The following is a 54822-nucleotide window of genomic DNA, read 5'->3' as shown; positions in this document are numbered from 1 at the left end:
TCGCCCCCTGGGAGCCCTCCCGCCGGCTCGCCGCCGCCCGACCCGACCTCGTCGCCCTGCGCACCGTCCCCGACGCCCCGCACGGCGCGATGTGGAACGCCGACCCCGTCCGCTACGAGGAGGCATTGCGCCGCTTCCTCACCCCCCTCATGTGAAGGGCGTGTGCCGGACGGGGCGAGGAGGGCGGTTTGCTCCGTTCCATCCCCCCGACGGCCGGCGGTAACGACCGGTTCCGTTTGGGCTTTCGGCCAGTGACGGGCGAGACTGCTTCCGTGACGTCCCGAAAGCCTGATGAGCAGTTGGCTCGCGACTCCAGACTCCGACTCGTCTCCCCGCGCTCCGTGGCCGCGGCCCGCAAGGCGGTGACCGACCGACGAACCCGACCCGCCCCCCGGCCCCCGGCGGGCACACCCGCCACGGCCGACCTGGCCAACAGGGCCCGGGCCTCCCTCACCGACGCGGTGCGGTTGGCCCGCTGGGCCGAGCTGCACCTCGGGGCGGGCGACGGGGGCCGGCCCGCACCGGCGGCGGGGCTCTCGACCGCCGACGTCGAACGAGCCGCGGCGGAACTGAACCTGACCCACGGCCAGATCAGGGTCGGCTGGGACCGCTCCAGACTCGCCGGCCTGATCGAGGTGCACGGCGGCCACGCCCGGCCGGGCTGGCGGCTGCGCGCCTGGGACCGCGACGACACGGCCGTGCTGCGCGGTTGGGTCGCCCTCTTCGACGCCTGGTCCCTCGTCCACCCGGCCCCCGCCGACATCGCCCCCGCCGTCGTCGCGGAGGTGGTCGAGGCCATGCCCCAACTGCTCTCGCTGCTCCAACTGTCCGCCGGCCCGGTGACCGTCCCGGACCTGCTGGACCTGCTCGGCCAACGCGTCACCGAACTGCGCGACGAGCGCTGCGAAGTGCCCTACGGGGCCTGTGCGAACGGCGACGCCAACGGCGACGCGAACGGCGACGGGGACCGGGTTGCGGCGACCGCGCAGGCGGGCCTCCCGGCACCGGGAGCCCCCGCGCAGCCCGTCCCGCTCGCCCGACTGCTGCGCTGGGCGCTCGGCGGCCTCGCCGCCGTGGACGCCGTCACCCTCGGCCCCGCGCAGGCCACCCTGACCCCCCTCGGCAGCTGGGCCGTCTGGGTCAAGCTGGAACAGATCTGCGTCGCCGCGCAGAGCCCGGCCGGGAACATCGAGCAGTCCGCCGCCGCGATGCTGCACGGCTGCGCCCGACTCACCCCGGGACCCGCCCGCGCCGAGTACCGGGCCTGGCTCGCCGCCCGGCCCGTCGGCCACGCCGTCGGCGAACTCCTCCAGGCCGCCCGGGGCGAGGACGCCCTGACGCGCGGGCTCGCCTTCGAGGCCCTGCGCGTGGTCGGCGCCCCCGCCGAGCCCGACGTGCGCGCCGCCGTACGCGAACCCGCGCTGCGCCCGTACGCCCTGCTCTGGCTCGCCGAGCACGACGGGGTCGACCCGGACGAGGCCCAGGACGTGCTCACCGCCGAGGAGTCGACCTGGCTCTGGGTGGACACGGCGGCGGCCATCGCCGACCACGGCGAGGCCGAACTGCTGGCCCGCCACCTCGATTCGGCGGTCCGCACCACGGTCCCGCGACTGCTGGACGAGGTCCGCGCGGTCGGCCACCCGCGCACCGTGCAGGTCCTGGTCGCGCTGGCCGCGGCCCACCCCGACCCGGCCCTGGCCAAGGCGGTCCGGCGGGCCGCGTTCCAGGTCCACACCGGCGGGGCGTAGGCCCGGTACGGCAAGGACGGACCGGAAGGACGCGCCGCAGGGTCAGATCTGCGGCGCGTACGTCCCGAAGCTCCAGACGTTGCCCTCGGCGTCGCGCGCCATGTAGTCGCGCGATCCGTAGTCCTGGTCGGTGGGCTCCATCAGGACCTCCACCCCGTGCTCGACGGCTCTGCGGTGGTGGGCGTCCACGTCGTCGACGACCACGTACACCCCGGTCGGCCCGGCCTCCGCCATGACCTTGTCGAACTGTCCGCCGCGGCCCTTGCTGCCGAGCATCACCGCGCCGTTGCCGTAGGACAGTTCCGCGTGCATCACGGCCCCGTCCTCGCCCTCGTACACCGCGACCTGCGTGAACCCGAACGCCTCCGTCAACAGTTGGATCGCGGCCTTGGCGTCGCGGTAGAGCAGAGTCGGGTAGACGGACGGAACACCTGCCATGACGATCACTCCCTCTCGTGCAGTGCGCCTGCGTGCGTGGACGGGCCAACGGCCACCGGCCGGTGACCGCTCATGTGACCCACGACACAGCATGGCAGGCGCCACCGACAGTCAGCGGAAGGTGTTGCACTGGGCCATGTCGCCGGTCCGGTAGCCCTGGTAGAACCACTGCCGGCGCTGTTCGGCGCTGCCGTGCGTCCACGACTCGGGGGTGACCCGCCCCTGGAACTTCTCCTGGATCCGGTCGTCGCCGACCGCGGCCGCCGCGTCCAGGCCGTCCTGGATGTCCGCGTCGGTCAGGCTGGTGATCAGCGGGCGTCCGGTGGACTCGTCCGGGGTGCGCGTCGCGTTGTGCGCCCACACCCCCGCGTAGCAGTCCGCCTGGAGCTCGACCTTGACCGCGTTGCTGTTCGCGCCCTGCCGGCCGTCCTGGGCGCGTTGCAGGGTGCCGGTCAGGTTCTGGATGTGGTGTCCGTACTCGTGGGCGACCACGTAGGCCTGGGCGAAGGGACCACCGGTCGCGCCGAACTTCGTCCGGAGCTCCTCGAAGAAGCCGAGGTCCAGGTAGACCTGCCGGTCGGACGGGCAGTAGAAGGGGCCGACCGCGGAGGTGGCCACGCCGCACGCGGTGTTCACGCGACCGGTGAAGAACACCGTCGAGGCCGGGGTGTACCGACCGCCGCGCTTTTGGAACTCCTGCTTCCAGAAGTCCTGGGTGCTGTTCACCACCGCGACGAGCCGGCAGTCCTCGCGGGTGTTCGCGTCCTGCCCGGTGCGACAGGCCTGCTGCACCTGGCTCGCCGAGGAGGAGGTGGCGGCCGGCTCGGGGCTGCCCTCGGTCAGGCCCAGCTGCTCCGGGCCCACACCGAAGAGCAACCCCATGATCAGTGCGATGAGACCGACGATGCCGCCGCCGACCGTGGCCCTCCCGCCGGGGATGCGGCTGCCCCGCACGTCCTTGACCTCGGACGTGTCCAGATTGGCGTTGTCGTCGAACTGCATGCCGCACCGCCCTCGATTCCACGTGTCCGCCCCTGCGGCGAGTATCAACCCCTTCATCCTGATACGCGCTCCGGACGATCGACGTGGGCCCTGCGCCGAACGGGGGACGCGGGGGAGGGCCCGTCGTGCGGCGTGATCGATGCCGGGCGGCCCGAAAAGTGGTTGCGCGCCCCCGTTAGAATGTCTCCATGGCAAATCTCCTCGCGGATTAGCGGCGTCGGAAGTCCCGCGCGTCCTGCCCCCCTTCCGCCGTCCCCACCGCCCTGGAGTATTTCCGTGATCACCGCCACCGGCATCGAGCTGCGCGCCGGCGCCCGCATCCTCATCGAGTCCGCCTCCTTCCGCGTCGCCAAGGGCGACCGCATCGGTCTGGTCGGCCGCAACGGAGCGGGCAAGACCACCCTCACCAAGTGCCTGGCCGGCGAGGGCCAGCCCGCCGGCGGCACGATCACCCGATCCGGTGAGGTCGGCTACCTGCCGCAGGACCCCCGCACCGGCGATCTCGACGTACTGGCCCGCGACCGGATCCTCTCCGCGCGCGGCCTCGACGTGCTGATCAAGAAGATGCGGATGAACGAGGAGCGCATCGCCACCGGCGCCGGCGGCACCCGCGACAAGGCGATGAAGCAGTACGAGCGCCAGGAGACCGAGTTCCTGACCAAGGGCGGGTACGCCGCGGAGGCGGAGGCCGCCACCATCTCGGCCGCCCTCGGCCTGCCCGACCGGGTCCTCGGCCAGCCGCTCCACACCCTCTCCGGTGGTCAGCGCCGCCGCGTCGAGCTGGCCCGCATCCTCTTCTCGGACGCCGACACCCTGCTCCTCGACGAGCCGACGAACCACCTCGACGCCGACTCCATCGTCTGGCTGCGCGACTACCTGAAGACCTACCGCGGCGGCTTCATCGTGATCTCCCACGACGTCGACCTGGTCGAGACCGTCGTCAACAAGGTCTTCTACCTGGACGCGAACCGCTCCCAGATCGACGTCTACAACATGGGCTGGAAGCTCTACCAGCAGCAGCGCGAGGCCGACGAGAAGCGCCGCAAGCGCGAGCGCCAGAACGCCGAGAAGAAGGCCGCGGCCCTGAACTCGCAGGCCGACAAGATGCGCGCCAAGGCCACCAAGACCGTCGCCGCGCAGAACATGGCCAAGCGCGCCGACCGGCTGCTCGCGGGCCTCGACGCCGTCCGCGTCTCCGACAAGGTCGCCAAGCTCCGCTTCCCGGACCCGGCGCCCTGCGGCAAGACCCCGCTCACCGCCGAGGGCCTGTCGAAGTCCTACGGATCCCTGGAGATCTTCACCGACGTCGACCTGGCCATCGACAAGGGCTCCCGCGTGGTCATCCTCGGCCTCAACGGCGCCGGCAAGACCACGCTGCTGCGCCTGCTCTCGGGCACGGAGAAGCCGGACACCGGCACCGTCGTCCCCGGCCACGGCCTCAAGCTGGGCTACTACGCCCAGGAGCACGAGACCCTGGACCCGGAGCGCACGGTCCTGGAGAACATGCGCTCCTCGGCGCCCGACCTGGACCTGGTCGCCGTCCGCAAGACGCTCGGCTCCTTCCTCTTCTCCGGCGACGACGTGGACAAGCCCGCGGGCGTGCTCTCCGGCGGTGAGAAGACCCGACTGGCCCTGGCCACGCTGGTCGTCTCCTCGGCGAACGTGCTGCTCCTCGACGAGCCCACCAACAACCTCGACCCGGCCAGTCGCGAGGAGATCCTGGGCGCGCTGCGCACGTACAAGGGCGCGGTCATCCTCGTCACGCACGACGAGGGCGCGGTCGAGGCCCTGGAGCCGGAGCGGATCATCCTGCTGCCGGACGGGGTCGAGGACCTGTGGGGCCCGGACTACCGGGACCTGGTCGCCCTCGCCTGATCGGCGTGTCGCGAGCCCGCCGAGGGTTCCGGTTCGTTGATCCAGTTCCTTATGGATCATTCGGCCCACGTGTGATCCATCATCTGAGTGAGGCGGTCTCATACCGTCGCACGGTGTTCGACGGCTCCGGCCGTACCCGCTCGGGTACGTGGCCGGAGCCGTTGGTCTTTCCGCGCCGGGCCCCTGACCTGCTGATTCCCGGCCGAGGTGAAGGAATGTGACGGAGGTCATGCAGCGGAAGAGAAGATTCCGTTCTGCTGCCGTGTCCACTCCTTGAGAAATGCCGTCGCACCGACCTTGCTGAATGGGTGGCCAGGAAGCGTGGGAGGGGTGATCATGAGAAGTCCAGAGCGCACTTCCCATGAGGAGGCACGGGTGGCCGAGACTCTGAAGAAGGGCAGCCGGGTAACCGGCGCCGCGCGCGACAAGCTCGCGGCAGACCTGAAGAAGAAATATGACTCCGGTGCGAGTATCCGGGCGTTGGCCGAAGAAACCGGTCGGTCGTACGGATTCGTCCATCGGATGCTCAGTGAGTCCGGAGTCGTGCTGCGTGGTCGCGGTGGCGCGACGCGCGGCAAGAAGGCGGCCTCGGCCTGATCCGGCCGGAGACGCTCCACAGCTCCATGCGTGACGTTTGACGTTCTGCTCAAACGGTTCCGAGGCTTTGACGGTTCCTTCGGTGACCCCCCGGTCGGTCATGTGGTCGGCTGGGTGGTTACTGTGCAGTCACTTAGGCCGGGCTCGCGGCCGACTACACACCGGAGGCACCGACATGGCTCTGCTCGACAAGGACGGCGTACGGCTCACCGTCGACGACACGGTCGCCACGGTGACTCTGACCAATCCGGCCAAGCGAAACGCTCAATCCCCCGCGCTCTGGCGGGCGTTGACGGAGGCCGGACGGTCGCTGCCGGGCACCGTTCGGGTCGTCGTGCTGCGCGGCGAAGGCAAGTCCTTCTCCGCAGGGCTCGACCGTCAGGCGTTCACCCCTGAAGGCTTCGAGGGTGAGCCGTCCTTCCTTGACCTGGCGCGCGGTTCGGACGAACTGCTCGACAGCACCATCGCCGAGTACCAGGAGGCATTCACCTGGTGGCGGCGCAACGACATCATCTCCGTCGCCGCCGTGCAGGGGCACGCGATCGGCGCCGGCTTCCAGCTCGCGCTCGCGTGCGACCTGCGGGTCGTCGCGGACGACGTGCAGTTCGCCATGCGCGAGACCAGCCTGGGACTGGTGCCCGACCTGGCCGGCACCCAGCCGCTGACCTCGCTCGTCGGCTACGCCCGCGCGCTGGAGATCTGCGCGACGGGACGCTCCGTGCACGCCGAGGAGGCCGAGCGGGTGGGCCTCGCGAACCTGGTGGTCCCCGTCGACGAGCTCGACGCCGCCGTCAAGGACCTGAGCATCGCACTGCTGGCCCCGCCGCGGGACGCGGTCATCGAGACCAAGGCCCTGCTCCGGGATGCCGCGGCCCGACCGTACGACGCCCAGCGCACCGCGGAGCGCGCTGCGCAGGCACGTCGTCTGCGCGACCTCGCGGGGCTCTCCGACTGACCCCGAACCCCTCCATGCCCCGGCGGGGCCCGGACCCCTCGCGCACCGGCGCCGTGCGCGCGGGGGGACCGGGCCCCGCCTGCGTGTGGCCCGCGGCGCGCCGGGTCACAACCGGTCGCGGCCGGGTCGGTTGGCGCCGGGGGAGGCGGGCAGACGGCCGGGGGGCGGATCGATCGGCCCAGTCCACGGGGCGGCGGGGCGCCCTCGCCCTTACCGTGGTCGGGAGTCCGCGAGCGCGAAGGGACACACGATGACCGAATCCACAGCAGGGGGTTCCCACCGGGACCCGGGCGAACGGGGCCGTACCAGCATCGCCGACGGGGTGGTCGAGAAGATCGCCGGACTGGCCGCCCGCGAGGTGGTCGGCGTCCACGCGATGGGCAGCGGCACCGGCCTCTCCCGTACCTTCGGGGCCGTCCGCGACCGCGTCCCCGGCGGGGCGAAGGCCTCCGTGTCCCGGGGCGTCAAGGCGGAGGTCGGCGAGGTCCAGACCGCCCTCGATCTGGAGATCGTCGTCGATTACGGCGTGTCGATCCGCGACGTGGCCCGGGCCGTACGTGAGAACGTCATCTCGGCGGTCGAGCGGATGACGGGCCTGGAGGTCGTCGAGGTCAACATCGCGGTCAGCGACGTCAAGCTGCCCGACGAGGAAGACGACGAGCCGGAATCCAGGCTCCACTAGCCGAGAGGAGCCCGCATGAGCATGGCGGTTGCCGGCCTGCTGGCCGGCATGGGACTGGGGTTCGCCGGCTACTTCGGCGGCTTCGGGGCCTTTCTGCTGGTCGCAGCCCTCGGCGCCATCGGCTTCGTCGCCGGCCGTTTCTTCGACGGGGACCTCGAACTCGGCGACCTGTTCCGTCCACGTGACGACCGGCGCAGGTGAGGCCCCGATGAGCGCCGCCGCCCCGCGGACCACGCCGCCCCCGGCGCCCGCCGCCGAACGGGGATCCACCCGGATCGCGGACCGGGTCGTCGCCAAGATCGCGGCGCAGGCCGCACGCGAGGCGCTGGTCGCCGAGGCTGACGCGGCGGCGCCCCCGCACGCGACCGTCACCGTGCACCACGACATCGCCCGCGTACGGGTGAGCCTGGAACTGCCCTACCCGTCCGACGTCGCCGCCCAGAGCGCGGCCGTCCGCCGGCGGGTGACCGAACGCATCGAACAGTGCGCGTCGATGACGGTGCCCGAGGTGGCCGTCGAGATCGAGCACCTGCACCCCGAGCACATCCGCCCGGCCGCCGCCGGGCGGGACCGGCGGCTGCGGTGACGGCGGGCGCCCGGCGGTTCCGCTCCGCGCGCCGGATCCCGGCCGCGCTGACCGCGTTGGCGGTGCTCGGCGCGGCCGGAGTCCTCCTGTACGACCTGGCGGCCGTCCGCGCCCACCGGCCCGGCATGAGCTGGCGCCGAGAACTCACCCGCCAACTGGAGCAGTACACCCCCGCCGACCCGGAGGTCCTCGTCGGCGCCGGGGTGGTGGCGCTGGCCGGGGCGGTCCTGCTGGTGCTGGCCCTCACCCCGGGGCTGCGCGGGATCCTGCAGATGCGCACCCCGGAGTCGGGGGTGCGGGCCGGGCTGGGGCGCAAGGCGGCCGGGCTGGTGCTGCGCGACCGGGCCATGGAGGTGTCCGGGGTGAACTCCGTCCGGGTCAAGGTGGGCCGGTCCCGCATCGGGGTCCGGGCCACCTCGCACTTCCGCGAGCTGGACGAGGTACGGGCCGACCTGGACGCGGTACTCGCCGTCGGCATCGAGGAACTGGGCCTCGTGCACGAGCCGGGGCACCGCGTACGGGTCCACCGGAAAGGGTGACGCGATGCTCGGCTCGGTCAACCGGGTACTGCTGGCCATCATCGGAGCCGTGCTGTTGGCGGCCGGGATCTCGGTGCTGACCGGATCCTGGCCGTTCGGCGGCCGGCACGCGCCGCTCCTGACGGCGGAGGTCCGCCGCCGGTACTGGCACGCGGACGGCTGGTGGTGGTGGGCGGTGATCGCCGCGCTGGGCCTGTGCGTGCTGCTCGCCCTGTGGTGGCTGCTGGCACAACTGCGCAGGTCACGCCTGGACGCCGTGCTCGTGGACACCGGGGACGGGGCGTACGCGCTGCTGCGCGGGCGGGCGCTGGAGTCGGCGGTGGCCGCCGAGGCGGGCGCCCTCGACGGGGTCGCCCGTTGCCGGGTCGCGCTGCGCGGGCGGCGGGAGACGCCGAGCCTGCGGGTCGCGATGGAGCTGGAGCCGCACGCGGTCCCGGCCGACGCCCTGGCCGGACTCGCCGGGCCGGTCCTCGCCCGCGCCCGGGCCTCGGCCGGCCTTCCCGAACTCCCCGCGGAGGCCCGGCTCAAGGTCGGCTCGCACCGGGCGGCCCGGGTCACCTGAGACCCGAGCCGCGCGGGCGGAGCGGCGCGAGCCGTGCCCGCCAAGCAGTCGTCAGAAGCCGTGGCCGGGTCAGAAGCCGTGGCGGGAGCCTCCGTCGACCGGCAGCATGACGCCCGTCAGGTACGAAGCCGCCGGGGACAGCAGGAACGCCGCCGTGCGACCGAACTCCTCCGGAGTGCCGTAACGCCGCAGCGGGATGCGGGACTCGTTCGCCTCCCTGGCGGCGTCCGCGTCGCCGGACAGGGCGTCCAGCTCCCGTACCCGGTCCGTGTCGATCCGGGCCGGCAGCAGCCCGACCACCCGGATCCCGCGCGGGCCCAGCTCCACCGACAGGGACTTCGCGAAGCCGGCCAGCCCCGGCCGCAGCCCGTTGGAGATCGTCAGTCCGGGGATCGGCTCGTGCACCGAGCCCGACAGCACGAACCCGATGACGCCGCCCTCGCCCAGCTCGGCCGCCGCCGCGCGCGCGAGCCGGACCGCGCCCAGGAAGACCGACTCGAAGGCCGCGGCCCACTGTTCGTCGGTGTTGTCCGCCGCGGTGCCCGGGGCCGGGCCGCCCACGCTGATCAGGACGCCGTCGAGGCGCCCGAAGCGTTCCCGGGCCTCGGCGACGAGGCGGGCGGCCGCCGCCGGATCGGCGTTGTCCGCCGCCACGCCCACCGCGTTCGGGCCCAGGGAGGCGGCGGCCTCGGCCGCGCGCCCCGCGTCACGGCCGGTCAGTACGACTTTCGCGCCGTCGGCGGTCAGCTCGCGCGCGGAGGCGAAGCCCAGCCCGCGGGTGGCTCCGGTGACGACGTAGACACGGTCCTTCAGTCCAAGATCCATGCCGGACACGCTACGCCGGAGCGGGCACCGATTCCGAGGAGGCCCTCGCCGCCGCCTCCGCGCGGTCCCGCTTCTCCCGGCGCACCAGGATCACCCACCCCACCGGCACCCCGGCCGTGAACATCCACCACTGGACCGCGTACGCCATGTGCGCGCCGATCGACTCGTGGTCGGGGTCGCCCACCGGCTCCGGGCCGCCGTTCGCCGGGACCGGCGCGGTGAGTTCCAGGTAGCCGCCGAGGACGGGCTTTCCCAGGGACTCCGCCTGCCGCGTGCTGTTGATCAGCATCACCTGGCGGTCCGGCAGCCCCTTGCGGTCCCTGATCCCGCTGTCGCCGCTCGTCTCGTCGGCCTTCAGCCGTCCGGTGACCGTGACCTCGCCCGTGGGCGCGGCCGGCACCGGGGGGTAGGCGCGCGCGTCGTCGCCGCCCGCCACCCAGCCGCGGTTGACCAGGACGACCCGGCCGTCGCGCAGCACCAGCGGGGTGATGACGTGGAAGCCGACCTTGTCGTCGTTGCTGGTCCGCCGCCGGACCACGACCTCGTGCGCCGAGTCGTACGTGCCGGTGGCGGAGACCGCGCGCCAGTAGTCGGCCCGGGGGACGGTGTGACCGGGGGAGGTGAGCTCGGTGACGGGCACCGGCTTCCCGTACAGGTTCCTCGCGATCAGCTCGTTCTGCGCCACCCGGTGCTCATGGCGGTGGAACTGCCAGAAGCCCAGCTCGATCATCGCGGGGACGAGGGCGAGGGCGATGAGGGTCAGGCACACCCACTGCCGGGTCAGTACAAAGCGGTACACGCCCACGACGGTACCCCCAGCCGGGAAGACCCCGGCGGCCGGGTGGCCGTCCGGGGCGGGTCGGGGAACGACGGGTCGGGGGACGACGGGGAGTCAGACGCGATCGACGATGCCCGCCTTTCCGGCCGCGCGGGCGCAGTGCGCCCCGCAGTACCACTGCCCCTCGACGTCGACGCCCTGCCCGATGATCTGGACCCGGCAGTGCTCGCAGATGGGCGCCATGCGGTGAATGGCGCAGGAGAAGCAGTCGAAGACGTGCACCGCGCCCTGCGCGTGCACCTCGAAAGACATCCCGTAATCGTTTCCGCAGACCTCACAACGTGCCATGCGCCACAGGGTGGAACCGGACGGGCGGAGCGGGAAGGAGGGCGCCGGGCGAGTCGCCCGACGCTCACCCGTCTGCCGCAGCCACGTCCCGCAGCAGGTGGGTGAAGGCGACCTCGTCGACGACCGGGGTGCCGAAGGACTTCGCCTTGACCGTCTTCGAGGTCGAGGAGTCGGGGTCGTTGGTGACGAGCAGGCTCGTGAGCCGCGACACACTCGTCGCGACGTGCAGGCCGGCCTCGATCGCCCGGTCCTCCAGCAGCTCCCGGTCCACGGAGGTGTCCCCGGAGAACGCGATCCGCATGCCCTGCTTGAGCGGCTTGCCGTCCTCGAACCGCCCGGGATTGGGGTACGGGCACGCGGGCCGCTTGCGGGAGGCCCGCCAACTGGTCGCGCCGAACGGCCCCTGGTACCCGACCCGGGGCGCGGCCGGCGTGTCCGACCACTCCGTCAACGGGCGGCACTCCAGCAGGGGCAGCCGTACGTTGTCCCGCGCCGCCGCGTGCAGCGACGGACGGAAGGCCTCCGCGAGCACCCGCGCGTCGTCGAGCGCGTGGTGGGCGCGCTGCTGGACCACGCCGAAGTGCGCGGCGAGGGACGCCAGCTTGTGGTTCGGCAGCGGCAGGTTCAGTTCCTTCGACAGGGCGATGGTGCACAGCCGCTGGCGGACGGGCGCCGTCGCGGCGGCCCGCGCGTACTCCCGGGCGATCATCTGCCAGTCGAAGACGGCGTTGTGGGCGACGAGCACCCGGTCCGCGAGGCGACCCGCGAACTCCTCGGCGATGTCCTCGAAGAGCGGCGCGTCCTGGAGCATGGCGCTGGTGAGACCGTGGATCCAGACCGGGCCGGGATCCCGGCGCGGGTTGACCAGCGAGTACCAGTGGTCCTCCACATTGCCCTGGGCGTCGAGCCGGTAGACGGCCGCGGACACTATCCGGTCGTCGCGAGCGAGCCCGGTGGTCTCCACGTCGACGACCGCGTACCCCTGTGGGTACGCGGTCGGCCACATCGTCTCTGCGGTCGTACGGTCGTCGAGCATGGTCACAGAGGATATCGGCCCCGACTGACACCCGTGGCCCCGACGGGGTACCCCGGCCGCCGGCCCCGGGCCGCGACGAGGTCACCCGCCGCCGGCCGTTCGCGCCGACGGCGGGTCGGGCGTCGGGTCGGGCGTCGGGTCCGGTGTCGGGTCCGGTGGCGGGGACAGCAGCGCGCCCACGAGGGCCCGTACCGAGAGCAGGAACAGCCGTTCCGGGTCCGCCGGGCGGGCCAGGGCCCGGGCGAGCGCCGGGTCGTCGGGGGCGTCGGCGGGGTCCCAGAGCTCGCTCTCCGCGGGGGACTGGGCGGGCGAGCGCTCGCGGTTGCGCTCGACGAGCAGGAAGCCGACGATCTGGAACTGGATCGCGCGCACCGCGTCGGCGGCCCGCGCCCCGCGCAGGCCGGCGGCGTGCACCTCGTGGACCAGGGCCTGTTGGGCGGGCAGGAACATCCGCTCGGTGAGGCCGCGTTCGTGGACCATCGCGATCAGGTGCGGGCGCTCGCGCAGTTCCCGGCGCAGTGTCCGGGCCACGGAGAGGATCCGGTCGGCCGGGGCGCGGCCCGCTCCGGTTCCCCCGGAGGGGGCGCGGGGCAGGATCGCGCCCATGTCCCGGACGGTCCGCTCCACGAGGGCGTCGAGCAGTGATTCGCGGTTGCCGACGTGCCAGTAGATGGAGGTGACGGCCGTGCCCAGTTCCGCGGCGAGTTTGCGCATGGTGAGGGCCGCCGGGCCGTGCTGTTTGACCAGCGAGGCGGCCGCCTCCACCACCTCCTCGCGGGTCAGCGGGTTTCGGGCCATGGGGCAGGCCGCCAATCTGTCGAGCCGTCAGTTCTGATGCGTGCGTGGGTCTTTACCCTTCATCGTCGGCGGTGTAACTGTGTTACAGAACCCCCGGGAAACCCAGCGAAGGGTGGTACACCCATGGCACGCGTACGGTACGGAGCGCGCACCGAGGCGGAGATCGCGGCGTCGCGCGAGAAGAGTTCCAGGCTCCCGGACATCTGGTCCACCGGGGTGGTGGCGGTCTGGGAGAGCGACGCGGACGTGGTCGCGGCCGTCCTGCCGCCACCGCTCAAGCCGGCCGAGCGGCCCCTGGTACGGGCCAACATCAGCAAGGTCGACCTGCCCGGCTACCCGCTCGGCGCCGGCTCGGTGGCCGTCGCCGCCCGGCACGGCGAAGTCGAGGGCTGGTACCCGCTCGTCATGCCGATGACGCACGAGCGCGCCCTGGTCGGCGGCCGCGAGGTGTTCGGGGAGCCCAAGAAGCTGGGCGAGGTCACCGTCGAGCGGGACGGGCTCGTCGTACGGGCCGCCCTCGCCCGGCACGGGATCGCATTCGTCGAGGTGCGCGGGGCGGTGGACCGCGCGCTGCCCCTGCCCGAACCCACCGTCAAGACCGACTTCTACTTCAAGTTCCTGCCCGCCGTGGACGGTTCGGGCTTCGACGTCGAACCCGTCCTGGTGCACTGCACCCGCAACGAGAAGGTCCGCAAGCTGGAGCACGTCACCGGTGACGTGGTGCTGCGCGAGTCGATGTACGACCCCATCGCGGACCTTCCCGTACGCCGCCTGGTGGAGATCACCATCGGCGAGAAGACCACCGACCAGCGGGGCAGGGTCGTCGAGCGGGTCAGCGCCCAGGCCCTGCTCCCGTACGTCCACCAGCGCTACGACGACCCGATGCAGATCCTGGACGGCCCCCCGGAAGGCAGCGTCTGACATGCGACTCGAACCGGGACAGGTGGCCGTCGTCACCGGCGCCGCGAGCGGCATCGGCCTCGCCATGGCCCGCCGCTTCGCCGCCGAGGGGCTGAAAGTGGTCCTCGCCGACGTGGAGGAGGCCGCCCTGCGCAAGGCCGCCGACGCACTGGGGGCCGACGGCGCCGAGGTCCTCGCCCGACCCGTCGACGTCGGCGACCGGGACTCCGTGCTCGCCCTCGCCGACGCCGCGTACGAGACCTTCGGCGCCGTCCACGTCCTGTGCAACAACGCGGGCGTCGGCTCCGGCGCCGAAGGCCGCATGTGGGAACACGAACCCAACGACTGGAAGTGGGCCTTCTCCGTCAACGTCTGGGGCGTCTTCCACGGCATCCAGGCCTTCGTCCCGCGCATGCTCGCCGGCGGCGCACCCGGCCACGTCGTCAACACCTCGTCCGGCGACGGCGGCATCGCCCCGCTGCCCACCGCCTCCGTCTACGCCGTCACCAAGGCGGCCGTGGTCACCATGACCGAGTCGCTCTACGCCCACCTCAAGGCGGAGGGCGCCCACGTCGGGGCCTCCGTCCTCTTCCCCGGACCGCACATGCTGCGCACCGGACTGTGGGAGTCGCACCGCAACCGGCCCGATCGCTACGCGAAGGAACGGCCGCGCAAGTCCCCGTACCGCAGTCTCGACCAGTACGAGACGGCGATGCGCGAGGCGGGCCACGCGGTGGACTTCACCCCGGTCGAGGAGGTCGCCGAGCACGTCGTCGAAGGGATCCTCGCCGACCGGTTCTGGATGCTCCCGGCGAGCGAGCACAGCGACCGGCAGATCCGCGCCCGGTCGCGGTCGATGCTCGACCGCGCCAACCCGGCCTACCTGGAAAGTTTCATCCTCGACTGAGGAGCGTTCCTCGTGAGTGACACCCCGTACGAAGACCCGTACCTGATCATCTCCTCCGACTGCCACGCGGGCCTGCCCACCGAGCAGTACCGCCCCTACCTCGACAGCGCCTTCCACCGCGAGTTCGACGAGTTCCTCGGCCAACGCGACGCGCGCCGCGAGGAGGCCACCCGGCTCGGCGTGCGCAACGAGGCCTTCGCCGAGAAGTGGTTCCACGACCACGAGGAAGGCCTCAAGGGCGGCTGGGACGTGGGCCGGCGCCTGAAGGAACTCGACGGGGACGGCGTGGCCGCCGAGGTCGTCTTCCCCGACGCGGACGCCGTCGACAGCCAGACCGCCGCCCCCTTCGGAGTGGGCCTGGGCCTGTCCGGCGACCAGGACCCCGACCTGGGCATGGCGGGCGCGCAGGCCCACAACCGCTGGCTCGCCGAGTTCGTGTCGCAGAACCCCGAGCGGCACTGCGGCGTCGCGCTGCTGCCCATCACGGGCGAGCCCGCCAAGGTGGTCGCGGAGATCCACCGGGCCAAGGAGTCCGGGCTCGGCGCGTTGATGATCCCCTCGATGTGGGTGGACAAGGCGCCCTACCACGACCGCCGCTACGACCCGGTGTGGGCGGCGGCGGCCGAGACCGCGATGCCCGTCGTCACGCACTCGGGGGCCGCGCCCCGCCACGAGTACGGAGACCACCTCGGCATCTACGTCTCGGAGGTCACCTGGTGGCCCTCGCGGCCCCTGTGGTTCCTCCTGTGGTCCGGGGTCTTCGAACGGCACCCCGGCCTCAGGTTCGGCGTCGCCGAGTCCGGCTGCTGGTGGCTGCCCAACCAACTGTGGTTCATGGACCGGCTCTACCTCGGCGCGCACGGCGGCAAGAAGCTGTCGCCCTTCGCGGAGCTCAAGCGCCCGCCGAGCGAGTACCTGGACCGCCAGGTGTTCATCTGCGCCACGAACACCAAGCGGCGCGAACTGGCCCAGCGCTACGAGATCGGCGTCGACAACATCCTGTGGGGCTCCGACTTCCCGCACCCCGAGGGGACCTGGCCGCACACCCGCACCTGGCTGAAGAACACCTTCCACGACATCCCCGTCGACGAGACCCGCCGCATGCTGGGCCTGGCCGCCGCGGACGTCTTCGGCTTCGACACGACGAGGCTCGCCCCGATCGCCCGCCGGATCGGCCCCACGCCGGCCGAACTCGGCCAGTCCACCGACCAGGCGGCGGTGCGCGCCTCCTGGGCCCGCTCGCGGGAGGTGGGCCGACACTGGCTCACCGAACACGACTTCCCGACGCTGGGCCTCTCGTGACCGCGCCGGCCGAGGACCGCTACACCGTCGTCTCGGCGGACTGCCACGCGGGCGCCGACCTGCTGGACTACAGGCCGTACCTGGAGAAACGCCACCACGAGGAGTTCGACGCCTGGGCGGCCTCGTACGTCAACCCGTACGAGGACCTCCTCGCGGACACCGCCGACCGGAACTGGAACTCGCGCCGCCGGCTGACCGAACTCGAAGCCGACGGCATCGTCGCGGAAGTCCTCTTCCCCAACACGATCCCGCCCTTCTTCCCGACCGCCTCCCTGATGGCGCCGGCGCCCACCCGCGAGGAGTTCACCCTGCGCTGGGCGGGCCTGCGGGCCCACAACCGGTGGCTGGCCGACTTCTGCGGCGAGGCCCCGGGGCGGCGCGCCGGCGTCACCCAGATCCTGCTGAACGACGTGGACGAGGCGGTCAAGGAGATCCGCCGCACCCGGGACGCCGGGCTGACCGGCGGCATCCTCCTGCCGGGCGCGCCCCCGGGCAGCGGCGTCCCCGAGTTGCACTCCACCGCCTACGACCCCATCTGGGCGGTGTGCGACGAACTGGAGGTCCCGGTCAACCACCACGGCGGCTCGGCCTCGCCCCCGCTGGGGGACGAGCCGGCGGCCCGGGCGGTCTTCATGGTGGAGACCACCTGGTTCTCCCACCGCGCCCTGTGGCACCTGATCTTCGGCGGCGCCTTCCACCGGCACCCGGGCCTCAGGCTCGTCCTGACGGAACAGGGCTCCGGCTGGATCCCGGGCGTGCTGGAGATGCTGGACTACTACCACGGCCGGCTGGTCGCCGCCTCGGCCACCGCGGAGGCCAAGTTCGGCGCGGGCCTGGCCCGGTCCATGGGCAGGGGCCCGAGCGAGGTGTGGCGGGAGAACTGCTTCGTGGGGGCCAGCTTCATGCGCCCCCACGAGGTCCCGCTGCGCCACCGGATCGGCCTCGACAAGATCATGTGGGGCTCCGACTACCCCCACGACGAGGGCACCACGCCGTTCTCCCGCGAAGGCCTCCGCATCGCCTACGCGGGCCTGCCCCGCGAGGAGGTGGCCGCGATGGTCGGCGGGAACGCGGCCCGCGTGTACGGCTTCGACCTGACCCTGCTGGACGCGGTCGCCGCGAAGTGCGGCCCGCTGGTCTCGGAGGTCGCCGAACCCCTGACGGAGATCCCCCCGGGCGCCACCAGCCCGGCCTTCGCCCGAGGGGGCTCGGTCCGGGTCTGGTGACCGGGCGGTCCCGCCGGAGCGGCTCAGTCCCTGCGCACGAGCCACTCCGGCGAGATCCGCTCCGCCCCGCTCACGTTCGTACCCCGGTGCACCTCCACCACCAGGCCCTCCAGGTCCGCGAGCGGCGACAGGTCCACCGTGCCCAGGCACTCGCTCAGCACCAGCCGCCGCAGCCCGCGGAACGCGCGCAACGGCTCCAACGTCCCCTCCAGCGCGCACCTGATCAGCGTCAGCCGGGTCAGCCGCTCGTACGGCAGGAGCGCCTCGACCGCCACCGGCGCGGCATGCCGGATCTGCAACCCGTCCAGGTCCGGCAGCGGCAGTTCCCGCGTCAACTGCCGGTACTGGCCGCTCCCGGCGATCGTCAGCGTCCTCACCCCGGGCCACCGGTCGATCCCGTCCAGCGTCATCCGACGGGCACCCTGCCAGATGTGCAGCGCGGCCAGGGTCCCCGCCGCCGGGACGTCCCCGATCCGCCGCTGCTCCGGCTCGAAACCGATCACCAGGGAGCGCAGCCCCCGGGCCCCGGCCAGCGGGGCCAGCGACAGCCCGTCCCGCAGGTACCCGAAGGCGAGGCTGTCCGCCGCCAGCTCGGTCACCACCTCGACCCCCGTCACCTGCGGGCAGTCCAACACCCCCAGGTGCCGCAGCGTCGCATGCCCGGCCAGCGGGGACAGGTCGCTCAGCCCCGGATTGCGGTGCATGACCAGCCACTCCAGTTCCCGCCGCTCCGAGATCGCCGGCGGGATCGGGCCGTCCCAGGTCAGGTGCACCCGGTGGATGTGCCGCAACCGCTCGTAGGCCGCCAACTGCTCGGCCGTGCGGATGTGCAGGTGGCCCTCGCGCACGGGCGCCCCGGACAACACCGCCTCCGCGTACGCCTCGTTGGGGAAGCGCCCCCACGAGTCGGACAGCTCGTGCACCACCTCGTACCGGTCGTCCGACCGGAACCCCGCGATGACCTGGAGCGCCCGGTCCCCACCGACCAGCGCGGCCGTCCGGATCGTAGCGGCGGCCTCGTCCTCGGTGAGGTCGGCCGGCTCCGGCAGCAACTCCAGGACGAGTTCGCCCGCCTTGGCCAGCTCCTCGGCCTGCGCGGCCGAACGCGGCGGAAGCAGGTGCGCCGTACGGGCCTCCACCTCGTGCCAGACCTCCGGGTCCAGCTCCGGGGCGTGCTCCAGGCAGGCCGCCGCCAGCAGCACCAGCCGACTGCGGTCCTGTTCGTTCTCGTCGGCCCGGCGCAGCAACTCCCTCAGCAGATGAGCCCGTTCATCGGGTCTGGCGTGCCCGACCGCCATCCGGACCACGTCGTCCCAGGTGTCCTCGTGCGCGTTGCGCACCAGCACGCCGAAGTCCCGGGCCTCCACGGCCGCCTTCGCCCCCAGGTAGTCCTGGAAGACGCGGTGCACGAACTGCACCGAATCCGGGACCGGTTCCCTGAGCAGGCCGCTGCGGATCAGCAGGTGCCGGAACACCTTGCGCGCACTGCCCTGCGCCCGGACCTGCGGCATCGCGTCGAGCCACTCGCCGACCATCTCGATCGCCTCCTCGAAGGAGGCCACCAACTGCCCGTTGCGGATGAGCCAGTACGCCAGCCGTTGGAGCAGTACCGTCTGCTCGTCGCGGCTGAGGTAGACCCCCTCGACCCCCGCTATGTCCCGCTCGGTGTCCCGGCGGACCAGGAGCATGTCCAACGCGGCGTCGTACAGCTCCTTGCGGGCCCGCGGCAGGTGCATGCGGCGGTCCCGGTTCAGGGCGCACAACAGGGCGCACATCAGCGGATTGGTGGCCAGTCGGCCCAGGTCCCGGCGCGTGCTCACCGCCTGGATGAGCGACTTCTCGTACGTGTCGAGCTGCTCGCGCTCCTGCCCGGAGACGCCCTCCGCGCGGGCGGAGTCGTGCCAGTGCGTGATGAAGGCGCCGACGCCGTCCCGCTCCATGGGCAGCAGCGACAGGGGGGAGAAGCCGTGCCCGGTCAGCCAGTCCTCCGGAACGGCCGAGGGGCGGGTGGTGATCACGAACCGGGCCGTGGGATAGGCGATGAGCAGGGCCCGCAGCCAGGTCTGCGTCCGGTCGCGCAGGCGGGGCGGGACCTCGTCCACCCCGTCGACCAGGACCAGCGCCCGTCCGGCGGAGAGGAGGGACTCCACCCAGCCGTCCGGCGCCCGCAGCGGCACCCCGGTCGCGCTCAGCCAGTCCTGCGGCATCGGCAACCCCGCCGGGGAGTTGAAGGACCGCAGCGGCAGGACGAACGGGACCAGCAGGTTCCAGTCCCGCAGTCCGGGGCCGAAGGTGCGTCGGGCGGAGTTCAGCGCCAGCCACTGCACGAGGGTGCTCTTGCCCGAGCCGGCCGGACCGCGCAGCAGCACCCGCTCCGAGGCGCCCAGGGCCAGTTCGGTGCTCATCGGTGTCGCCCGCCCCGGCTCCTCCAGGAGCTGCTCGCCGCTGACCGCCAGGCTGATGTACGCCCGGTCCAGCGGCCACTCCCGGCGGGCCTGGCTGAAGGTCAGCCCGAACAACTGGAGCCGCCCGTGCGCCTCGGCGATGTAGCGGCCGTACCGCTCCTCGAAGGCGAGCGCGGCGCCGTCGCCGGTGTGCGAGAGCCGGTCCACCGCCCGGGCCAACTCGGCCATCGCGCGCACCAGTTCCACATCGGCCCGGGCCGAGAATCCCGGCAGGGTCGTCGCGTACTCCACCACGTGCGTGCAGCAAAGCTCGACGAGCCGGCGGTGGACGGACTCCGCTGCCTCGCTCAGCCCCGCCGCGCGCGGTGACGGGATCGCCGCCGCGAGCGCCGCCGGTTCCAGGTCCGCGGCGAAGAGGGCGTCCGCGTCCAGCCGGCCCACCGCGGCGAAGGTGTCGGCCACGGACTCCACGACGGCCGCCCGTTCGTGGTCCGGCAGCCGGGCCGTCTCCTCGCCCAGGCGGGAGGCCAGGGTGCGGGCCAGCCGACGGATCTCGGGCTCACCCAGTTCCGTCGGCCGGCGCAGGCGGCCGGCGGGACGGACGGGGTCGGCGGTCAGGCCCGCCCCGGGGGCCCGGGCGAGGAGGGACTTCAGCAGGGTGGTCGCCGCGGTGCCCGCGACCCGTAAGAGAACCGTCTCGAAACCTGTCATCCCCTCGCCTTCCCCGTGACCCCGCCATCATCGCTCGAACCGTCGGTAACACCGATGGATACCGATCGGTAACAACCTCTAGCGGCGGCCCCGAGGCCCCCTCTATGGTGCGGACATGCCGAACCTGCCCGATGTCGTGCTGTGGTCCATACCGGCCTTCGTGCTGCTCACCGTCATCGAGGTGGTCAGTTACCGGCTCCATCCCGACGAGGACGCCGCCGGCTACGACACCAAGGACGCCGCCACGAGCATCACCATGGGGCTGGGCAGCATCGGCTTCGACCTGCTCTGGAAGATCCCGGTCGTCGCGGTCTTCACCGCCGTCTACGAACTCACCCCGCTGCGCGTGCCGTTCCTGTGGTGGACCGCCCTGCTGATGCTCCTCGTCCAGGACTTCCTGTACTACTGGCAGCACCGTCTCCACCACGTGATCCGCATCCTGTGGGCCTGCCACGTGGTCCACCACAGCAGCAAGCGGTTCAACCTCACCACCGCCCTGCGCCAGCCCTGGACCAGCGCCACCACCTGGTGGTTCTACCTGCCCATGGTGGCGCTCGGCGTCCACCCGGCGGCGATCCCGTTCTGCTACGGAATCAACCTGCTCTACCAGTTCTGGGTCCACACCGAGCGCATCGGGAAGCTGCCGCGGCCCTACGAGTACGTCTTCAACACCCCCTCCCACCACCGCGTCCACCACGCCTCGCAGGGCGGCTACCTGGACCGCAACTTCGGCGGCATCCTGATCATCTGGGACCGTGTGTTCGGGTCCTGGGTCGGGGAGACCGACCGGCCCGTCTACGGGCTCACCAAGAACATCGCCACCCACAACCCGCTGCGCGTGGCCACCCACGAATACGCCGCCATCGCCCGCGACGTACGCGCCGCCGGAAGTTGGAGCGAGCGCGCCGGCCGGGTCTTCCGCGGCCCCGGCTGGCAGCCCGCGGCGGGCGCCCTACCCGCCCAGGCCGCCCCTGCCGCCGGTCCCGCCCCCGGCTCCCCGGTCGGCGAACCCGCACCGGCCCCGCAGCCCTCCTCGCAGGCACAGCAGGCACAGCAGGCCCAGCAGGCACAGCAACCCCAGCAGGCCCCCGCCTCCGAGCACGCCGCGTGAGCGCCACCGAGTCCCGCACCCCGTCCTGGGCGCGGGTCACCGCCCCCGATGGCGGACGACGGGCCCTCGTCGGCCGGATCGCCCTGGCCGCGTTCGCCGTCGCCGCGGCCGTCGACCTCGGCTCGCTGCTCGCGGACTGGCACCTCGGGCACGTCATCGCCAAGCCCCTGCTGATGCCACTGCTCGTCGCCCACGTGATCGCGCTCGGGGCCCCCCGACCGCTGGTCGCCGCCCTGCTGTTCGGTTGGGGCGGGGACCTGGCCCTGCTCTTCGACGCCGACATCGCCTTCCTGATCGGCATGGGCTCCTTCGCCCTCGGACACGTCTGCTACCTCGTCCTCTTCGGCCGGCGCGCCACCAACCCGCTCCTCGGCGCCGCCTACGCCCTGGCCCTGATCGGCACCGTCGCGCTGCTCTGGAGCGACCTGCCCGCCGAACTGCGCGTCCCCGTCGCCGGATACAGCCTGCTGCTCACCGCCATGGCCCACCGCTCCAGCGCCCTGGGGGCGCGCGCCGGGATCGGTGGGGCGCTGTTCCTGCTGTCCGACACCCTCATCGCGACCGGGGTCGCCGAGTGGCCCCAGTTGCCCCGCCCCGACTTCTGGATCATGGCCACCTACCTGGCGGCCCAATACCTGCTGGCCACCGGCGTGCGCGCCCGGGGGGCAGGCGTACGGTAGGGGGGCCCACAAGGCGGGCTCTGCCCGGGCCAGGCCACCCCCGATCCGGAGGACTGCACCACCATGCGCGCCACCGTCATCCACGCCCCGCACGACATCCGCGTGGAGGAGGTGCCCGACGCCGCGATCCGGCGTCCCGAGGACGCCGTCGTCCGCGTACTGCGCGCCTGCATCTGCGGCAGCGACCTCTGGGCTTACCGCGGTGAGGCCGCGCGCGAGCCCGGCCAACGGATCGGCCACGAGTTCCTCGGCATCGTCGAGGAAACCGGCTCCGCCGTCACCGACCTGCGCGCCGGCGACCTGGTCGTCGCCCCCTTCATGTGGTCCGACGGCACCTGTCACCACTGCGTCGAGGGCCTCCACACCTCCTGCGTGGACGGCGGCTTCTGGGGCTCGGTCGGTCACGACGGCGGCCAGGGCGAGGCCGTCCGCGTACCGCACGCCGACGGCACCCTGGTCAAGCTGCCCGCCGACGCGGCCTCCGACGACCACCTGCTGACCGCTCTGCTGGCGCTGTCCGACGTCATGGGCACCGGCCACCACGCGGCGCTCGGCGCCGGCGTCCGCAAGGGCTCCACGGTCGCCGTCGTCGGCGACGGCGCGGTCGGCCTGTGCGGCGTCCTCGCCGCGAAGCGCCTCGGCGCCGACCGGATCATCGCGCTGGGCCGGCACACCGCGCGCACGGACATCGCCAGGCTGTTCGGCGCCACCGACGTCGTCGCCGAGCGCGGCGAGGCCGCCGAGGCGGCCGTCCGCGAGCTGACCGCGGGCCAGGGCGCGCACGCGGTCATCGAGGCGGTCGGCACCGAGCAGTCGATGCGCACGGCCGTCGACATCACCCGTGACGGCGGGGCCATCGGCTACGTCGGCGTCCCGCACGGCAGCGGCACCGGCCTGGACCTCGGCGTGATGTTCGACCGCAACCTGACCCTGCGCGGCGGCGTCGCGCCGGTGCGCGCGTACATCCCGGAGCTGCTCGCGGACGTGCTCAGCGGCGCGATCGACCCGTCCCCGGTCTTCGACCGGTCGATCTCCCTGGACGAGGTCCCGGACGGCTACCGCGCGATGGACGACCGCAGCGCGCTCAAGGTGCTCATCAAGCCGTAGGCGTCACACCCGGCGCGAACGCGGGGCGCGACGCGAGGGGGCCGGCCGGGGGAGCACCCCGACCGGCCCGCCGCACGTGTGCCTCGTGCCTACTTCTCGTGCCTACTTCACGGCGCGGAGCGCGTTCACCACGCCGGAGCCGTAGTAGGCGGTCTGGCCCCACTTGCTCGTGCAGGTGGTGGCGTCGATCAGCGCGCCGGCGCCGTCGTAGATCTTGTCCGGGCAGGCCTGCTTCGTGGCCTGGGCCTTCAGCAGCGCCTGGAGCTGCGACGGGGTGGCCGAGGGGTGCTTGCTCTTGAGCAGCGCCACGACGCCCGCGACGTGCGGGGCGGCCATCGAGGTGCCCTGCTTGTAGCCGTAGCCACCGCCCGGAAGTGTGGACAGCACCCGGCCGTTGGCGTCCGGCGTGGCCGGCACCTGCCACTTGTCGCCACCGGGACCGGCGACGTCGGCGACGCCCAGCCCGTAGCTGGAGTAGTACGACCGCAGGCCCTGGTCGCCGGTGGCGGTCACGGTGACCACGCCGGGGAGCTGGGTGGGAAGGTCGAGGCAGACCTTCGGGTCGATGGTGCGCGGCACGGGAGTGGTGTCGTTCGGGCTGGTGGTGTCCTCGATCGAGGGGCCGGCCAGGTCGTGGTCCGAGTTGCCCGCCGAGGCCACGCTCAGGACGCCCTTGCGCTCCGCGTACTTCGTCGCCCGCGCGATGGCCTCCACCAGCGCCTTCTGGTCGTCGTCCGACTTGCAGGTGTAGTTCCACGGGTCGACGTAGTAGCTGTTGTTGGTCACCTCGATCCCCTTCTCGGCGGCGAACATGAAGCCGCAGACGACGGCCTCGGTGTAGAAGAGGCTGGTCCCGGGCTCGCTCACCTTGATCGCGGCGACCTTCACGCCGGGCGCGACACCGCTGATGCCGAGGTCGTTGCGCGCGGCGGCGATGGTGCCCGCGACGTGGGTGCCGTGGTCGCTGCCGTCGGCGTACGGGCGCCAGGCGCCCTCGGTGGTGTCGGGGACGCCGCCCACGCAGTTGGCGGACTGGCCCTTGGAGAAGTTCGGGGCGAGGTCCGGGTGAGTGTCGTCCACACCCGTGTCGATGACGCCCACCGTCACGTTGCGGCTGCCGTCGTTGATCTTGTGGGCCTCGTCGGCCTTGATCGCCCGAAGGTCCCACTGGTTCGACTCCAGCGGCTCCTGGCCCGGCGCGGCCTTCGCCGCCGCCTTCGCGGCGTCCGCCGCGCTCAGCCGCTGGGTCGCGCCCTCCTCGGTGGTCTGCACCGGCGACAACGGGGCCGTCCGGGTGGCACCGACCGACACGAACAGGCTGCGCTGGGCGCGCAGTTGCTTGGCGAAGTCGGGGTTCTGGGAGTGCGCGACGACGACCCCGATCTGCTCGTGCGAGGTCACCACCGTTCCGCCGGCCTTCTCGATGGCCTTCTTCGCCTGCTTCACCGTCCCGTACGCGGTCAGGTTCGCCACGTACGACAGCTTGGGGCCGGAGGTGTCGGGCTTGGCCGTCGCCACCGTGTCCGCCGTGTTGCCCAGCGGGGCGGCGGACGCCGCGACGGAGGGGAGGAGGGCGAGCGAGGCGGTGAGTGCCAGTCCGACCGGAACGGCGAGTGCGCGCCGCCGGTGACCGGTTCCCAGGTGAGCCATGGGTTCTCCACATCATCCTGAAAAAGGCCGTGCGGGCACGGTTGCGCCCGACGGGTTCATGACACAGGAACCTAGTGCTGCCGTTCGGTCTTGCGCCATCAGTTCGAGGAATCAGTTTCCGATGAATCAGCGGGGGTTGAACCGTCTCGACACGCCGTCCGTGCCGTTGACAGGGGGGATCAGCGTCACCGTCCCCCTCGCACGGAGGTTGTTTTGTCCGTCGTCCCCCCTGCACCCGCGCCACAAGGAGAGCCCCCCGTGACCCTCGAAGCAGCAGCCCCACCACCGCCCGGCGGCGCGGGGCCGCACCATCCGGCCGGCCCCACCGCCGAAGAGTTCACGAGTGTCCAGCGCAGCCCCGAGTTCGCCGAACTGCGCGGCTCCCACCGCTCGTTCGCCTTCCCGCTCACCGTCGCGTTCCTCGCCTGGTACCTGCTCTACGTGCTGCTGTCCAACTACGCGGGCGGCTTCATGGGGACCAGGCTCTTCGGGAACATCAACGTGGCCCTCGTCCTCGGCCTCGGCCAGTTCGCGACCACCTTCCTGATCGCCTGGCTGTACTCGCGGCACGCCGCCGCCAAGCTCGACCCCAAGGCCTCGGCCATCAAGGCGCGGATGGAGGCCGGGGAATGACCACGCCGTTCGACCCGACGACGGCCCCGGCCCTCGCCGCCGGAGCCACCGAGCACCGGCCGCTGATCATCACCCTGTTCGGGCTGTTCGTCGTCGCCACCCTGATCATCACCGTCTGGGCCGGCCGTCAGACCAAGGGCGCCGCCGACTTCTACGCGGGCGGACGCCAGTTCACCGGCTTCCAGAACGGCCTCGCGATCTCCGGCGACTACATGTCCGCCGCCTCCTTCCTCGGCATCGCCGGAGCCATCGCCCTCTTCGGCTACGACGGCTTCCTCTACTCCATCGGCTTCCTGGTCGCCTGGCTCGTGGCGCTGTTGCTCGTCGCCGAACCGCTGCGCAACTCCGGCCGCTACACGATGGGCGACGTACTGGCCTTCCGCATGCGCCAGCGGCCCGTGCGCACCGCCGCGGGCACGTCCACCATCGTGGTCTCGATCTTCTACCTGCTCGCCCAGATGGCCGGCGCGGGCGTCCTCGTCTCCCTGCTCCTGGGCATCACCAGTGACGGCGGCAAGGTGGCCGTGGTCGCCCTGGTCGGCGTACTGATGATCGTCTACGTGACCATCGGCGGAATGAAGGGCACCACCTGGGTCCAGATGGTCAAGGCGGTCCTGCTCATCGCGGGCGCCCTGCTGATCACCCTCCTGGTGCTGATCGAGTTCCACTTCAACGTCTCGGAACTGCTGGGCAAGGCCGCCGAGAACAGCGGACAGGGCGTCAAGTTCCTGGAGCCCGGGCTCAAGTACGGCAAGGACGCGACCACCAAGCTGGACTTCCTCTCCCTCGGCCTCGCCCTCGTCCTGGGCACCGCCGGCCTGCCGCACATCCTGATCCGCTTCTACACCGTTCCCACGGCGAAGGCCGCCCGCAAGTCCGTGAACTGGGCCATCGGCATCATCGGCGCCTTCTACCTGATGACCATCGCCCTCGGCTTCGGCGCCGCGGCCCTGCTCAAGCGGGCCGACATCCTGGCCTCCAACAAGGCCGGCAACACGGCCGCCCCGCTGCTCGCCCAGGAGATCGGCGGCGGCGCCGACTCCACCGGCGGAGCGATCCTGCTCGCCGTGATCTCCGCGGTCGCCTTCGCCACCATCCTCGCGGTCGTCGCGGGCCTCACCCTGGCCTCCTCCTCGTCCTTCGCGCACGACATCTACGTGAACGTCATCCGCAAGGGCAAGGCCACCGAGAAGGAGGAGGTCAGCGCCGCCCGCTGGTCCACCGTGGTCATCGGCGCCGTCGCCATCGGCCTCGGCGCCCTCGCCCGCGACCTGAACGTCGCCGGCCTGGTCGCCCTCGCCTTCGCGGTCGCCGCCTCCGCCAACCTGCCGACGATCCTCTACAGCCTCTTCTGGAAGCGGTTCACCACCCAGGGCGCGCTGTGGTCCATCTACGGCGGCCTGATCTCGGCCGTCGGCCTCGTCCTCTTCTCCCCGGTGGTCTCCGGCAAGCCCACCTCGATGTTCAAGGACGCCGACTTCTACTGGTTCCCGCTGGAGAACCCGGGGCTCATCTCCATCCCCCTCGGCTTCTTCCTGGGATGGCTGGGAACCGTCCTGTCCAAGGAGAAGGCCGACCCGGACAAGTTCGCCGAGTTGGAAGTCCGCTCCCTGACCGGAACAGGCGCTGTCTGAGATCCACCGAACACCCAGCGTGGCCGTGTCGTACTTCCCTACGACACGGCCACGCCGTGTCTCGTTCGTTCGGGCATCCCTGCGCGGGGGAGCCGTCGCGTAGGCTCGAAGACGGCGCATGCGCTCTCGTTCACCGCAGCGCGACCTCTACGACCGGACAGGGGGAGGGGGCCCACCGTGCTTCTCGACACTTATGGCCGCGTGGCCACTGACCTGCGCGTCTCACTTACCGACCGGTGCAACCTGCGCTGTACGTACTGCATGCCCGAGGAGGGCCTGCAGTGGCTCGGCAAGTCCGACCTGCTCAGCGACGACGAGATCGTCCGGCTGATTCGGATCGCGGTGACCCGGCTCGGCATCACCGAGGTGCGATTCACCGGAGGGGAACCGCTGCTCCGCCCCGGCCTGGTCGGGATCGTGGAACAGTGCGCGGCCCTGGAGCCCCGCCCCAGGATGTCCCTCACCACCAACGGCATCGGCCTCAAGCGCACCGCACAGGCACTCAAGGCGGCCGGCCTGAACCGAGTGAACGTTTCGCTGGACACCCTGCGGCCCGAGGTCTTCAAGACCCTCACCCGCCGCGACCGGCACAAGGACGTCATCGAGGGCATGGCCGCCGCCCGCGACGCCGGGCTGACCCCCGTCAAGGTCAACGCCGTGCTGATGCCGGGACTCAACGACGACGAGGCCCCGGACCTCCTCGCCTGGGCCGTGGAGAACGAGTACGAGCTCCGCTTCATCGAGCAGATGCCGCTCGACGCCCAGCACGGCTGGAAGCGCGACGGCATGATCACCGCGGGCGACATCCTCCAGTCCCTGCGCACCCGCTTCACCCTCACCGAGGAAGGCGCGGACGAACGCGGCTCCGCCCCGGCCGAACGCTGGGTCGTCGACGGCGGCCCGGCCACCGTGGGCGTCATCGCCTCGGTCACCCGCCCCTTCTGCGGGGCCTGCGACCGCACCCGGCTGACGGCCGACGGCCAGATCCGCACCTGCCTCTTCGCCACCGAGGAGTCCGACCTGCGGGCCGCCCTGCGCTCGGGCGCCCCGGACGAGGAGATCGCCCGCCTGTGGAAGGTGGCGATGTGGGGCAAGAAGGCCGGATCCGGTCTCGACGACCCGACCTTCCTGCAGCCCGACCGCCCGATGTCCGCCATCGGCGGCTAGGCGGTCTCCCGAAGACCTCAGCGCCTCCGGAAGGCTCGGACCGGCTACCGCCGGTCCGAGCCTTCCGGCTGTACCCACTCGTCGAGCCTCACGACGTCCTTGAGGAAACCGCGGACCCCCAGGAATTGGGAGAGGTGCTCGCGGTGCTCCTCGCACGCCAGCCAGGTCTTCAGCCGCTCGGGCGTGTGGAGGGTCGGGTTGTTCCACGCCAGGACCCAGACCGCCGCGTCACGGCAGCCCTTGGCCGAGCAGGTGGGAGCGGCGGCGGGTGTGTTGGTGTCCGTATCAGGGGAGTTCACGCCTCAACCCTACAAACGGAAGGGCGACGCCGAGCAGCCACGGGGGGAGCTGCCCGGCGTCGGTCCGTCGCTCCGACGGGGGATGCGGAGCGCGTAGGCAGTATGTCACGCACGACCCGGTGCGGTGCACTGGAACTTCATGATTGATCTGAGGTTTTCTTGAGGTTTCCGGGCTCCAGTGCGGGGAGCACGGGAGCCGGCACGAAGTGCGAGGGAAGGGAGGGCGTCGACTCGCGGCCGGCGTTCGCGATGACCACGGCGACGTACGGCAGCAGGGCCCCCGCGACGAGCGTCACGATCGCCACGTGGCGCTCCACGTTCCACAGGATCACCGTGGCGATCACCGACAGGGTCCTGATCACCATTGAGATGACGTACCTGCGTTGTCGGCCCCGCACGTCCTCGGCGAGCCCCATCCGCGCCCCGGTGATCCGGAAGACCTCGTCGCTTTTCCGCTTGGTCCGCTGCACGTTTCCACCATCCGATCCACCCGCCGGACACGCCCGGGCCCGGAGGCTTCCACCGTACGCCGCTCCGCCGGCGAGGAGGAGAGGGGGTGGGCCTCGGCCGTCCCCGTGGGCGACCCCCGAATGGCGCGGTCCGAAGTGCGCGGTGGGCCGGCCCGGCCGAGACTGGGCGCACATGCGCACAACGCGCCAGGAGGAGGCTCGACATGGAATGGGTTTGGGCGATCATCGTCGGTTTTGTGCTGGGCCTGATTGCCCGGGCCATCCTGCCGGGCAAGCAGCACCAGCCACTCTGGCTGACCACCATCTTCGGCATCCTCGGAGCGCTCCTCGGCAACGCCGTCTCCCGGTGGATCGGCGTCGAGGACACCAAGGGCATCGACTGGATCCGCCATCTGCTGCAACTCGCCGGGGCGGTCCTGATCGTCGGCCTGGGCGACATGCTCTACCTGGCCATCCGGGGCAACAAGCGTCACACGGCCTGAACCCCACGAAGGGGCCGGCCCGGACCACGCGTCCGAACCGGCCCCTTCGTCATGCCGTCACCGGGTCACCCCGTGCGAACGGATCAGCCCGTGACCTCGACCGCGGCCAGGTTCTTCTTGCCGCGGCGCAGCACCAGCCAGCGCCCGTGCAGGAGGTCCGCCGCGGCGGGCACCGCGTCCTCGGCGGTGACCTTCACGTTGTTCACGTAGGCACCGCCCTCCTTCACGGTCCGGCGACCGGCGGACTTGCTGGCGACCAGGCCCGTCTCGGCGAGGAGGTCCACGACCAACCCCGGCTCGGCGACCCGGGCCCGCGGCAGCTCCGACAGGGCCGCGGCCAGCGTGGCCTCGTCCAGCTCCGTCAGCTCGCCCTGACCGAACAGCGCCTTCGACGCCGCGATCACGGCCGCGCACTGGTCGGCGCCGTGCACCAGCGTCGTCAGCTCCTCCGCGAGCGCCCGCTGCGCGGCGCGCGCCTGCGGCCGCTCGGCGGTCTGCGCCTCCAGCTCCTCCAGCTCCTCGCGGGACCGGAAGGACAGGATGCGCATGTAGGTCGAGATGTCCCGGTCGTCCACGTTCAGCCAGAACTGGTAGAACGCGTACGGGGTGGTCATCTCCGGGTCGAGCCAGACGGCGCCGCTCTCGGACTTGCCGAACTTGGTGCCGTCCGCCTTGACCATCAGCGGGGTCGCCATGGCGTGGACGTGTGCGTCCGGCTCCAGGCGGTGGATCAGGTCGAGCCCGGCCGTCAGGTTGCCCCACTGGTCCGAGCCGCCCTGCTGGAGCGTGCAGCCGTAGCGGCGGTACAGCTCCAGGAAGTCCATGCCCTGGAGCAGCTGGTAGCTGAACTCCGTGTAGCTGATGCCCTGGTCGGACTCCAGCCGGCGGGCCACCGAGTCCTTCGTCAGCATCTTGTTCACGCGGAAGTGCTTGCCGATGTCCCGCAGGAACTCGATGGCGGACAGGCCCGCCGTCCAGTCCAGGTTGTTCACCATGACCGCGGCGTTCTCGCCCTCGAAGGACAGGAACGGCTCGATCTGCGCACGCAGCCGGCTCACCCAGTTCGCGACCGTGTCCGGGTCGTTCAGGGTGCGCTCGGCCGTCGGACGCGGGTCGCCGATCTGACCCGTGGCCCCGCCGACGAGAGCCAGCGGACGGTGCCCGGCCTGCTGGAGCCGGCGCACGGTGAGCACCTGCACCAGGTGCCCCACGTGCAGCGAGGCCGCGGTCGGGTCGAAGCCGCAATAGAACGTGACGGGACCGTCCGCGAAGGCCTTGCGCAGCGCTTCTTCATCGGTGGACAGCGAGAACAGCCCGCGCCACTTCAGTTCGTCGACGATGTCCGTCACGGTTGTGACTCTCCTTGAGCGAGATGAAACAGGGTGCTGAGGGGTTCCCCGCCAGTCTAGGTGCGCGGGGAACCTCCCCCGACTCCCTCGTCGGCTCAGACGCCCTGGCTGACCGAGCTCATGTTGAAGTCCGGGATCCGCAGCGCCGGCATCGCGGCCCGGGTGAACCAGTCGCTCCACTCGCGCGGCAGGGTCTTCTCGGTCCGGCCCGCCTCGCAGGCCCGCGACAACAGGTCCACCGGGGACTCGTTGAAGCGGAAGTTGTTGACCTCCCCGACGACCTGCCCGTTCTCCACCAGGTACACGCCGTCCCGGGTCAGCCCGGTGAGCAGCAGCGTCGCCGGGTCCACCTCCCGGATGTACCAGAGGCAGGTCAGCAACAGACCGCGCTCGGTCGAGGCGACCATCTTCTCCAGCGAGCGGTCGCCGCCGCCGTCCAGGATCAGGTTCCCGAAGCCGGGGGAGAGCGGCTGCCCGGTCAGCTCCGCGCTGTGCCGGGTCGTCGTCAGTCGGGCCAGCTCGCCCCCGCTGATCCACTCGGTCGCCGGGATCGCGAGGCCGTTGTCGAAGACGGAGGCGTCGTCGCCCGAGCTGTGCGCGATCACGAACGGCGCCGACTCCAGGCCCGGCGCGTACGGGTCGCTGCGCAGGGTCAGCGGCAGCTCGGACAGCTTCTCGCCGAGCCGGGTGCCGCCCCCGGGCTTGGAGAAGACCGTCCGGCCCTCCACCGCGTCCCGGGCCGCCGCCGACCACATCTGGTAGATCATCAGGTCGGCCACCGCCGTCGGCGGCAGCAGGGTCTCGTACCGCCCCGCGGGCAGCTCGATCTTCCGCTCCGCCCAACCGAGGCGCACCGCGAGCTCCGCGTCCAAGGCCGTGGGGTCCACGTCCGTGAAGTCCCGGGTGGAGCGCCCCGCCCACGCCGACCGCAGCCGGTCGGGGGACTTCGCGTTCAGCTCCAGCGTGCCGTTGGGCTGGTCGTGGCGCAGCCGCAGGCCCGCGGAGCTGCCGATGTACGTGGAGACCAGCTCGTGGTTGGCGAATCCGTACAGCTCGCGCCCGCCCGCACGGGCCCGGGCGAAGGCCTCGCCGAGCTCCGGGGCGAACCGCGCGAACACCGCCGAGGAGGTCTCGGCGGGGCCCTCGGTGAAGTCCGGCGAGGCCGGCACGCCGGTCACCAGGGGCTGCGCGTCCTCGGCCGAGGCGCCACCCCGCGCGGCCTCCTCGGCGGCCCGCACCAGCGGCTCCAGCTCGGCGGCGGTGACGGCGGAGCGCGAGACGACCCCCGAGGCCGTGCCCTCCTTGCCGTCGACCGTCGCGATGACCGTCAGGGTCCGGCCGCGGGTGACGCCGTTCGTGGTGAGCGCGTTGCCCGCCCAGCGCAGGTTGGCGCTCGACTCCTCGTCCGCGATGACGACGCAGCCGTCCGCGGTGGACAGCTCCAGCGCGCGCTCGACGATCTCGTGCGGCTTCGTGCGGCTCATCGGCCGGCCTCCTGCGTGGTGTTCAGACGGTGCCGTCCCGGGGGGCGACCCCCGGACCCCCGGCGGATCGCGTGGTGATCGTGCGCGGTCATCGGCCGGCCTCCTGCGTGGTGTTCAGGACGTTCACGTCGCGGAACAGCGCGGACGGGCAGCCGTGCGAGACCGCGGCGACCTGGCCCGGCTGGGCCTTGCCGCAGTTGAAGGCGCCGCCCAGGACATAGGTCTGCGGACCGCCGACCTTCTCCATCGAGCCCCAGAAGTCGGTGGTCGTGGCCTGGTACGCCACGTCCCGCAACTGCCCCGCCAGCCGGCCGTTCTCGATCCGGAAGAAGCGCTGCGCGGTGAACTGGAAGTTGTAGCGCTGCATGTCGATCGACCAGGAACGGTCGCCGACGACGTAGATCCCGCGCTCCACCCCGCCGATCAGGTCCTCGGTGGACAGCCCGCCCGGGTCCGGCCGCAGCGAGACGTTCGCCATCCGCTGCACCGGGACGTGCCCGGGGGAGTCGGCGTAGGCGCAACCGTTGGAGCGGCCGAGGCCCGTCAGCCGCGCGATCCGCCGGTCCAGCTGGTAGCCGGCCAGCGTGCCGTCCTTGACCAGGTCCCAGCTCTGCGCCTCGACGCCCTCGTCGTCGTAGCCGATGGTGGCCAGCCCGTGCTCGGCGGTGCGGTCACCGGTCACGTTCATGATCGAGGAGCCGTACTTGAGCGTCCCGAGCCGGTCGAAGGTGGCGAAGGAGGTCCCCGCGTACGCGGCCTCGTAGCCCAGCGCCCGGTCCAACTCGGTGGCGTGGCCGATGGACTCGTGGATGGTGAGCCACAGGTTGGACGGGTCCACGACCAGGTCGTAGCGCCCGGCGCGCACGCTCGGGGCCCGCATCTTCTCGGCGAGCAGGTCGGGGATCCCCTCCAGCTCCGCGTTCCAGTCCCATCCGGTACCGGTCAGGTACTCCCAGCCGCGGCCGGCCGGCGGGGCGATGGTGCGCATCGAGTCGAACTCGCCCGTGGCCGCGTTGACGGCGACCGCGGTGAGCTGCGGGTGGATCCGCACGCGCTGCTGGGTGGTGACGGTGCCCGCCGTGTCCGCGTAGAACTTGTTCTCGTGGACGGCGAGCAGCGAGGCGTCCACATGGGCCACCCCGTCCGCCGCCAGGAGACGCGCGCTCCAGTCGGCGAGCAACGCCGCCTTCTCCGCGTCCGGCACCTCGAAGGGGTTCACGTCGTACGCGGAGATCCATGTCTTGTCGGCGTGGACCGGTTCGTCCGCCAGCTCGACGCGCTCGTCCGAACCGGCGGCCTTGATCACCTGCGCCGACAGCTTCGCCATGGCCACGGCCTGCGAGGCCACCTTGGCGGCGCCGTCCATGGTCAGGTCCACACCGGAGGCGAATCCCCAGCTGCCCCCGTGCACGACCCGGACCGCGTAGCCGAGGTCGGTGGAGTCGGACCCACCGGAGGGTTTGGCGTCCCGCAGCCGCCAGGAGGCGCTGCGCACGCGCTCCAGCCGGAAGTCGGCATGGTCGGAGCCCAGCGCGCGGGCCCGGGCGAGCGCCGCGTCGGCGAGCGCCCGCAAGGGCAGCGCGGTGAAGGCCGCGTCGATGGAATGGGGCACGGAAGTCCTCCCGGGGTCGGGGCCGGTCGCCCCGATCATGTCGCGCTCGGGGCTCGTGTGCCTACATCTTTCTGTAGGGACTCGACAGAGCCCGCCGCAAGGCCCTGTCGGGGCCCGATTCTCCGTAAGGACGATGCGACCTATAGGTTTTTGGTACTCAGACAGCTAGCGAAAGGGTGATCCGTTGAGCCGCTCGGTTCTCGTCACCGGAGGTAACCGGGGCATCGGCCTCGCCATCGCCCGAGCCTTCGCGGAGGCCGGCGACAAGGTCGCGATCACATACCGGTCGGGCGAGCCGCCGCAGGCGCTCACCTCGCTCGGCGTCCTGGCGGTCCGGTGCGACATCACCGACTCCGAGCAGGTGGAGCAGGCCTACAAGGAGATCGAGGACAAGCACGGCGCCGTCGAGGTGCTGGTGGCCAACGCCGGCATCACCAAGGACACGCTGCTGATGCGGATGTCCGAGGAGGACTTCGCGTCGGTCGTCGACACCAACCTCATCGGTACCTTCCGGGTGGTCAAGCGGGCGAACCGGGGCATGCTGCGGGCCAAGAAGGGCCGCGTCGTCCTCATCTCCTCGGTCGTCGGCCTCATGGGCTCGCCCGGTCAGGCCAACTACGCCGCCTCCAAGGCCGCGCTGGTCGGCTTCGCCCGCTCGCTCGCCCGTGAGCTGGGCTCCCGCAACATCACCTTCAACGTGGTCGCCCCCGGCTTCGTGGACACCGACATGACGAAGGTGCTCACCGACGAGCAGCGCGCCGGCATCGTCGGTCAGGTGCCCCTGGGCCGCTACGCGCAGCCCGAGGAGATCGCGGCGGCCGTGAGCTTCCTGGCGTCCGACGACGCCGCGTACATCACTGGAGCCGTCATTCCCGTTGACGGCGGATTGGGCATGGGTCACTGATCACATGAGCGGAATTCTCGACGGCAAGCGCATCCTCATCACGGGGGTGCTGATGGAGTCCTCCATCGCCTTCCACGCCGCCAAGCTGGCCCAGGAGCAGGGCGCCGAGGTCATCCTGACCGCGTGGCCCCGCCCGTCGCTGACCGAGCGCATCGCCAAGAAGCTGCCGAAGCCGGTCAAGGTGATCGAGCTCGACGTCACCAACCAGGAGCACCTGGACCGCCTGGAGGGTCTCGTCCGCGACGAGCTGGGCGGCCTCGACGGCGTCCTGCACTCGATCGGCTTCGCCCCGCAGGACGCCCTCGGCGGCAACTTCCTGAACACGCCGTTCGAGTCGGTCGCCACCGCCATGCACGTGTCGGCGTTCTCGCTGAAGTCCCTCGCCATGGCCTGCAAGCCGCTGTTCCCGGCGGACGGCGCGGCCATCGTCGGCCTCACCTTCGACGCGCAGTTCGCGTGGCCGCAGTACGACTGGATGGGCCCGGCCAAGGCCGCGCTGGAGGCCACCAGCCGCTACCTCGCCCGTGACCTGGGCAAGGAGAACATCCGCTGCAACCTGGTCTCGGCCGGTCCGCTCGGCTCGATGGCCGCGAAGTCCATCCCGGGCTTCTCGGACCTGGCCGACGTCTGGAACTCCCGCTCCATGCTGGAGTGGGACATGAGCGACCCGGAGCCGACCGGCAAGGCCATCGTCGCCCTGCTGTCCGACTGGTTCCCGAAGACCACGGGCGAGATCGTCCACGTGGACGGCGGCCTGCACGCGATGGGTGCCTGACCCCCGGGTCGGGTCCGTTGCGTCCGTACGGCGGTGGCCGCGTCTTCCTTCCGGGAGGCGCGGCCACCGCCGTTCCGGCCTGCGGGGGCGGGGGTCCACCCGACCCCTTCGATCAGATGTACGTGCTCCGGCCGGATCTTCCCGAGTCGTAGACCGGGACAAATGCCTGCAAACTGACCGAGCCGGGATCTTCCCGGTCCTCGGGGAGGAGGTACGGGCGTGCACGCGAGGCCGAGCCGAGCGGTATCGCTCCTGGTCACCTCGGTTGCCCTGGCCGGCCTCCTGATCCCGGGAGCCGTCGCGCAACCCGGGGACGACGAACCGGCGCCCGGCCCGGAAGCCATGGCGCCGGTCGTGGTCGACCCGGCCGAGATCCCCGCCGAGCCACCCGTACAGCCCGCCCGTCCGGGCCGCGGAGACCTCTTCGGCGCCGACTGCGACATCGAGATCGACGGCTCGCTGGTGACGGCGCACTGCCACAACGGCTATCCCGAGACCGACCTGATCCGCCTGCACGTGGAGTGCGACCGCTGGTGGGACGTGGACGGAGACGGCGCCGCGGTCGCCGTGGGCCCGGCCGGCCGCGTCGAACTCACCAGCCGCTGCTGGAAAGAGGTCCGTACGGCATGGGTGAGCCACGAGCGGCCCGGCCGACGCGACGCCGACCGACTCCGCTGAACCCACGGCCTCCCCGGACGCGCCGCCTCCCCGAGCGGGCCCCCGGGCAAGCCGACTCCCCGGACAAGCCGCCGCGCGGCCGCCCGGCCCCGGCTACGCCTCGCCGAGGCAGACGAACGGGTACCCCGCCGCCTCCGACGCGGCCGTGTCCCCGTCCCCGCGCCGGATCGCCTCGATCAGGCGGGCGTGGTCCAGATGTGCGGCGGGACGCAGTTCCGTCCCCACGTCCGTGCGCAGCCAGTCCGCCACCAGGTCCCCGAGGTCGGCGTACAGCTCGATGAGCACCTCGTTGTGCGAGGCCGTCACCACCGCCATGTGCAGGCTCACGTCCGCCGCGACGAACAGCTCCGCGTCCCCGCTCGCCCAGGCTTCCTCGCGTCGCGCCAGCAACGCGTCCAGCTGGGTCAGGTCCCGCTCGGTCCGACGCTCCGCCGCCAGCCGGGCGGCGGAGGACTCCAGGGTCGAACGCAGCTCGGCGATGTGCCGCGGGTCGGCCCCGGCGAAGCGCCGGTGCATCACCCCGGCGAGTTCGCTGGTCGCGAGGACGTAGGTGCCCGAACCCTGGCGGATGTCGAGCAGACCGTTGTGCGCCAGGGCCCGGACGGCCTCGCGCACCGTGTTGCGGGCGACGCCCAGCAGCTCCACCAGCTCGGGTTCGGTGGGGATGCGGGAACCCACGGGCCATTCACCGGAGGTGATCTGGTTCCTGAGCTGGGCGATCACCTGGTCGACGAGCGCGGATCGCCGGGGCGATGTCAGCGGCATGCGAACGGTGTCCTCTCCGGACATGACAGCGGAAGGGGGGTGGACAACCAATCATCCCATGATTCTATGATGGTTCAATGTCCGACGATGAAATCCAGACCATGAACCGGCCTCGGGCCGCGCGCACGGCACCCCCGCAGCCCCTCGCCGCCCCCGTCACCCGGCAGCCGGCGTGGCTCGGACCGGTGCTCATCGTCGCGATCGTGCTGGCCGCCCTCAACCTGCGACCCGCCATCACCAGCCTCGGCGCCCTCTTCGAGGAGACCCGCACGGGCCTCGGCATGAGCGGCACCGTCGCCGGGCTCGTCACCTCCGTCCCCGCCCTCTGCTTCGCCGTCTTCGGCGTCACCGCCCCCCGGCTCTCCCGCCGCTTCGGCCCCGCCGCCGTGGTCTGCGCCGGCATGGTCGCCATCGCCGCCGGACTGCTGATCCGACCCTTCGCGACCAACGCCGCCGGGTTCCTCGCCGCCAGCGCCCTGTCCCTGGCCGGCATAGCCCTGACGAACGTGCTGCTCCCGGTGATCGTCAAGCGCTGGTTCCCGGACCGGGTCGGTACCATGACCGGCCTCTACTCCATGGCCCTGGCCGCCGGCACCTCCCTCGCCGCCGCCGCGACCGTCCCACTGACCTCCGCCCTCGGCGGCAGCTGGCGCACCGGCCTGCTGATCTGGGCCGCCCTCGCGGTGGCCGCCGTACTGCCCTGGCTGCCCATCGCCGTCACCGGTCGCCGCGACAAGGCCGCCGCACCCGCCGGAGCGGCCCCCGACACCGGCCCGCGCGTCGCCCGCAGCCGCACTGCCTGGGCCCTGGGCTGCTACTTCGGCCTCCAGGCCACCGGGGCGTACGTCACCATGGGCTGGCTCCCGCAGATCTTCCGCGACGCCGGGGTCTCCGCCGGGACCGCCGGCGTCCTGCTCGCCGTCACCATGGTCATGGGCGTCCCGCTGGCCTTCGTCATCCCGAACCTCGCCGGCCGGATGCGCAACCAGGGCGCCATCGCCGTGGTCCTCGGCCTCTTCGGCTTCCTCGGCTACGCCGGTCTCTGGCTCGCCCCGGCCGCCGGAGCCTGGGCCTGGGCCCTCCTGCTCGGCGTCTCCAACTGCGCCTTCCCGCTCGTCATCACGATGATCGGACTGCGCGCCAAGTCCCCGGCCGGCGTCGTCAAGCTGTCCGCCTTCGCGCAGAGCACCGGTTACCTCATCTCCATCCCCGGCCCGCTCCTCATCGGCACCCTCTACCAGCACAGCGGCGGCTGGGACCTGCCCCTCGCCCTCATGGCCGCCCTCCTGGTCCCGCAGATCGCGCTCGGCGTCCTCGCCGGCCGGGACCGCACGATCGAGGACGAATGCGGCATGCGAGACTGAACGACATGTCGCCCGTACTCGAACCGAACCCACAGAACGGCCACAAGAAGCTCGGCCTCGTGCTGGGCGCGATGCTGCTCGTGACCGTCGTCATCGCCGTCATCGCGACCATCGCCTCCCCCTCCTGAGGCGCGCCCCCGAGAGGTGGTGGGGACAACCCCACCAACCCCTAGGGGGCCAGGCTCAGGGACGAGTGGGGTGCGCCCCGGATGGGAACCGCGGCCTCGGATCCATAGATTCGAAGCAGCGAGCCAGTCCCACCCGCACACCACCGGAGGCGGCCATGTCGGCCCCCACGCACGCCCCGTCCCTCGACGTCCCGTCCGGCCGCCGCCGCACCGCCGCCGGCAGCGGAGCCGACGCCCGCCTGCACTGGTGGGCCCTGGCCCTGCCGGCCCTCGCCTTCGGCCTCCTGGTGCTCCTCCTCGCCGGAGCCGGATCCGGCGCGGCCCACGCCGCCCCGGCCGAGAACTCCTCGCTGGTCCAGGTCACCGAACAGCTGCTGCGCGCCGTCGGCTGACCCGCGCACGCCGGAGCCCGCCCCACCCCGGGCGCGGACCTTCAACACCCTGCGCCCCGTGGCTCGTTTCATGCGAAGCTGGGAGTCATGAGCGCCGACACATCCCGCAGGATCGTCCTCCTCCGGCACGCCAAGGCCGAATGGTCGGACGGATCGGACCACGAGCGGCCCCTGGCCGAACGCGGTCGTCACGACGCCCCGGCCGCCGGCCGGAAGCTCGCCCAGACCGGCATCGCCTTCGACCTGGCCCTCTGCTCCACCGCGGCCCGCACCCGCGAGACGTGGAAGCTGGCCGTCCAGGAACTGCCGCACCGGCCGAAGACCACGTACGAGGAGCGCCTCTACGAGGCCTCCCCGGGCGAGCTCATCGCCCTGCTGAACGAGACCCCCGACGACATCGCCGACCTCCTCGTCATCGGCCACAACCCGGGCATGCACGCCCTGGCGGACGCCCTCTCCGGCAGCGCCCAGGGGGACGCGCTCTCCCGCATGCACCGCAGCGCCTTCCCGACCTCGGCCCTCGCCGTGGTCTCCTTCACCGGCCCCTGGAAGTCCCTGGAGCACGGCGTCGGCACGCTGCTGGACTACTGGACCCCCCACAGCTGACCCCGGCGGTCGCCTGCCGCCCCGGGCGGACCACCCCCCTTACGCGCGAACGGGACCCGGCGCCTCGATGGCGCCGGGTCCCGTTGCGCCGTACGCGTGGCGACAGGACTGCCGGGCGCCGCGGCCCCGGCAAGATCCGAAGAGACGACCTAGGCGAGGTCGGCGGCCTCGACCTCTTCCCGGGTGATGCCCAGCAGGTACAGCACCGCGTCCAGGAACGGCACGTTCACCGCGGTGTGCGCGGCCTCGCGGACCACCGGCTTGGCGTTGAACGCCACGCCCAGCCCGGCGGCGTTCAGCATGTCCAGGTCGTTGGCCCCGTCGCCGATCGCCACCGTCTGGGCCAGCGGCACGCCGGCCTCCGCGGCGAAGCGGCGCAGCAGCCGGGCCTTGCCCGCCCGGTCCACGATCTCGCCGACGACCCGGCCGGTCAGCTTCCCGTCGACGATCTCCAGCGTGTTGGCGGCGGCGAAGTCCAGTCCGAGCCGCTCCTGGAGGTCGTCCGTGACCTGGGTGAACCCGCCGGACACCACACCCACCTGGTAGCCCAGCCGCTTCAGGGTGCGGATCAGGGTCCGGGCACCGGACGTCAGCCGCACCTCCGTGCGGACCTTGTCCACCACGGAGGCGTCCAGCCCCGCCAACAACGCGACGCGCGCGTGCAACGACTGCTCGAAGTCCAGCTCGCCGCGCATGGCCTGCTCGGTCACCGCCGCCACCTCGGCCTCACAGCCCGCGTGCGCGGCGAAGAGCTCGATGACCTCGTCCTGGATCAGGGTCGAGTCCACGTCCATGACCACCAGGCGCTGGGCCCGACGGTGCAGACCGGCCGAGACCACGGCCACGTCGACGCCGATCCGGGCGGCGGCCGTGGCCAGCGCGGTGCGCAGCGGCTCCGTCTCGACACCGGACACCGCGAACTCCACCGCCGTCACCGGGTACTTGGCGAGCCGGAAGATGCGGTCGATGTTGCCGCCGGTCGCGGTGATCCGTGCCGCTATGGTCGCCGTGGACTCGGCGGTGAGCGGGTGGCCGAGCACCGTGACGTGGGAACGGCCACTGCCGCGCGGCCGGTTGTCGCCGGTGCCGGAGAGGATCTCCGCCTGCATCTTCAGCGACTCGGCCCAACTGTGGACGGTGGCCCGCAGCTCGCCCTCGGTGGCGCCGGACGGCTGGGTGACGAGGGCGCACAGGACGATGCGGCCACGGGTGACGACCTGCTCGATGTCGACGACGTCGACGGAGTAGGCGGCGAGGGTGTCGAACAGCCCGGCGGTGATCCCGGGACGGTCCTTGCCGAAGATCTTGACGAGGAGGGTGGGGACGTCGGAGGTCTGCGATGCGCTCATGGTGAGCTCACCGTATCTTCCCCGCCCCGGGAGCAGGACCCCCGTCCCACCCTGCGGGCGTCCGAAACCCCGGTACGGCGGTCCCGGAGGCGGTGCGGGAGTGAAAGCCACCGGTCCCGGAGGCGGCGCGGGAGTGAAAGGCACCGGTCCGGAAGGCGGCGGGCGAGTGAAGGCCACCCGGACCGCCCCCCACCCCGCCCCCCGGACCGCCCCCCGGACCGCCCTCCCCGGACCGCCCCCTCCCCCCCGACCCCGGACGCGCTGCCGCATCCCGGGGCGAGAAGTCCCGTATCGCACTCTCCGGGTGCCTTTCGACCCCGTCGAAGAGCCGTCGCGGGCACCCCGCGACCGCCTCGATTCCACATGTGGGCGCAGGCCTGAAATAGTTCCCACGGATGTTCGCCATCCCTAGACTCCCTGACGTCGGACTCCCTGACGTCAGGGGGATTCTCGGGGGACTTAAGTGGGGCTGGAGTGCCGGAACTCGTACTGGAATTGAATGGAAGGACCTGGACGCTCGATCCGTCCAGGTCGTACTCGCTGGGGCGCGACCCCCAGGGAGACGTCGTGATCGATGACGCCCGCGTGTCGTGGCGGCACGCCACCATCAGTTGGAACGGCCGTGGTTGGGGGATCGAGGACCACGGCAGCACCAACGGCACGTACGTGCACGGGTCCAGGGTCCAACAGGCCGAACTCGTGCCCGGCACGCCGGTCCACCTCGGCAACGCCACCGACGGACCGCGGCTGAACCCGAGCGCCGCCGCCGCGCCGCAGCACGTCGCGCCGCAGCACGTCGCCCACCAGGCCCCGGCCCACCAGGCCCCCGCCTACCAGGGCCAGGTGGCCGGTTACGAGGCGCCGGTCCGGCAGCAGCCGCAGCAGGAGGCCTGGCAGCAGCAACCGCCGGCGCGGCAGCAGGCCCAGCCGCAGTTCCCGCAGCAGCAGGGCGACCCGCGCCCCGCGCAGGGCGCGCCCGCCGGCCACGGCGACCGCAGTCCGACGACGTTCCACCAGCTCTCGCTGGGCCACGTCATGCGGATCGGTCGCGCGCTGGAGAACGAGCTGGTCGTCTCCGACCTCCAGGTCTCCCGCCACCACGCCGAGTTCCGCTCGATGCCCGGCGGCCGGTTCGAGATCCATGACCTCGGCAGTCACAACGGCACCTACGTCAACGGTCAGCCCCTCGCCAAGTCCGGCACGGCGGTGCTCGGCCCGAACGACATCGTGGGCGTCGGCCACTCGACGTTCCGGATCATCGGCGACCGGCTGGAAGAGTTCGTCGACACCGGCGAGGTCTCCTTCTCCGCCCGCCACCTCACGGTGACCGTCGACGGTGGAAAGCAGATCCTCAAGGACGTCACCTTCGGTGTCCCGGAGAAGTCGCTGATCGGCGTCATCGGCCCGTCCGGCTCCGGCAAGTCCACCCTCCTCAAGGCGCTGACCGGCTACCGGCCCGCCAACGAGGGCGACGTCCTCTACGACAACCGCAACCTGTACAAGCAGTTCGCGGAGCTCCGCCAGCGCATCGGCCTGGTCCCGCAGGACGACATCCTGCACAAGGAGCTGCGCGTCCGCACCGCCCTCAAGTACGCGGCCAAGCTCCGCTTCCCCGGCGACACCGCCGAGTCCGAGCGCGCCGCCCGCGTCGACGAGGTGCTGCGCGAGCTCAAGCTCGACATCCACAAGGACAAGAAGATCACCGCGCTCTCGGGCGGCCAGCGCAAGCGCGTGTCCGTGGCCCTGGAGCTGCTCACCAAGCCGTCGCTGATCTTCCTGGACGAGCCGACGTCCGGCCTCGACCCGGGCATGGACCGCGACGTCATGCAGCTGCTGCGCGGCCTCGCCGACGACGGCCGCACGGTCCTCGTCGTCACCCACTCGGTCGCCGAGCTGGCGATCTGCGACAAGCTGCTGGTCATGGCCCCCGGCGGCTCGGTCGCGTACTTCGGCCCGCCGGACGAGGCGCTGAACTTCTTCGGCTACACCACGTGGGCGGACGTCTTCTCGGCCTTCGAGAACTACCGCGAGTACGACTGGGCCGGCCGCTGGAAGGGCTCGCAGCACTACCAGCTGTACGCCGCCGACATCGACGCGGTCGCCCCCCAGTCGGTCGCGATGCCGCCCGCGCAGCAGATGCGCCCGCCGAAGCCGCAGGGCTGGGGCTCCCAGCTGTGGACGCTGATCCGCCGCTACGTCTCGGTGATCGCCTCCGACAAGGGCTTCATCGGCCTGATGCTGATCCTGCCCGCGGTCCTGGGCGTGGTCTCCACGGTCATCCCCGCGAAGTTCGGCCTCGCGCCCCCCGTGGCCCCCTCCCGCTTCAACGGCGACGCCGGCACGATCATGCTGATCCTCGCGGTCGGCATGTGCTTCTCCGGCGCGGCCAACTCGGTCCGTGAGCTGATCAAGGAACGCGTCATCTACGAGCGTGAGCGCGCGACCGGGCTGTCCCGCTCGGCGTACCTCATGTCGAAGGTGATCGTCCTCGGCGTCATCACGGCCATCCAGGGCGTGATCATCTGCGGGATCGGCTTCTACCCGCGCGACCTGCCCACCGAGGGCCTGCTCATGCCGCCGGCCGTCGAGATCTGCCTGTCGGTCATCGCGCTCGGCTTCACCTCGATGATGTTCGGCCTGGTGATCTCCTCGCTGGTCAAGACCGCCGAGAAGACCATGCCGCTGCTGGTGATGTTCGCGATCGTCCAGGTCGTCTTCACCGGCATCCTCTTCCAGGTGTACGACTCCCCGGGCCTGGAACAGTTCGCCTGGCTGATGCCGTCCCGCTGGGCCATCGCCGCCGCGGGCAGCACGCTGAACCTCGGCGTGCTCATGCCGCCGTGGGACGGCGACAACCCGACCAACACCGACCCGCTCTGGGACGCCACGGTCGGCCAGTGGAGCCTGAACATCACCGTGCTGCTGCTCCTCGGCATCGCCTGCGGCTTCCTGGTCCAGCGCCTGCTGCGCCGCCACGAGCCGGAGGTCATGCGCGCCGGCAAGTGACCGGTCCGCACGGCCGTACGCACGAACGCCTCAGGGCGGCACCCGGAAGTCCGGGGGCCGCCCTGAGGCGCATGGGGGTGCGGTGCGGCGCAGGCCTAGTAGGCGCTGTTGACGTTGTCCATGGAGCCGTAGCGGTCGGCCGCGTAGTTGCAGGCGGCGACGATGTTGGCGACCGGGTCGTACTGGTCGAACTTGGTGCCCTTGACGTGGTACGCCTTGAAGGTCGGGGCGATGACCTGGAGCAGACCCTTGCTGGGAATGCCGTTCTGGGCGTTGATGTCCCAGTTGTTGATCGCCAGCGGGTTGCCGCTGGACTCGCGCATCACGTTCTTGTGGATGCCGGCGTAGGTGCCCGGGATCCCCTCGCGCTTCATGATGTGCAGCGCTTCCTTGATCCAGCCGTCCAGGTTGTTCGCGAAGACGGGGGTACGGGCCGCGGAACGGCTCGCCGCCGTCTTCGCGGCGCGGGCCTTCGCCTGCGCCGCGGCCTTGGCCTTGTTGTCGGCGTCGGCCTTGGCCTTCGCCTTCTTGGCGAGCGCGGCCTGGGTGGCCGCGTTGATGGCCTTCTGGTCGGCGATGGCCTTCTGCGTGCCGAGGTGCGCCTGCACGGTCTTCGTCTGGGCGCCGTTCACGGCCTTCGTCCACGCCACGGGGGCGGCGGAGATGGTCGTCGACTCGCTCGTGTCGGCGCCGTTGGCCGGGACGAGGGAGAAGACGAGCGCGGCGGCGCCGAAGCCGGCGATGCCTGCGAAGGAGAGCTTCTGGGCCTTGGTCAGACGACGACTGTGGCCGGGGGTGCTGGTCTCGGTCATGCGTGTGCAACCTCTTCGAATAGCGGGAGCCGCAGGAAAGCGCCGGGTGGATCCGAGATCCTCGGCGCTGTGCGACGTCGACATTCTTAGCGGTGGCAAAAACGCCTGGCAAAGGTGTGACGTACGAAGCCGCTTAGTGGATCAGGATCCCCGGCTGCGGCCCGCATTCGGGCATCGCCTCTACGCGCACCAGTGCTGACAGGGTCTTTATGTGTCCACTAGGCTTCTTCGTAAGTGACGTGGGTCCTATGCCGGGGCTCACATCGCCCTCGCGACGTTCTCACCCAGAGTTGCAGCAGCAATGCAATCGGTGAGGTTTATCCACCCTGAGGACGAGAAGCGGCGCCCCGGCCGTCATCCCCAAGGCAGAGGGACCCTGCGCCCACCCCTCCCTCGGCCGTATGCCCGAGGCCCCCGGACCTACGCCCCAGGCCTGATCCCGCAGGTCAGACCCGCCGGTACGGTGAGGCCATGCACAAGGGACCCCGCACCGGGCTGGCCGCCGTCAGTACCGCCCTGCTGGCCATGAGCCGCCGGCTGGAGGTGCAGGACGTCCTGCGCACGATCGTCGTCTCGGCCCGCGGACTCCTCGGCGCCGAGTACGCCGCACTGGGCGTCCCCGACGACCACGGCGGCTTCGCGCAGTTCGTCGTGGACGGCATCGACGAGGAGCAGTGGCGTCGCATCGGCCCCCTGCCCCGCCAGCACGGCATCCTCGCCGCGATGCTCCACCAGGACGGCCCCGAGCGACTGGCCGACGTACGCGAGGACCCCCGGTTCGGCGGCTGGCCCGCCGCCCACCCCGAGATGTCGGACTTCCTCGGCATGCCCGTGCGCGACGGCGAGGAGACCCTCGGCGCCCTCTTCCTCGCGAACAAGCGCGGCGCCGCCCCCTCGGACGCGCCCGGCGACGGCCGCGGCTTCACCGACGAGGACGAGGAGCTCCTCTCCCTCCTGGCCCAGCACGCGGCGATCGCCCTCACCAACGCACGCCTCTACGAGCGCAGCCGCGAGCTCACCATCGCCGAGGAGCGCTCCCGCCTCGCCCACGAACTGCACGACGCCGTGAGCCAGAAACTGTTCTCCCTGCGGCTCACCGCCCAGGCCGCCTCCGCACTCGTCGACCGCGACCCCGCCCGGGCCAAGGACGAACTCCAGCAGGTGGCCGCCCTCGCCGCCGAGGCCGCCGACGAACTGCGGGCCGCCGTGACCGAGCTGCGCCCCGCCGCCCTGGACGAGGACGGGCTCGTCGCGACCCTGCGCGACCACGTCCGCGTCCTGGACCGGGCCCACACCGCGCACGTCACCTTCACCTGCGAAGGCGTACGGGCCCTCCCCGCGACCCAGGAGGAAGCCGTGCTGCGCGTCGCCCAGGAGGCCCTCCACAACGCCCTGCGCCACTCCGGCGCCGACACCGTCGAGGTCACCCTGCTCCGCCGGGGCGCCGGAGCACTGTTGTCCGTACGGGACGACGGCCGCGGCTTCTCCCCTCCCACGGTCCGCAAGGCGGGCCGCCACCTCGGCCTCGTCTCCATGCGCGACCGCGCGAGCGGTGTCGGAGGCCGACTGGAGGTGCACTCGGAGCCCGCACGGGGCACCACGATCGAGATGGAGGTCCCCGGTGGCTGACACCCGGATCCGCGTCCTGCTGGTGGACGACCACCAGGTGGTCCGGCGCGGACTGCGCACCTTCCTGGAGGTCCAGGAGGACATCGAGGTGGTCGGCGAGGCCGCCGACGGCGAGGAGGGCATCGCCCGCGCCGAGGAACTGCGGCCCGACGTGATCCTGATGGACGTCAAGATGCCCGTCACCGACGGCATCGAGGCCCTGCGACGCCTGCGCGAGGCCGCGAACCCGGCCCGGGTGCTGATCGTCACCAGCTTCACCGAGCAGCGCACCGTGGTCCCCGCCCTGCGCGCGGGCGCGGCCGGCTACCTCCACAAGGACATCGACCCCGACGCCCTGGCCGCCGCCATCCGCTCCGTCCACGCGGGCCACGTCCTCCTCCAGCCGGAGGTGGCGCGGGCCCTGCTCGCCCAGGAGGGCCAGGCGGCCGGATCGAGCCGCCCCGGCTCGCTGACCGACCGGGAACGCGAGGTGCTCTCCCTCATCGCGGACGGCCGCTCCAACCGGGAGATCGCCCGGGCGCTGGTCCTGTCGGAGAAGACGGTCAAGACCCACGTCTCGAACATCCTGATGAAACTGGACCTGTCCGACCGGACCCAGGCGGCGTTGTGGGCGGTCAGGCACGGAATCGTGGACGTCCGGCATTGATGTGAGATTCATACGGTCGGGTGTATGTAGCCCACATGGCGTATCCCGGTCACGCGACGAACGTTCTCCTTGTGTGTCGGGGCGGCAGGCCGCGGCAGACGTACTGGAGGACGAGAACGTGAAGAACATGAAGAAGGCCGCAGCCGTCACCATGATCGCGGGCGGCCTGATCGCCGCCGGCGCCGGTGTCTCCTCGGCGCACGGCGGTGCGTCCGCGGAGGGCGAGGCCCTGAACTCGCCCGGCGTGGCCTCGGGGAACCAGCTCCAGGTCCCCGTCCACGTCCCCGTGAACCTCGTCGGCAACTCGGTCACCGTGATCGGCCTGCTGAACGGCGCCTTCGGCAACACGGGCATCAACCACTGACGCCCTCCCCACCGGCCCCGCTTCCCCACCTCTCCCCGGGAAGCGGGGCCGCGCCACGTCCACCCCCGCGCCACATCCACCCCCACCGGGCCGCGACCGGGAGGTCAGCCCCGCTCCCGCTCCTCCACGGCCGCGTTGTACGCCGCGACCAGCGCCCGCCGCGCCACCCGCTCCACCGGCCGCAAGGCCTCGGCCCGCGCCGCCATCTCCGAGGCGGCCACCGCGCCCCCGTGCCCGTTCTCGTAGGCCAGCGACACCATCAGGTCCACCCGCTGCGCCAACGACAGCACCCGCACCGCCCGCGGCGGATACCCCGGCGCCAGCACCTCCCGCCCGGCCTCCGCCCGCGCCCGGTACGCCGACAGGGCCGCGTCCGCCACCGGCCCCGACCCCGCCACGTCCAACCGGGTCAGCACCACCGTGGCCTCGCGCAACGCCTCCGCCAGCTCCCGCTCCGCCTCGCCGAGCGACGGCACGTCCGCCGGCGGGGCCTCCCGCACCGGGAGCACGTGCCACACCACCTCCACGTGCACGTCCCCGGCCGGCCCGGCCTCGGTCACCTCGGGCACCAGTCCCATGGCCGCGCCGACGGCGACGACGGCCTCCTCCGCGTCCAAGGCGCGCGCGTTGAACTCGGGCGGACCGCTCAGCCCCAACGGATGGCCCGGCGCGGGCAGCGCGACCCGCAGCCCGGAAACCCCCAGCGCCCGCATCCGGCCCAGCGCCAGCGTGAGCCCGACCGGCCCCGATTCCCCCGGCAGGCCCGCCACCCGGTGCGCGGCGTCCTCGCCCACGATCGACAACACGGCCTCGTCGGGCGAGACCAGACCGGCCAGCAACGCGTTCCCCCAGGCGGCCAACCGCCCTGAACGTGGTTCGAAAAGCATCCCCCCACTTTACGGATCGGTGCGGGGAACCGGCCTGACGCCCGGAGGCCTCGCCGAGTGGCGTAGGTTTTCCCCTGGGGCTGCGCCTACCGGTGCACTGACGATCCGAAGACTGCAAGGGGTGACAACACGCTCATGAGCGATGTTCTGGAGCTGGTGGACGTATCCGTGGTCCGCGAGGGCCGGGCGCTGGTGGACCAGGTCTCCTGGTCGGTGAAGGAGGGGGAGCGCTGGGTGATCCTCGGCCCCAACGGCGCCGGGAAGACCACCCTGCTCAACGTCGCCTCCAGCTACCTCTTCCCCACCAAGGGCGAGGCCACCATCCTCGGCAGCACCCTCGGCAAGGTGAACGTCTTCGACCTGCGCCCCCGCATCGGTGTCGCCGGTATCGCGATGGCCGACAAGCTCCCCAAGCGGCAGACCGTCCTGGAGACCGTCCTCACCGCCGCCTACGGGATGACGGCGACGTGGCAGGAGGAGTACGAGGACATCGACGAGCAGCGCGCCCGCGCGTTCCTCGACCGCCTCGGCATGACCGACTACCTCGACCGGAAGTTCGGCACCCTCTCCGAGGGCGAGCGCAAGCGCACCCTGATCGCCCGCGCCCTGATGACCGACCCCGAGCTGCTGCTCCTCGACGAGCCCGCCGCCGGCCTGGACCTCGGCGGCCGAGAGGACCTCGTACGCCGTCTCGGCCGGCTCGCCCGCGACCCGCTCGCACCCTCCATGATCATGGTCACGCACCACGTCGAGGAGATCGCCCCCGGCTTCACCCACGTCCTGATGATCCGCCAGGGCAAGGTCGTCACCGCCGGTCCCATCGACCTGGAGCTGACCTCCCGCAACCTCTCGCTCTGCTTCGGCCTCCCGCTGATCGTCGAGCGCAACGAGGACGACCGCTGGGCCGCCCGCGGCCTGCCCCTGCGCTAGGTCCTGTCGCCGAAGCACCGTCAAAGCCCCGCCACGTGCGGGGCTTTGACCGCAGGAGCCGGCGCGGGACCGGGACGGCGGGCACGGCCGCACCCTGTCCCGACCGTGCCCGGCGGACCTACCATGACCATGTGACCGACATCGACGCATGGGTGTGGTGGCTGATCGGCGCGGTCGGACTGGGCATCCCCCTCGTCCTGACCGCGATGCCCGAGTTCGGCATGTTCGCCGTCGGCGCCGTCGCGGCCGCCGTCACGGCGGCGGTCGGCGGGGGAGTGGTGGCCCAGGTACTGGTCTTCGTGATCGTCTCGGTGGCCCTGATCGCCGTCGTCCGACCCCTCGCCAACCGCCACCAACGACCCCAACACCGCACGGGTATCGACGCGTTGAAAGGCAGAACCGCCGTCGTCCTCGAACGCGTCGACGGCGCCGGCGGCCGGATCAAGCTCGCCGGCGAGATCTGGTCCGCCCGCGCCCTCGACGCGGACGGCAGCTACGAACCCGGCCAGACCGTGGACGTCGTGGACATCGACGGGGCAACCGCGGTCGTCATGTGACGTGATGTGACCTGATGTGAGCCAAGCAGCCGACTCGCGGCCCCGGGGTCTGCGAGACTCGCGATCAACGGGGCAGCACAGACAGCCGGAAGGGCACGGGGAACCGCATGCAACCGATCATCATCGTCCTGATCATTCTCGTGGTTCTGGTCTTCATCGCACTGGTCAAGACGATCCAGGTGATCCCGCAGGCCAGCGCTGCCATCGTCGAGCGATTCGGCCGCTACACCCGCACCCTCAACGCGGGCCTGAACATCGTCGTCCCGTTCATCGACTCGATCCGCAACCGGATCGACCTGCGTGAACAGGTCGTCCCCTTCCCGCCGCAGCCGGTCATCACCCAGGACAACCTGGTCGTCAACATCGACACCGTCATCTACTACCAGGTGACCGACGCCCGCGCCGCGACGTACGAAGTGGCCAGCTACATCCAGGCCATCGAGCAGCTCACCGTCACCACGCTGCGCAACATCATCGGCGGCATGGACCTCGAACGCACCCTCACCTCCCGCGAGGAGATCAACGCCGCCCTGCGCGGGGTCCTCGACGAGGCCACGGGCAAGTGGGGCATCCGCGTCAACCGCGTCGAGCTGAAGGCCATCGAGCCGCCGACCTCCATCCAGGACTCGATGGAGAAGCAGATGCGCGCCGACCGCGACAAGCGCGCCGCGATCCTCCAGGCCGAAGGTGTCCGACAGTCGGAGATCCTGCGCGCCGAGGGCGAGAAGCAGTCCTCGATCCTGCGCGCCGAGGGTGACGCCAAGGCCGCCGCCCTGCGCGCCGAGGGCGAAGCACAGGCCATCCGCACGGTCTTCGAGTCCATCCACGCCGGCGACGCCGACCAGAAGCTCCTCGCCTACCAGTACCTCCAGATGCTCCCGAAGATCGCCGAAGGCGACGCCAACAAGCTCTGGATCGTGCCGAGCGAGATCGGCGACGCCCTCAAGGGCCTCTCCGGCGCCATGGGCAACTTCGGCCCCATGGGCGGCGGCTCCGGGTTCAACCCGCAGAACTCCGGCAAGGAAAGCGCCGGCACGAGCGACACCGTCCCGCCCACCCGCCGCGAACAGCCCCCCATCGACTGACGCTCCCTTCCCCTCCTGCATGATCGGGATCGGCCCCTCGACCTTCATGGCGGGGAGGCGACCCACTCACGCAAAGGGGATGGCGCGGTCCATGTCCATCTGGGAATCACTCGCGGTCTTCGCCGCCGGCATCGGCGCCGGCACGATCAACACCATCGTCGGCTCCGGCACCCTCATCACCTTCCCGGTGCTGCTCGCCACCGGCCTGTCCCCGGTCACCGCCAACGTGTCCAACACGCTCGGCCTGGTGCCCGGGTCCATCAGCGGGGCCATCGGCTACCGCAAGGAACTCCAGGGCCAACGCGCCCGCATCATGCGGCTCGGCGCCGTCTCCCTCGTCGGCGGCCTCGTGGGCGCCGTCCTGCTGCTCACCCTGCCGTCCGACTCCTTCGACACGATCGTGCCCGTCCTGATCGGGCTCGCCCTCGTGCTCGTCGTCCTCCAGCCCCGGCTCGCGGCAGCCCTGCGCAAGCGCCAGGAGGCCGCGGGGGGCGACACCGGGCACCCCGACGGCGGCCCGGCCCTGCTCTCGGGCATGCTGCTCGCCAGCGCGTACGGAGGCTACTTCGGCGCCGCCCAGGGAGTGCTGTACCTCGGACTCATGGGCCTGCTGCTCCAAGAGGACCTGCAACGGATCAACGCCGTCAAGAACGTCCTCGCCGCGCTCGTCAACGGCATCGCGGCCGTCGTCTTCCTCTTCGTCGCCGAGTTCGACTGGACCGCCGTGCTCCTCATCGCCGTCGGCTCCACCATCGGCGGCCAGATCGGCGCCAAGGTCGGCCGCCGCCTCCCGCCGACCGTCCTGCGCGGGATCATCGTGGTGGTCGGCACCCTGGCGATCGTCCAGCTGCTGATCCGCTGAGCGACGTATCCGGGATACGTCGCCCAGCGCGGACGGGACGGCGACAAGGACTAGGCGGAGCGCTCAAGCCACTCGGGCAGGGCACTGCGACCGCCCGCCCCCAGCGCGAGCAGCATCGCGTCCGCCGGCGACGGCACGAAGGGCTTCCGCAGGAGCGGCATCCCCGCCTCCTCCGGAGTCCGGGCCGCTTTGCGGTGGTTGTCCTCGGCGCACGAGGCCACCGTGTTCAACCACGTGTCCCCGCCGCCCTGAGCCCGCGGCAGGACGTGGTCCACGGTCGTCGCGCGCCTTCCGCAGTACGCGCACCGGTGTTGGTCCCGAGCCAACACCCCCCTCCGTGACCAGGGAGCATGTCTTCGGAAGGGCACCCGGACGTACCTGCACAGCCTGATCACCCGGGGCATCGGAAGCTCCATGGTGGCCGCCCGCACACGCAGCTCAGGATGGGACTGCTCGACCACGGCCTTGTCCTGGAGGACCAGGACCACGGCCCGGTTCAGCGTCACCGTCGACAGCGGCTCGAAGCTCGCGTTCAGCACCAGCGTGTCCCGCATCTCGCCCACCTCCCGTGTGCAGGCCCGCGACCACACCGGCAGCAGAGCCCGTAACCACTCTGGCCGCGCGCGCCACGCGGGACAACGCAATAAAAATGCCCGGTCCTGGACGTCTTTAGACCAGGACCGGGCAAACAACGGGACAACGATCAGCCGGACGGCGCCTCGTACTCACCGATCAGCTGCGCGCGACCCAGGGTGTGGAACCGCAGATTGAAGCCGATGACCGCCGGCGAGGCGTCCGCGTCGGGCCCGAGCCGCTCCTGATCCACCGCGTACACGGTGAACACGTACCGGTGCCGCTCTCCGGCCGGCGGCTGCGCCCCGCCGAAGTCCCGAGTGCCGTAGTCGTTCCGTACGTGCACGGCCCCGGCCGGCAACCCCTCGAACTTCCCGCTGCCCGCACCGGCCGGCAGCTCGGTGACCGACGCGGGCAGATCGAACAGCACCCAGTGCCAGAACCCGCTGCCCGTCGGCGCGTCCGGGTCGAAGCACGTCACGGCGAAACTCTTCGTCCCCTCCGGGAAGCCCTCCCACCGCAGGTGCGGCGAGACGTTCCCACCCGTCAGGACCTGCGCGTCACCCAGATCCGCCCCGGGCTCCACATCCCCGCTCACCACGGAGAAGGCGTGCACCTCCGGGTGGAAGTCGTGGGGGAGGGGCGCCCTGCTCTGCTCGACCACTGCTGAACCTCCTGCATCGCGTACGCGTACGTCCCCGACCCTAGAGCCAGTTGCGCTGCGAACCGACCGAGGCGATCCACTGGTTCAGGTAGGCCGCCCAGTCGGTCTCCTGGTAGGACTGCAGCCCCACCTGGAAGCAGCGGTAGGTGTCGCTGCCCTCGGAGAACAGACCCGGCTTCTTGTCCATCTCCAGGACGACGTCCATCTCCCGGCCGTCCGAGACGAAGGTCAGCTCCACCTGGTTCAGCCCCCGGTACTGCGACGGAGGCAGGAACTCGATCTCCTGGTAGAAGGGCAGCGTCTGGCGCGTCCCCCGGATGTGCCCGCGCTCCATGTCCGCCGAGCGGAAGGAGAACCCGAGCTGCCGGAAGGCGTCCAGGATCGCCTGCTGCGCCGGCACCGGGTGCACGTTGATCGGGTCCAGGTCACCCGCGTCCACCGCGCGCGCGATCTCCAGCTCGGTGCTGACCCCGATGTTCATCCCGTGCAGCTGCTGACCGCCGAAGTGGGTGATGGGCGTCTCCGCGGGGATCTCCAGCCCGAACGGCACCACGTGCAGCGCGCCGGCCTGCACCTGGAAGGCCCCGCCGAGGCTCTGCTTGGTGAAGACGATGTCCTGCTTGTACTCCTGGTCGCCGCCCTCCACCTCCACCCGCGCCTGGAGACCGACGGACAGACCCTCGATCTGCTGCTCCACGGATCCGCCCTGGATCCGGACCTCACCCTGGACGATGCCGCCCGGAACGACGTTCGGCTCGGTGATGATCGTGTCCACCGAGGCACCACCCGCACCCAGGCTCGCGAACAGCTTCCTGAACCCCATGCTCTGACTCCCCTTGACGGCTGTGTGTAAAAAGCTCTGGCGACTACCCCTACAAACGCGGAACCTTAGGCCCCGGTTGCAGTCGCGCGCGTTCCAGTACGCTCGACTGGATGAGCGCGCGCCCCGACCGTACGCCCCTGGCCCGGTCCTTCTTCGACCGCCCGGTACTCACCGTGGCCCCCGACCTCCTCGGCAGGACCCTCGTCCGCCGGACCCCGGACGGTCCGCTGGAACTACGCATCACGGAGGTGGAGGCGTACGAGGGCGAGGCCGACCCCGGCTCGCACGCCTACCGCGGGCGCACGGCCCGCAACGCGTCGATGTTCGGGCCGCCCGGACACGCGTACGTCTACTTCATCTACGGAATGTGGTTCAGCCTCAACCTGGTGTGCGGCCCGCCGGGCCACGCGAGCGGGGTCCTGCTGCGAGCGGGCGAGGTGACGGTGGGCGCCGAGCTCGCCCGTAAACGTCGCCTTACCGCCAGGAGGGACGGAGAACTGGCCAAAGGCCCGGCTCGCCTGGCCACCGCCCTGGACGTGGACCGCTCCCTGGACGGCACCGACCTCTGCGACGGCCCCGATTCTGCCTTGTCCGTGCTCGCGGGCACCCCGATCACATCGGACCTGGTGAGCACCGGGCCCCGTACGGGAGTCGGTGGCGCCGGCGCCACCCACCCCTACCGTTTCTGGGTCACCCACGACCCGACGGTCAGCCCGTACCGCGCCCACGTCCCCCGCCGGCGTTCAACTTGACTCGCCCCTCGGCGACGCCTAACGTAGCCCGAGCCGCTTGAACGGGGTACTGCCTTCGCAGACCCCCAGAGCGGCCAAACCACTCACTACGACTACCCCTGGCGGGGACGATTTCGGCATGCCCGAATTCGAATCCGACGGCCCGATTATGAGCCCCAAGGGAAAAGCGCTAACGTGGTGGAGCGCCGAAAGGCACAGGCCCCCAACGGCCACCGAATTCAAATCCAAACCGACTGCGACTTTCGAGAAGCAGGGCGCGGAAATGATCTGGTAGAGTTGGAAACGAAGGAAGCGCCCGGAGGGCCTGGAAACAGGAACGAAGGAAGCGTCCGTTCCTTGAGAACTCAACAGCGTGCCAAAAATCAACGCCAAA

General features: G+C 71.6%; 58 protein-coding genes (1 of these 58 only partly in view). 37 read left to right on the top strand and 21 right to left on the bottom strand.

The features are described 5' to 3' along the window. Together ACIRO3_RS21880 and ACIRO3_RS21875 are read left to right on the top strand one after the other, a co-directional pair. Nucleotides 1-155, top strand: the 3' portion of a protein-coding gene (locus tag ACIRO3_RS21880) for an alpha/beta hydrolase family protein (RefSeq protein WP_404139187.1). The gene continues 976 nt to the left of window position 1, outside the view; only the last 155 of its 1131 coding nucleotides appear in the window; the start codon falls outside the window, past its left edge; it ends in the stop codon at nt 153-155. 117 nt (nt 156-272) lie between these two features. Next, nucleotides 273-1748: a hypothetical protein gene (locus ACIRO3_RS21875; protein WP_404139184.1), complete on the top strand. Its 1476-nt coding sequence runs from the start codon at nt 273-275 to the stop codon at nt 1746-1748. 42 nt (nt 1749-1790) lie between these two features. On the opposite strand, the gene ACIRO3_RS21870 is transcribed toward ACIRO3_RS21875, so the two are convergent. Together ACIRO3_RS21870 and ACIRO3_RS21865 are read right to left on the bottom strand one after the other, a co-directional pair. Continuing rightward, a complete protein-coding gene (locus ACIRO3_RS21870) occupies nt 1791-2186 on the bottom strand; it encodes a VOC family protein (RefSeq protein WP_361775111.1) in 396 nt (131 codons plus the stop codon). Between the two features lie 111 nt (nt 2187-2297). After that, nucleotides 2298-3188 (bottom strand): neutral zinc metallopeptidase, encoded by an 891-nt coding sequence (locus tag ACIRO3_RS21865; RefSeq protein WP_404139181.1) that lies wholly within the window; start codon nt 3186-3188, stop codon nt 2298-2300. Nucleotides 3189-3464: 276 nt separating this feature from the next. On the opposite strand from ACIRO3_RS21865, the gene ACIRO3_RS21860 reads away from it, so the two are divergent. The 8 genes from ACIRO3_RS21860 to amaP all read left to right on the top strand — a co-directional run bounded on the left by ACIRO3_RS21860 (nt 3465) and on the right by amaP (nt 8984). Next, entirely contained in the window at nt 3465-5063 is a 1599-nt protein-coding gene (locus ACIRO3_RS21860) for an ABC-F family ATP-binding cassette domain-containing protein (RefSeq protein ID WP_361775117.1), read from the top strand. Between the two features lie 375 nt (nt 5064-5438). Beyond that, the gene (locus ACIRO3_RS21855; protein ID WP_005319113.1) at nt 5439-5660 is read left to right on the top strand and encodes a helix-turn-helix domain-containing protein; all 222 of its coding nucleotides are present in this window, start codon (nt 5439-5441) and stop codon (nt 5658-5660) included. A 175-nt stretch (nt 5661-5835) separates the two neighbouring features. Then, on the top strand, nt 5836-6615 hold the full coding sequence (locus ACIRO3_RS21850; RefSeq protein ID WP_365999748.1) for an enoyl-CoA hydratase/isomerase family protein: 780 nt from the start codon (nt 5836-5838) through the stop codon (nt 6613-6615). A gap of 250 nt (nt 6616-6865) precedes the next feature. Next, a complete protein-coding gene (locus tag ACIRO3_RS21845) occupies nt 6866-7297 on the top strand; it encodes an Asp23/Gls24 family envelope stress response protein (RefSeq protein WP_361775125.1) in 432 nt (143 codons plus the stop codon). Nucleotides 7298-7312: 15 nt separating this feature from the next. Then, nucleotides 7313-7498: a hypothetical protein gene (locus tag ACIRO3_RS21840; RefSeq protein ID WP_361775128.1), complete on the top strand. Its 186-nt coding sequence runs from the start codon at nt 7313-7315 to the stop codon at nt 7496-7498. Nucleotides 7499-7505: 7 nt separating this feature from the next. Further along, the gene (locus ACIRO3_RS21835; protein ID WP_361775131.1) at nt 7506-7883 is read left to right on the top strand and encodes a hypothetical protein; all 378 of its coding nucleotides are present in this window, start codon (nt 7506-7508) and stop codon (nt 7881-7883) included. Next, nucleotides 7781-8422 carry a DUF6286 domain-containing protein gene (locus tag ACIRO3_RS21830; protein WP_404139175.1) on the top strand — a complete coding sequence of 214 codons (642 nt, stop codon included), beginning with the start codon at nt 7781-7783 and terminating at the stop codon, nt 8420-8422. Before ACIRO3_RS21835 ends, ACIRO3_RS21830 begins: the two co-directional genes overlap by 103 nt. Nucleotides 8423-8426: 4 nt before the next feature. After that, nucleotides 8427-8984 (top strand): alkaline shock response membrane anchor protein AmaP, encoded by a 558-nt coding sequence (gene amaP / locus ACIRO3_RS21825; RefSeq protein ID WP_361775137.1) that lies wholly within the window; start codon nt 8427-8429, stop codon nt 8982-8984. A gap of 69 nt (nt 8985-9053) precedes the next feature. Here the strand turns inward: amaP and ACIRO3_RS21820 are convergent, their stop codons facing one another. The 5 genes from ACIRO3_RS21820 to ACIRO3_RS21800 form a co-directional block, all read right to left on the bottom strand. Further along, the gene (locus ACIRO3_RS21820; protein ID WP_365999751.1) at nt 9054-9809 is read right to left on the bottom strand and encodes an SDR family oxidoreductase; all 756 of its coding nucleotides are present in this window, start codon (nt 9807-9809) and stop codon (nt 9054-9056) included. Nucleotides 9810-9819: 10 nt separating this feature from the next. Continuing rightward, nucleotides 9820-10608: an SURF1 family protein gene (locus ACIRO3_RS21815; RefSeq protein ID WP_365999752.1), complete on the bottom strand. Its 789-nt coding sequence runs from the start codon at nt 10606-10608 to the stop codon at nt 9820-9822. Nucleotides 10609-10701: 93 nt separating this feature from the next. After that, nucleotides 10702-10935 carry a hypothetical protein gene (locus ACIRO3_RS21810; protein WP_361775145.1) on the bottom strand — a complete coding sequence of 78 codons (234 nt, stop codon included), beginning with the start codon at nt 10933-10935 and terminating at the stop codon, nt 10702-10704. Between the two features lie 64 nt (nt 10936-10999). Next, nucleotides 11000-11977, bottom strand: coding sequence for a DEDDh family exonuclease (locus tag ACIRO3_RS21805; RefSeq protein ID WP_361974603.1), 978 nt, complete (start codon nt 11975-11977; stop codon nt 11000-11002). Between the two features lie 75 nt (nt 11978-12052). Then, entirely contained in the window at nt 12053-12769 is a 717-nt protein-coding gene (locus tag ACIRO3_RS21800) for a TetR/AcrR family transcriptional regulator (RefSeq protein ID WP_404139169.1), read from the bottom strand. 123 nt (nt 12770-12892) lie between these two features. On the opposite strand from ACIRO3_RS21800, the gene ACIRO3_RS21795 reads away from it, so the two are divergent. From ACIRO3_RS21795 to ACIRO3_RS21780, 4 genes are read left to right on the top strand one after another with little or no spacing between them, the layout of a single operon-like run. Continuing rightward, on the top strand, nt 12893-13690 hold the full coding sequence (locus ACIRO3_RS21795) for an acetoacetate decarboxylase family protein (RefSeq protein ID WP_365999755.1): 798 nt from the start codon (nt 12893-12895) through the stop codon (nt 13688-13690). A gap of 1 nt (nt 13691) precedes the next feature. After that, complete coding sequence (locus ACIRO3_RS21790) at nt 13692-14576, top strand: SDR family NAD(P)-dependent oxidoreductase (protein WP_404139166.1); 885 nt, start codon at nt 13692-13694, stop codon at nt 14574-14576. Between the two features lie 12 nt (nt 14577-14588). Beyond that, on the top strand, nt 14589-15878 hold the full coding sequence (locus ACIRO3_RS21785; protein WP_361775160.1) for an amidohydrolase family protein: 1290 nt from the start codon (nt 14589-14591) through the stop codon (nt 15876-15878). Continuing rightward, complete coding sequence (locus ACIRO3_RS21780; RefSeq protein WP_404139164.1) at nt 15875-17104, top strand: amidohydrolase family protein; 1230 nt, start codon at nt 15875-15877, stop codon at nt 17102-17104. The genes ACIRO3_RS21785 and ACIRO3_RS21780 overlap by 4 nt, the downstream gene beginning before the upstream one ends. A gap of 23 nt (nt 17105-17127) precedes the next feature. On the opposite strand, the gene ACIRO3_RS21775 is transcribed toward ACIRO3_RS21780, so the two are convergent. Then, complete coding sequence (locus tag ACIRO3_RS21775) at nt 17128-20220, bottom strand: NACHT domain-containing protein (protein WP_404139161.1); 3093 nt, start codon at nt 20218-20220, stop codon at nt 17128-17130. A 115-nt stretch (nt 20221-20335) separates the two neighbouring features. Between ACIRO3_RS21775 and ACIRO3_RS21770 the strand changes: the two genes are divergently transcribed. From ACIRO3_RS21770 to ACIRO3_RS21760, 3 genes are all read left to right on the top strand, one after another. Next, nucleotides 20336-21331, top strand: a complete 996-nt coding sequence (locus ACIRO3_RS21770) for a sterol desaturase family protein (RefSeq protein WP_404139158.1) — start codon at nt 20336-20338, stop codon at nt 21329-21331. After that, entirely contained in the window at nt 21328-22011 is a 684-nt protein-coding gene (locus tag ACIRO3_RS21765; protein ID WP_404139155.1) for a lysoplasmalogenase, read from the top strand. The genes ACIRO3_RS21770 and ACIRO3_RS21765 overlap by 4 nt, the downstream gene beginning before the upstream one ends. A gap of 63 nt (nt 22012-22074) precedes the next feature. Beyond that, entirely contained in the window at nt 22075-23118 is a 1044-nt protein-coding gene (locus tag ACIRO3_RS21760) for a zinc-dependent alcohol dehydrogenase family protein (RefSeq protein WP_404139152.1), read from the top strand. 102 nt (nt 23119-23220) lie between these two features. Here the strand turns inward: ACIRO3_RS21760 and ACIRO3_RS21755 are convergent, their stop codons facing one another. After that, entirely contained in the window at nt 23221-24768 is a 1548-nt protein-coding gene (locus tag ACIRO3_RS21755) for a S8 family peptidase (protein WP_404139149.1), read from the bottom strand. 258 nt (nt 24769-25026) lie between these two features. Here ACIRO3_RS21755 and ACIRO3_RS21750 point away from each other — a divergent pair, with 258 nt between their 5' ends. The 3 genes from ACIRO3_RS21750 to moaA all read left to right on the top strand — a co-directional run bounded on the left by ACIRO3_RS21750 (nt 25027) and on the right by moaA (nt 28202). Beyond that, nucleotides 25027-25401, top strand: a complete 375-nt coding sequence (locus tag ACIRO3_RS21750; RefSeq protein WP_361775174.1) for a DUF485 domain-containing protein — start codon at nt 25027-25029, stop codon at nt 25399-25401. Beyond that, nucleotides 25398-27035, top strand: a complete 1638-nt coding sequence (locus tag ACIRO3_RS21745; protein WP_404139145.1) for a cation acetate symporter — start codon at nt 25398-25400, stop codon at nt 27033-27035. The genes ACIRO3_RS21750 and ACIRO3_RS21745 overlap by 4 nt, the downstream gene beginning before the upstream one ends. Before the next feature lie 177 nt (nt 27036-27212). Beyond that, complete coding sequence (gene moaA, locus ACIRO3_RS21740; RefSeq protein WP_361974631.1) at nt 27213-28202, top strand: GTP 3',8-cyclase MoaA; 990 nt, start codon at nt 27213-27215, stop codon at nt 28200-28202. A 44-nt stretch (nt 28203-28246) separates the two neighbouring features. Here the strand turns inward: moaA and ACIRO3_RS21735 are convergent, their stop codons facing one another. Beyond that, the gene (locus tag ACIRO3_RS21735) at nt 28247-28501 is read right to left on the bottom strand and encodes a hypothetical protein (RefSeq protein ID WP_361775180.1); all 255 of its coding nucleotides are present in this window, start codon (nt 28499-28501) and stop codon (nt 28247-28249) included. A gap of 137 nt (nt 28502-28638) precedes the next feature. After that, nucleotides 28639-28917: a DUF3099 domain-containing protein gene (locus tag ACIRO3_RS21730; protein ID WP_404139621.1), complete on the bottom strand. Its 279-nt coding sequence runs from the start codon at nt 28915-28917 to the stop codon at nt 28639-28641. Nucleotides 28918-29174: 257 nt separating this feature from the next. Between ACIRO3_RS21730 and ACIRO3_RS21725 the strand changes: the two genes are divergently transcribed. Then, entirely contained in the window at nt 29175-29453 is a 279-nt protein-coding gene (locus tag ACIRO3_RS21725) for a GlsB/YeaQ/YmgE family stress response membrane protein (RefSeq protein WP_361775186.1), read from the top strand. A gap of 83 nt (nt 29454-29536) precedes the next feature. Here the strand turns inward: ACIRO3_RS21725 and tyrS are convergent, their stop codons facing one another. From tyrS to ACIRO3_RS21710, 3 genes are all read right to left on the bottom strand, one after another. Beyond that, entirely contained in the window at nt 29537-30802 is a 1266-nt protein-coding gene (gene tyrS / locus ACIRO3_RS21720) for a tyrosine--tRNA ligase (protein ID WP_361775189.1), read from the bottom strand. Between the two features lie 95 nt (nt 30803-30897). Then, a complete protein-coding gene (locus ACIRO3_RS21715; RefSeq protein WP_404139139.1) occupies nt 30898-32286 on the bottom strand; it encodes a metallopeptidase TldD-related protein in 1389 nt (462 codons plus the stop codon). Nucleotides 32287-32374: 88 nt separating this feature from the next. Beyond that, nucleotides 32375-33937, bottom strand: coding sequence for a TldD/PmbA family protein (locus ACIRO3_RS21710; protein ID WP_404139136.1), 1563 nt, complete (start codon nt 33935-33937; stop codon nt 32375-32377). Between the two features lie 145 nt (nt 33938-34082). Between ACIRO3_RS21710 and fabG the strand changes: the two genes are divergently transcribed. The 3 genes from fabG to ACIRO3_RS21695 all read left to right on the top strand — a co-directional run bounded on the left by fabG (nt 34083) and on the right by ACIRO3_RS21695 (nt 36255). Continuing rightward, nucleotides 34083-34802 (top strand): 3-oxoacyl-[acyl-carrier-protein] reductase, encoded by a 720-nt coding sequence (gene fabG, locus ACIRO3_RS21705; RefSeq protein ID WP_361775198.1) that lies wholly within the window; start codon nt 34083-34085, stop codon nt 34800-34802. 4 nt (nt 34803-34806) lie between these two features. Continuing rightward, entirely contained in the window at nt 34807-35577 is a 771-nt protein-coding gene (fabI, locus tag ACIRO3_RS21700) for an enoyl-ACP reductase FabI (RefSeq protein ID WP_361775201.1), read from the top strand. Nucleotides 35578-35796: 219 nt separating this feature from the next. Then, on the top strand, nt 35797-36255 hold the full coding sequence (locus tag ACIRO3_RS21695) for a cell envelope integrity protein TolA (protein WP_404139134.1): 459 nt from the start codon (nt 35797-35799) through the stop codon (nt 36253-36255). 93 nt (nt 36256-36348) lie between these two features. Here the strand turns inward: ACIRO3_RS21695 and ACIRO3_RS21690 are convergent, their stop codons facing one another. Then, nucleotides 36349-37020 carry a FadR/GntR family transcriptional regulator gene (locus ACIRO3_RS21690; protein ID WP_361974645.1) on the bottom strand — a complete coding sequence of 224 codons (672 nt, stop codon included), beginning with the start codon at nt 37018-37020 and terminating at the stop codon, nt 36349-36351. 77 nt (nt 37021-37097) lie between these two features. On the opposite strand from ACIRO3_RS21690, the gene ACIRO3_RS21685 reads away from it, so the two are divergent. The 4 genes from ACIRO3_RS21685 to ACIRO3_RS21670 all read left to right on the top strand — a co-directional run bounded on the left by ACIRO3_RS21685 (nt 37098) and on the right by ACIRO3_RS21670 (nt 39510). After that, a complete protein-coding gene (locus tag ACIRO3_RS21685) occupies nt 37098-38384 on the top strand; it encodes a CynX/NimT family MFS transporter (RefSeq protein WP_404139130.1) in 1287 nt (428 codons plus the stop codon). Between the two features lie 5 nt (nt 38385-38389). Next, nucleotides 38390-38512 (top strand): SGM_5486 family transporter-associated protein, encoded by a 123-nt coding sequence (locus tag ACIRO3_RS21680; RefSeq protein WP_266951040.1) that lies wholly within the window; start codon nt 38390-38392, stop codon nt 38510-38512. 155 nt (nt 38513-38667) lie between these two features. Continuing rightward, entirely contained in the window at nt 38668-38904 is a 237-nt protein-coding gene (locus tag ACIRO3_RS21675) for a hypothetical protein (RefSeq protein WP_404139127.1), read from the top strand. An 87-nt stretch (nt 38905-38991) separates the two neighbouring features. Continuing rightward, nucleotides 38992-39510 (top strand): SixA phosphatase family protein, encoded by a 519-nt coding sequence (locus ACIRO3_RS21670; protein ID WP_404139124.1) that lies wholly within the window; start codon nt 38992-38994, stop codon nt 39508-39510. 149 nt (nt 39511-39659) lie between these two features. Here ACIRO3_RS21670 and serB read toward each other — a convergent pair whose 3' ends face one another. Further along, on the bottom strand, nt 39660-40859 hold the full coding sequence (serB, locus tag ACIRO3_RS21665; RefSeq protein WP_365999770.1) for a phosphoserine phosphatase SerB: 1200 nt from the start codon (nt 40857-40859) through the stop codon (nt 39660-39662). Between the two features lie 474 nt (nt 40860-41333). On the opposite strand from serB, the gene ACIRO3_RS21660 reads away from it, so the two are divergent. Beyond that, entirely contained in the window at nt 41334-43865 is a 2532-nt protein-coding gene (locus tag ACIRO3_RS21660) for an FHA domain-containing protein (RefSeq protein WP_404139121.1), read from the top strand. 95 nt (nt 43866-43960) lie between these two features. On the opposite strand, the gene ACIRO3_RS21655 is transcribed toward ACIRO3_RS21660, so the two are convergent. Then, nucleotides 43961-44677 (bottom strand): transglycosylase SLT domain-containing protein, encoded by a 717-nt coding sequence (locus ACIRO3_RS21655; RefSeq protein WP_404139118.1) that lies wholly within the window; start codon nt 44675-44677, stop codon nt 43961-43963. A gap of 471 nt (nt 44678-45148) precedes the next feature. Here ACIRO3_RS21655 and ACIRO3_RS21650 point away from each other — a divergent pair, with 471 nt between their 5' ends. The 3 genes from ACIRO3_RS21650 to ACIRO3_RS21640 all read left to right on the top strand — a co-directional run bounded on the left by ACIRO3_RS21650 (nt 45149) and on the right by ACIRO3_RS21640 (nt 47316). Next, nucleotides 45149-46306, top strand: coding sequence for a GAF domain-containing sensor histidine kinase (locus ACIRO3_RS21650; protein WP_404139115.1), 1158 nt, complete (start codon nt 45149-45151; stop codon nt 46304-46306). Next, nucleotides 46299-46952 carry a response regulator transcription factor gene (locus ACIRO3_RS21645; RefSeq protein WP_365999773.1) on the top strand — a complete coding sequence of 218 codons (654 nt, stop codon included), beginning with the start codon at nt 46299-46301 and terminating at the stop codon, nt 46950-46952. The genes ACIRO3_RS21650 and ACIRO3_RS21645 overlap by 8 nt, the downstream gene beginning before the upstream one ends. Before the next feature lie 118 nt (nt 46953-47070). After that, the gene (locus tag ACIRO3_RS21640) at nt 47071-47316 is read left to right on the top strand and encodes a chaplin (protein ID WP_366150540.1); all 246 of its coding nucleotides are present in this window, start codon (nt 47071-47073) and stop codon (nt 47314-47316) included. A gap of 104 nt (nt 47317-47420) precedes the next feature. Here ACIRO3_RS21640 and ACIRO3_RS21635 read toward each other — a convergent pair whose 3' ends face one another. Next, nucleotides 47421-48203, bottom strand: coding sequence for a hypothetical protein (locus ACIRO3_RS21635; protein WP_404139112.1), 783 nt, complete (start codon nt 48201-48203; stop codon nt 47421-47423). Between the two features lie 135 nt (nt 48204-48338). On the opposite strand from ACIRO3_RS21635, the gene ACIRO3_RS21630 reads away from it, so the two are divergent. The 4 genes from ACIRO3_RS21630 to ACIRO3_RS21615 all read left to right on the top strand — a co-directional run bounded on the left by ACIRO3_RS21630 (nt 48339) and on the right by ACIRO3_RS21615 (nt 51637). After that, nucleotides 48339-49133 (top strand): ABC transporter ATP-binding protein, encoded by a 795-nt coding sequence (locus tag ACIRO3_RS21630; RefSeq protein ID WP_053678662.1) that lies wholly within the window; start codon nt 48339-48341, stop codon nt 49131-49133. A 131-nt stretch (nt 49134-49264) separates the two neighbouring features. Beyond that, nucleotides 49265-49690 (top strand): NfeD family protein, encoded by a 426-nt coding sequence (locus tag ACIRO3_RS21625; protein ID WP_365999774.1) that lies wholly within the window; start codon nt 49265-49267, stop codon nt 49688-49690. Between the two features lie 107 nt (nt 49691-49797). Beyond that, a complete protein-coding gene (locus ACIRO3_RS21620) occupies nt 49798-50775 on the top strand; it encodes an SPFH domain-containing protein (protein WP_361786961.1) in 978 nt (325 codons plus the stop codon). Between the two features lie 91 nt (nt 50776-50866). Continuing rightward, nucleotides 50867-51637 carry a sulfite exporter TauE/SafE family protein gene (locus ACIRO3_RS21615; RefSeq protein ID WP_361786958.1) on the top strand — a complete coding sequence of 257 codons (771 nt, stop codon included), beginning with the start codon at nt 50867-50869 and terminating at the stop codon, nt 51635-51637. 50 nt (nt 51638-51687) lie between these two features. Here the strand turns inward: ACIRO3_RS21615 and ACIRO3_RS21610 are convergent, their stop codons facing one another. The 3 genes from ACIRO3_RS21610 to ACIRO3_RS21600 form a co-directional block, all read right to left on the bottom strand. Next, nucleotides 51688-52191: an HNH endonuclease gene (locus ACIRO3_RS21610; RefSeq protein WP_351763136.1), complete on the bottom strand. Its 504-nt coding sequence runs from the start codon at nt 52189-52191 to the stop codon at nt 51688-51690. A gap of 149 nt (nt 52192-52340) precedes the next feature. Then, nucleotides 52341-52874: a YbhB/YbcL family Raf kinase inhibitor-like protein gene (locus tag ACIRO3_RS21605; protein WP_404139107.1), complete on the bottom strand. Its 534-nt coding sequence runs from the start codon at nt 52872-52874 to the stop codon at nt 52341-52343. A gap of 40 nt (nt 52875-52914) precedes the next feature. After that, complete coding sequence (locus ACIRO3_RS21600) at nt 52915-53697, bottom strand: sporulation protein (RefSeq protein ID WP_361786952.1); 783 nt, start codon at nt 53695-53697, stop codon at nt 52915-52917. 110 nt (nt 53698-53807) lie between these two features. Between ACIRO3_RS21600 and ACIRO3_RS21595 the strand changes: the two genes are divergently transcribed. Beyond that, nucleotides 53808-54449: a DNA-3-methyladenine glycosylase gene (locus ACIRO3_RS21595; RefSeq protein ID WP_361786949.1), complete on the top strand. Its 642-nt coding sequence runs from the start codon at nt 53808-53810 to the stop codon at nt 54447-54449. Nucleotides 54450-54822: the final 373 nt, after the last annotated feature.

Origin of the sequence: Streptomyces sp. NPDC102278, assembly GCF_044766345.1 — a bacterium.
In the GTDB taxonomy this organism is placed as follows: Bacteria; Actinomycetota; Actinomycetes; order Streptomycetales; family Streptomycetaceae; genus Streptomyces.
This window is presented reverse-complemented; position numbering and strand designations above follow the sequence as displayed.

What these genes read in the sequence shown, in the direction of transcription:
- ACIRO3_RS21870 (WP_361775111.1), bottom strand. Translation starts at nt 2,186, where the DNA reads ATGGCAGGTGTTCCGTCCGTCTACCCGACTCTGCTCTACCGCGACGCC.
- ACIRO3_RS21865 (WP_404139181.1), bottom strand. Translation starts at nt 3,188, where the DNA reads ATGCAGTTCGACGACAACGCCAATCTGGACACGTCCGAGGTCAAGGAC.
- ACIRO3_RS21850 (WP_365999748.1), top strand. Translation starts at nt 5,836, where the DNA reads ATGGCTCTGCTCGACAAGGACGGCGTACGGCTCACCGTCGACGACACG.
- ACIRO3_RS21845 (WP_361775125.1), top strand. Translation starts at nt 6,866, where the DNA reads ATGACCGAATCCACAGCAGGGGGTTCCCACCGGGACCCGGGCGAACGG.
- ACIRO3_RS21840 (WP_361775128.1), top strand. Translation starts at nt 7,313, where the DNA reads ATGAGCATGGCGGTTGCCGGCCTGCTGGCCGGCATGGGACTGGGGTTC.
- ACIRO3_RS21835 (WP_361775131.1), top strand. Translation starts at nt 7,506, where the DNA reads ATGAGCGCCGCCGCCCCGCGGACCACGCCGCCCCCGGCGCCCGCCGCC.
- amaP (WP_361775137.1), top strand. Translation starts at nt 8,427, where the DNA reads ATGCTCGGCTCGGTCAACCGGGTACTGCTGGCCATCATCGGAGCCGTG.
- ACIRO3_RS21820 (WP_365999751.1), bottom strand. Translation starts at nt 9,809, where the DNA reads ATGGATCTTGGACTGAAGGACCGTGTCTACGTCGTCACCGGAGCCACC.
- ACIRO3_RS21810 (WP_361775145.1), bottom strand. Translation starts at nt 10,935, where the DNA reads ATGGCACGTTGTGAGGTCTGCGGAAACGATTACGGGATGTCTTTCGAG.
- ACIRO3_RS21800 (WP_404139169.1), bottom strand. Translation starts at nt 12,769, where the DNA reads ATGGCCCGAAACCCGCTGACCCGCGAGGAGGTGGTGGAGGCGGCCGCC.
- ACIRO3_RS21795 (WP_365999755.1), top strand. Translation starts at nt 12,893, where the DNA reads ATGGCACGCGTACGGTACGGAGCGCGCACCGAGGCGGAGATCGCGGCG.
- ACIRO3_RS21790 (WP_404139166.1), top strand. Translation starts at nt 13,692, where the DNA reads ATGCGACTCGAACCGGGACAGGTGGCCGTCGTCACCGGCGCCGCGAGC.
- ACIRO3_RS21775 (WP_404139161.1), bottom strand. Translation starts at nt 20,220, where the DNA reads ATGACAGGTTTCGAGACGGTTCTCTTACGGGTCGCGGGCACCGCGGCG.
- ACIRO3_RS21770 (WP_404139158.1), top strand. Translation starts at nt 20,336, where the DNA reads ATGCCGAACCTGCCCGATGTCGTGCTGTGGTCCATACCGGCCTTCGTG.
- ACIRO3_RS21760 (WP_404139152.1), top strand. Translation starts at nt 22,075, where the DNA reads ATGCGCGCCACCGTCATCCACGCCCCGCACGACATCCGCGTGGAGGAG.
- ACIRO3_RS21755 (WP_404139149.1), bottom strand. Translation starts at nt 24,768, where the DNA reads ATGGCTCACCTGGGAACCGGTCACCGGCGGCGCGCACTCGCCGTTCCG.
- ACIRO3_RS21745 (WP_404139145.1), top strand. Translation starts at nt 25,398, where the DNA reads ATGACCACGCCGTTCGACCCGACGACGGCCCCGGCCCTCGCCGCCGGA.
- ACIRO3_RS21730 (WP_404139621.1), bottom strand. Translation starts at nt 28,917, where the DNA reads ATGGGGCTCGCCGAGGACGTGCGGGGCCGACAACGCAGGTACGTCATC.
- ACIRO3_RS21725 (WP_361775186.1), top strand. Translation starts at nt 29,175, where the DNA reads ATGGAATGGGTTTGGGCGATCATCGTCGGTTTTGTGCTGGGCCTGATT.
- ACIRO3_RS21715 (WP_404139139.1), bottom strand. Translation starts at nt 32,286, where the DNA reads ATGAGCCGCACGAAGCCGCACGAGATCGTCGAGCGCGCGCTGGAGCTG.
- ACIRO3_RS21710 (WP_404139136.1), bottom strand. Translation starts at nt 33,937, where the DNA reads ATGATCGGGGCGACCGGCCCCGACCCCGGGAGGACTTCCGTGCCCCAT.
- fabI (WP_361775201.1), top strand. Translation starts at nt 34,807, where the DNA reads ATGAGCGGAATTCTCGACGGCAAGCGCATCCTCATCACGGGGGTGCTG.
- ACIRO3_RS21690 (WP_361974645.1), bottom strand. Translation starts at nt 37,020, where the DNA reads ATGCCGCTGACATCGCCCCGGCGATCCGCGCTCGTCGACCAGGTGATC.
- ACIRO3_RS21685 (WP_404139130.1), top strand. Translation starts at nt 37,098, where the DNA reads ATGTCCGACGATGAAATCCAGACCATGAACCGGCCTCGGGCCGCGCGC.
- ACIRO3_RS21680 (WP_266951040.1), top strand. Translation starts at nt 38,390, where the DNA reads ATGTCGCCCGTACTCGAACCGAACCCACAGAACGGCCACAAGAAGCTC.
- ACIRO3_RS21675 (WP_404139127.1), top strand. Translation starts at nt 38,668, where the DNA reads ATGTCGGCCCCCACGCACGCCCCGTCCCTCGACGTCCCGTCCGGCCGC.
- ACIRO3_RS21670 (WP_404139124.1), top strand. Translation starts at nt 38,992, where the DNA reads ATGAGCGCCGACACATCCCGCAGGATCGTCCTCCTCCGGCACGCCAAG.
- serB (WP_365999770.1), bottom strand. Translation starts at nt 40,859, where the DNA reads ATGAGCGCATCGCAGACCTCCGACGTCCCCACCCTCCTCGTCAAGATC.
- ACIRO3_RS21655 (WP_404139118.1), bottom strand. Translation starts at nt 44,677, where the DNA reads ATGACCGAGACCAGCACCCCCGGCCACAGTCGTCGTCTGACCAAGGCC.
- ACIRO3_RS21650 (WP_404139115.1), top strand. Translation starts at nt 45,149, where the DNA reads ATGCACAAGGGACCCCGCACCGGGCTGGCCGCCGTCAGTACCGCCCTG.
- ACIRO3_RS21635 (WP_404139112.1), bottom strand. Translation starts at nt 48,203, where the DNA reads ATGCTTTTCGAACCACGTTCAGGGCGGTTGGCCGCCTGGGGGAACGCG.
- ACIRO3_RS21630 (WP_053678662.1), top strand. Translation starts at nt 48,339, where the DNA reads ATGAGCGATGTTCTGGAGCTGGTGGACGTATCCGTGGTCCGCGAGGGC.
- ACIRO3_RS21620 (WP_361786961.1), top strand. Translation starts at nt 49,798, where the DNA reads ATGCAACCGATCATCATCGTCCTGATCATTCTCGTGGTTCTGGTCTTC.
- ACIRO3_RS21615 (WP_361786958.1), top strand. Translation starts at nt 50,867, where the DNA reads ATGTCCATCTGGGAATCACTCGCGGTCTTCGCCGCCGGCATCGGCGCC.
- ACIRO3_RS21610 (WP_351763136.1), bottom strand. Translation starts at nt 52,191, where the DNA reads ATGCGGGACACGCTGGTGCTGAACGCGAGCTTCGAGCCGCTGTCGACG.
- ACIRO3_RS21600 (WP_361786952.1), bottom strand. Translation starts at nt 53,697, where the DNA reads ATGGGGTTCAGGAAGCTGTTCGCGAGCCTGGGTGCGGGTGGTGCCTCG.
- ACIRO3_RS21595 (WP_361786949.1), top strand. Translation starts at nt 53,808, where the DNA reads ATGAGCGCGCGCCCCGACCGTACGCCCCTGGCCCGGTCCTTCTTCGAC.